Source organism: Streptococcus suis, assembly GCF_029616525.1.
GTDB lineage: Bacteria > Bacillota > Bacilli > Lactobacillales > Streptococcaceae > Streptococcus > Streptococcus suis_AF.
In genome coordinates, this window is the sequence record NZ_JANFME010000018.1 from 1 (window position 1) to 44,116 (window position 44,116).

Consider the following 44,116-nt stretch of genomic DNA (forward strand, 5'->3'; position numbering starts at 1 on the left):
ATCCGATCCACGTGCTGGATCCAATCTGCCATGGTCATGACAATCTGACGTTGGGCCTGCCTCTCGGCAAAGTCCAAATACCCCGATACCAACTGATTGAGACCTTGTAACTCTTGCTCGGTCAGATAATTTTTGGCAACCGTAGCCTCCGACAAAGTTGGCAATTCACCCTTGAAGGTCATCAAGCCCATAAATTCCTTCTCACTATCTACTCTAGTGTAAATCAGTTCACTTGCGGTATGGTGATGAATGGCGTAATGCAACTTATTTTGCACCGTTGCAAAAAATTGCTGGGCTTCACTACTTCTTGCATTATAGTCACTTGAGGTCGCAAACAAGTCTAAAATCTGACGATAAAACACTTTTTCGCTTGAACGAATGTCTCGAATGCGGTCAAGGAGTTCCTTGAAATAAGCTCCCCCACCCAATTTTTTCAAACGGTCGTCGTCCATAGCAAAGCCTTTGATCAAGTACTCTTTTAAAACCGTTGAAGCGTAGTTCCGAAATTGTACCCCACGAGGTGACCGTACCCGGTAGCCGATAGCTAGTATCATATCCAGATTGTAATAGACTACCTGTCTTTGCACATTTCTACTACCTTCTTTTTGAACTGTCAACTTATAGTTGACAGTTGCCTCTTCCGTCAGTTCGCCGTCCTCAAAAATAGCCTTAATATGCTTGCTGATATTCTGCTTGGAAGTCTGAAAAAGTTCCGCCAACTCCAACTGGGTCAGCCAGACTGTTCCATTGTCCAGATGAAGTTCGATTGATGCCTTGCCGTCATCTGTTGTGTAGATGATGATATCATTGGTCATGACTCAACTCCTCCACAATCTTGTCAATCTCAGCACGTAGACGGTCAATATTCTTCACAGTTTCAGCGATATCTTTGTTCAACTGAACGATGTCAATATTCTCTCGCGTATCTTCCTTTTCTACATAGGTCGAAACAGACAGGTTGTAATCATTTTCGACAATCTTCTCATGTGATGCAACTGAAACAAAGTATTCCTTGTCTTCTCCCTTGTCAAAGCCTTCTAAAATATTCTGGATATTGTCTTCTGTTAAGATGTTATTATTGGTTTCTTTTTTAAATTCCCGACTGGCATCTATAAAGAGTGTATCTGTCCTAGTCTTATTTTTAGCCAAAACAAGAATACAGGTGGCAATAGAGGTTCCAAAAAAGAGATTATCCGGTAGCTGAATAACAGCCTCCACAAAGTTTCCGTCTACTAGGTACTTCCGGATTTTTTGCTCTGCACCTCCACGATAAAAAATACCAGGGAAGGTCACGATGGCTGCTCTGCCTTTTGACGAAAGATAGGAAAGACTGTGCATGATGAAGGCAAAGTCAGCCTTGGACTTTGGAGCCAAAATCCCAGCTGGTGCAAAGCGATCATCATTGATTAAGGTTGGATCATCGCTGCCAATCCACTTGATAGAATACGGTGGGTTAGACACGATGGCATCAAAAGGCTTGTCGTTGCCATGTTTGGGGTCCAGCAGGGTATTGCCACGCTCAATGCTAAATTTATCATAGTTAATGTTGTGAAGAAACATATTCATCCGAGCCAGGTTATAGGTGGTCATATTGATTTCCTGTCCATAAAAACCATCCTCGATGATATGTTCAGTAAACTGTTTCTTAGCTTGAAGCAAGAGAGAGCCTGATCCACACGCAGGGTCGTAAATTTTGTTAATCTTGTTCTTCTCGTCTTTTCCCAGCATGACAATCTTAGCCAGCAACTTGGACACGCTTTGAGGGGTGAAAAACTCTCCACCTGATTTCCCAGCGTTGGAAGCATAGTTTGAAATCAAGAACTCATAGGCATCACCAAAAAGGTCAATTTTGTTGTCCTCGAAATCCCCAAAATCAAGATTGGCAATCTCTTCTAAAATATCCACCAAACGCTGATTTCTTTCCGCAACGGAATTACCCAGACGGTTACTCCGCGTGTCAACATCATCAAAGAGGCCCTTGATATCATGCTCACTGTCATAGCCAATCGCACTATCCTCAATGGCATCAAAAATCTTCCTCAACTCCGTGTTAAGATTTACGTTACCTCTAGCCTGTTTCACCACATTTGAAAATAACTGCGACGGATAGATAAAATATCCCTTGGTTTTGACTGCATCATCTTTGATAATATCAGTTATCTGTTCTTCTGGAAAACTGGCATAATCTACATCCGGATCTCCACCCTCGATGTAATTTTTAAAATTCTCACTGATAAAACGGTAGAATAAAATCCCCAAAACATATTGTTTGAAATCCCAGCCATCTACTGCTCCCCGTACCTTATCAGCAATCGCCCATATTTTCCGGTGAAGTTCCTGTCTTTGTGCTTGTTCCGACATGATTATTACCTCGATTTATTAAAAACTAGCATTAGTATACCATTTTTTTGCCCACTAGAGAACCTTGTCCCGAGGGATATTTTCTACCCCAACATACAACACAACTTCAAACGCATAAATTACCAATATAGACTAGTAAAGTCAGATTTCGCAATGACCTTTACCTTATCAACATTTATTAATCAACTATTCATGCACAAAAACACCAACCTACTCACGTAAGCTGGTGTTTGAGAAAGTTTTGGAGGCTAGTCCAATTGTTCATACAAGGATTATTAAGAAAGGATTTGTTAACAAACACTTGCATGTTCATTTTGAAATCAGTTTTTCCTAAAATCATCAAGAGATGATTTTCTAAACGAGACTAGGCAAAGCGACGTAGACATAACTAAAGTTAGACAAGGAGCTTTAACGATGTATCGTGAAGCAAGTTATCCTCAATCAAGGAAGGACTTATGCAACAACACTTACATGTTCATTTTGAAATCAGTTTTTCCTAAGAGAGTCTAGGTGGCGAAGGCGAAGCTAAACCATCAAGGAAGGATTTTCAAAATGGGACAGAAATAATTCTAGTCCTAAGTCTTTCTAGGCAGATTGACGAAGGTAGAACTGAAGTTCACCGAGGAAATCTAACGACGAAAGACGACGGAATAGGATTATTTCAAACGACCTGGACGTTCTTTGTAACCGTAGTAGGCATCCTCAATGATTTCTTGCATGTGGTCAACCATTGCTAGACGTGGGTTAGCTGGGGTACATTGATCTTCGTAGGCAAGAAGAGCCAATTCGCGAGAGTGTTCTTTGAGTTCTTTCTCGTCGATACCTTGTGCTTTCAAGTTCATTTGGATACCGATGCGTTCACCGAGATCGTAAACTGCTTGTGCGTATGCTGCAACAGCTTCTTCTGGTGTTGAACATGGCAAGCCTAGAAGACGAGCGATGTCTTGGTATTTTTCATCTGCTTTATAGTAGTTGTACTTAGGCCATGTAGCTGTCTTGGCTGGACGAGTACCGTTGTAGCGGATAACGTATGGAAGCAAGATAGCGTTTGTACGACCGTGAACAGTATGGAAACGTCCACCAATCTTATGAGCCATTGAGTGAGAAATACCTAGGAATGCGTTGGCGAAGGCCATACCTGCCATAGTTGATGCGTTGTGCATTTTCTCACGTGATACAAAGTCAGCATTCTTCACTGAGCTTTCAAGGTTTTCAAATACTAGTTTGATAGCTTGAAGTGCTAAACCATCTGTAAAGTCGTTTGCTACTGTTGAAACGTATGCTTCTGTAGCGTGAGTCAATACGTCCATACCAGTATCCGCTGTAACGTGTGCAGGTACTGTCAATACGAGTGCTGGGTCAACGATTGCCACAGTTGGTGTCAATGAGTAGTCAGCGATTGGGTATTTACGGTTGTTTGCTTTATCAGAGATTACGGCGAACGGTGTTACTTCTGAACCTGTACCTGATGTAGTTGGAATCGCAATAAACTTAGATTTCTTACCAAGTTCTGGGAACTTGAAGGCACGTTTACGGATATCCATGAATTTTTGAACTAGGTCATGGAAATCAACTGTTGGTTGTTCGTAGAAGAGCCACATAACTTTGGCAGCATCCATTGGTGAACCACCACCGAGTGCGATGATTGTATCTGGTTTGAAGGTACGCATCAATTCTGTACCTTTATAAACCGTTGTGATGTCTGGATCTGGCTCAACGTCTGAGAAGATTTGATAAACAACTTTATTACGACGCAGGTCCAATTGTTCGATGATACGATCTAGGAATCCAAGTTCTACCATGGCACGGTCTGTAACGATCATGACACGTTCAACGTCACGGCATTTTTGGAGATATTGGATAGAATCACGTTCGAAGTATGTTTTAGAAGGAACTTTAAACCATTGCATATTATTTCTACGTCTTCCTACTTTCTTGATGTTGAGCAAGTTCATAGCACTTACGTTATCACTGATTGAGTTGCGTCCGTAAGAACCACAACCAAGTGTCAATGATGGCAAGAATGCGTTGTAAACATCACCGATACCACCGAAAGTAGATGGAGAGTTCCAAATAACACGGATAGCACGTACGATTGTACCAAACTCTTTCGCCAATTCTGCGTCTTCCGTATGAATAGCTGCAGAGTGACCGAGACCGTGGAATTCAACCATTTGGCGAGCTGCTTCAAGACCTTCTGCACGACCATCAACTTTCAAGACGGCAATAACAGGTGACAATTTCTCACGAGTCAATGGTTCTTTCTCACCGATTTCAGCAACCTCAGCTGCCAAGATGTTTGTACCTTCTGGTACTGAGAAGCCAGCCTGCTCAGCGATCCATGCAGCTGGGCGACCAACGATGTCTGCGTTCAATTTACCTTCAGCACAGTTTTTGCTGTTTGCTTTCACACCGAAGCAGTATTCTTCAAGAAGAGCTTTTTCTTTCTTATTAACGAAGTAAGTTTTGTAAGATTTGAACTCTGCTACAAACTCATCGTAAACTTCTTTATCAATGATAACTGCTTGTTCTGACGCACAGACCATACCGTTGTCAAATGACTTAGACATAACGATGTCATGTGCTGCCTGACGGATATTTGCTGATTTTTCAACATAGGCTGGAACGTTACCTGCACCTACACCAAGGGCAGGTTTACCACAAGAGTAAGCTGCACGCACCATTGCGTTACCACCAGTTGCAAGGATTGTTGCAATACCATCATGTTTCATCAACTCAGACGTTGCTTCCATAGATGGTTTTGTAATCCACTGGATACAGTTTTCAGGGGCACCAGCTGCCACAGCTGCTTCATAGACAACACGAGCCGCATGAGCAGAAGATTCTTGTGCAGATGGGTGGAAGGCAAAGACAATCGGATTACGTGTCTTCAAGGCAATCAATGATTTAAAGATTGCTGTAGAAGTTGGGTTTGTTGTTGGTGTGATACCACAAACAACACCGACCGGCTCAGCAATCAAAGTCAAACCTGTCACTTCATCTTCTTCGATAACACCAACAGTTTTCGTGTGGCGCATGTTATTGACAACGTGCTCACAGGCAAACAAGTTCTTAGTAGCCTTGTCTTCGAATACACCACGTTTGGTTTCTTCAAAGGCGTGCATTGCCAATTCACCGTGTTTATCAAGGGCTGCAACCGAAGCTTTCGCTACAATATAGTCTACTTCTTCTTGACCAAGTTTACGGAACTCATCAAGAGCAACCAAACCTTTTTGAACAAGCTCATCGACGTGCTTACGCGCTTCTACCAACTTTTCTTCTGGTGATACTACTTTTTTATCAGCCATTGTGTTCCTCCAAATATACTCGTTAACTATTTGTTAACTTTTTCACAATGTTATTCTACTATTTTTTATTTTATTTGTAAAGAGAAATTGTTAATTTTTTCACATTTTTTCTGTTTTGTTATAGAAAACGCTTACTTTTTCCTGTTTTCAGAAAACATTCAAATTTGTTTCTGCTTTATTTGGTCGAAAAGTACATAAAGCAAGACAAATCTTTATCATTTATTCTTTCTCTAACACTTACGATACTAGTTTATCAGGAAAACGCTTCCAAGTAAATAGATTTTTTTGAAAATTTTGTAGTAATTACGTGATAATTTTCAATTTTATATTCATTTGTCCCTCCTTTTCCACTCTTGCATTTTTGTCTACATTGTGATATTCTTAACAATATAAAAGAACTATATTAACACATCCAAAAATGTACATAAAATATTAAAACAGGAGGTCTGCTTATGAAAGCAGTCGTTGTAAATCCAGAATCTACTGGTGTTGTCGTTGTCGAAAAGGAACTTCGTCCACTCGAAGCTGGTGAGGCTTTGGTCCAAATTGAGTACTGTGGTGTTTGTCACACTGACCTCCACGTTGCCAATGGTGATTTTGGTAAGGTCCCTGGTCGCGTTCTTGGTCACGAAGGAATCGGTATTGTTACAGAAATCGCACCTGGTGTTACCAGTCTAAAAGTAGGTGACCGTGTCAGCGTTGCTTGGTTCTTCCAAGGCTGTGGTATGTGTGAATATTGTACAACCGGTCGCGAAACTCTCTGCCGTACCGTAAAAAATGCAGGCTACTCTGTTGACGGTGGTATGGCTGAGCAATGTATTGTAACAGCAGACTATGCAGTAAAAGTTCCAGAAGGTCTTGATCCAGCTCAAGCAAGTTCTATCACTTGTGCTGGCGTTACTTGCTACAAAGCGATTAAAGAAGCTCACTTGGAACCAGGTCAATGGATCGCTATCTATGGTGCTGGTGGACTCGGAAACCTTGCTGTACAATACGCTAAAAAAGTCTTCAACGCTCATGTTATCGCTGTAGACATTAATAATGATAAATTGGAACTCGCCAAAGAAGTTGGTGCAGATGTGACGATCAACGGACTTGAAGTAGAAGATGTTCCTGGATATATTAAAGAAATTACTGGTGGCGGTGTACACTCTACTGTTGTAACAGCTGTTTCCAAAGTAGCCTTCAACCAAGCTATTGACAGTGTTCGTGCTGGTGGCTATGTGGTGGCTGTCGGACTTCCATCTGAATACATGGACCTCAGTATCGTGAAGACTGTGCTAGACGGTATCAAAGTGGTCGGCTCACTAGTTGGTACTCGTAAAGATTTAGAAGAAGCCTTCCACTTCGGTGCTATGGGACTAGTTGTTCCGGTCGTTCAAAAACGTCCAGTCGAAGATGCCGAAGCAGTCTTTGATGAAATGGCAGCGGGAACTATTCAAGGCCGCATGGTCTTAGACTTCTGCCACTCACACTAATGCGTTCTCCACTATTTTCAAGAAGTGATTATCCAATCACTTCTTTTTTGCTTTCTAAAATAAAAAGAAGCAGCTTTAGACTACTGCTTCTCCAATTCTTCTAAAATACTTGCAAAATCTGTTTTGAGTGTTTCCAAGCTAGTTTCAACTTGACTTCTTGTCTGGTTATTTTTGACCACAACCTGTCCAGATTCGATTTCGCTACCACCCAGGGTAATGATGGCCTTGGCTCCAAAGACATCTGCTGACTTAAACTGGGCCTTGAGCTTGCGGTCAAGGTAGTCTCGTTCTGCACGGAAACCTTGCTTGCGGATGGCTTGAACCAGCTCCAACGCTCCGCTATTGGCCTCCTGACCTAAAACCGCGATGTAAACATCTAATTGGGTGTCGAGAGGGAGCTCAATGCCTTGCTTTTCAAGGACTAGGATGAGGCGCTCAATGCCCATACCAAAGCCAAAAGCTGGCGTTTCTGGTCCGCCAAAGTAGGTCACCAAACCGTCATAACGGCCACCGGCACAGATGGTCAGGTCGTTGCCACCTACCTCTGTCATAAACTCGAAAATAGTGTGGTTATAGTAGTCCAAACCACGCACCATGTTGGTGTCAATCATATAAGCAATACCTAGACTGTCCAACATAGACTTGACCGCTTCAAAATGAGCTGTACTTTCTTCATCTAGATAGTCCAAGATAGACGGTGCATTTTCCACAGCAATCTTGTCTTCTTTTTCCTTGGAATCCAACACACGCAAGGGATTTTCTTCCAAGCGGCGCTGGCTATCCTTGGAAAGCTGGTCCTTGAGCGGGGTCAGATAGTCAATCAAAGCCTGGCGATAAGCGGTACGGCTCTCGGGATTACCCAGACTGTTGAGGTGGAGGCGAATGTCCTTGATCCCCAACTCTTCAAAGAAGTGATAGGCCATAGCAATGGTTTCTACGTCTGTCGCTGGGTTATTGGAACCAAAACACTCCACACCAATCTGGTGGAACTGGCGTAGACGACCAGCCTGCGGACGCTCATAGCGGAACATGGGACCCATGTAGTAGAACTTAGCAGGTTTTTGTACTTCTGGGGCAAAGAGCTTGTTTTCTACATAGGAGCGAACAACCGGTGCCGTCCCTTCTGGACGGAGGGTGATATGACGCTCTCCCTTGTCATAGAAATCGTACATCTCCTTGGTCACAATGTCCGTCGTATCGCCAACCGAACGGCTGATCACCTCGTAATGCTCGAAGATCGGTGTGCGAATCTCAGCGTAATTGTACTGTTTGAAAATGCTGCGGGTAAAGTTTTCCACGTACTGCCATTTGGCAGAATCCTGCGGTAGTAAATCCTGTGTTCCTTTAGGTTTTTGTAGTTTCATAATAAAGTGTATAAAGCCAACTTATATCACTCGAAGTTGTGCTTATTCCTTTCCAAATTAAGTCATAAGGGCTCAAACTCTACCAGTCGAGCCTTGCAATCCTCCTTATTTTACCATAAATGCTCTGCTATTTTCCAAAAAAGTGGAAAAAATCTGTCAAGTAACTTTACTTTACAAAAAACTTTTGTTATACTGTTAGAGTTGACGAAAGTCATACGCACTATTTTTAGATTTAAAAGGGGCTTGGCCCTGACATTTAATGGAGGAAGAAAGAAATGGCAGTACCTGCACGTCGCACTTCAAAAGCGAAGAAAAACAAACGTCGTACTCACTATAAAGTAGCAGCTCCAACTGTGAAATTTGATGAAACTACTGGAGATTACTCACGTTCTCACCGTGTATCTTTGAAAGGATACTACAAAGGACGTAAAATCGCTAAGGCTGCTTCAGCTGAATAATAGAAGGGAGATACCATGCGCGTAAATATTACACTTGAACACAAAGAATCTGGTGAGCGTTTGTACCTTACTTCAAAAAACAAACGTAACACTCCAGACCGTCTTCAATTGAAAAAATACTCACCAAAATTGCGTAAGCACGTGATTTTTACTGAGGTAAAATAGGGATTCACTACACATCAATAGACGGTAGAAACCTTGATTTTAAGCGATTTTTGAAAGATGAACTTTCATTACATTGCAGTACAAATCAGTCGAATCACTACCTTTTTTGAAATAAGATTTTGATTCGGATAAGTAATAAACCCACTGGCTAATTAAGTCAGTGGGTTTTTGAGTGATTAGAAAGAAGTGAAGTTACGTATTAACAAGATCTACAATGATAATTTCTGGGCGATTAAAGAATCTTGGTACTCGTGTAGATTCTTTGGCCAGACCCCTGCTTACAATAAAATACGAATTTTCAACTTCATATAAACCACCTGCATATTTCGGAAGAAAACCTTGATTAGGCGCAAATACACCATTAACCAAATAAGGCACTCTCCATTGTCCTCCATGCGCATGACCAGATAACACTAAATCAAATCCATACTTTTGATAAGTATCAATTAGTTCTGGTCGGTGCGCTAGTAAAACTTGGAAGTCAGTGCTTATTTGCTTCCCTTTTATGTCTTCAAGTTGGTCTAGCAAATTCTCGCTAGTATCATACTTTTGAAAATATTCAGGATCATCAATGCCTGAAACAGTGATAGACTGCCCCCTTACATCAACTCTACTACTATCTCCAGATAATACGACCACATTCTGTTGTCTCAGATGTTCCAGCATCTGATCATATCGATTACTCCATATTTCATGATTACCTGACACATAGTAAGTATGATTAAATTTTCCTAGCCCACTTAACAATTCTAGAGTTTTTCTGTCAGAAAGTTTATCATCAAAAATATCTCCACCTAATAAAATGACATCTGGACCTTCTTTCTCTAATGTTTCCAGGATTTGTATCTGATTTTTACCGTAATTTGATGAGTGTAAATCAGTAATTAGAGCAAGTCTGATTGGCTGAGATATTTTGGGACTGACAAGCCTGTAATGAGTTACTTGAAGCCGACTGTCAAAACCTAAAGCAAGAAAAATTAGGATACAAATAAAAACAAACCATCGTGGCTTAATATTTTTTAGTTTTTTCATTATTCGAACTATTTTACCAAATTTCTGTAACGAACAAACATTTTCAAAAGGTTACTCAATAATAATATCAAAATATTTTGTATCAACCTCTTTTGGAGCAACATAGCTAATACTTCGTTTGGCATTGAAAATATCAGATTCTTCCAATGAAGTAGAGAGTCCGCTCCATGGTTCTAATGCGATAAAGGGACTCTGATTTGTAGTTGACCAAATCACTAAATATGGAAAATCATCAAATGCAATCGAAAGTTTCTTCTGATGATTTTTTGATTTCAAGGTTACCTTTCGTGATGCTAATCGATCCAATGTTATGGCATCATGCTCAAACAGTTTATAGGACAAGTCCAAGGTTTTTTGTTTTTCCAAGAATGGCCGGCGGTCTCGCAGATCAAGTAAGCCAGTTTCTGGAAAACTTTTAGGTACTGTACAAGATTCTACTTTTTCAAATTCTAAATAATAGTCTTCATAACTCTCACCATCCAACAAGGGACAATTAAAACCTGGGTGACCTCCAATAAAGTAAGGTAGCTTTCTATGTCCCTCAAGGTTTTTCACCCGATATTCAGTTCGAATTGTATTGCCAAGTAGTGAGTAGTTAATGGAAAGTTCAAATTCAAAAGGGTAATTTTTGACAGTTTCCTCATTTGATGAAATAGAAAATTCCAAAGAGTTCTCTGTACTATTTACATTTTTGAACATCATTTTTCTCACAAGTCCATGCCTTGGAATTGTGCCTGTAAATGTCGGCCTTTCTGCAGGTTCATAGATAGCCCAATCATTTCGTAAACTTCCACAAATCGGAAATAGAACTGGTGCTTGACCGCTCCAATAGGTCGGATCACCTTGCCAAAGATATTCGATACCATCCTTGTCTTTAATAGAAGTAATTTGCCCGCCTAATTCAGAAAATTGTACTGTTAAGTTCTCATTTTTTAATTCGAGCATAAAAACTGCCTCCCTTATATGAAAACAAGGATGCTAACTTGAGCTAGGCATCCTTGTATTAGTTTTATTCAATAACCTGTGTTTCCGCTACTTTTTTATACCAATAAGCACTTTTCTTTGGATAACGTTCTTGGGTCTCAAAGTCAACATAGAACAAACCATATCGTTTCTCGTATCCATTTGACCAAGAAAATACATCCATCAAGGACCAGATGAAATAACCTTTAACGTTGGCACCATCTGAGATAGCATCTGAAATCACTTCTAAATGCTTTTTCACGTAGTCGATTCGACCATCGTCATAGACTGTACCATCTACAAACTCATCTTTATAGCCTAGGCCGTTTTCAGTGATGTAGATTTTCTTATAGTTTGGATAGTCATTTTTCACACGCATGATTTGATCATAAAGGCCTTGCGGATAGATAATCCAATCCCAGTCCGTTTTTGGAATATCAACTGGAGACTCTCTACGACCAACTCCCTTGATTTGATACTTAGAACTTCCCTTTTCCCCCTTACCATTATGGATAATTTCAGTCTCACCGTCATGAGCCCTCATCCAATCACTCATATAGTAATTGATGCCCAAGAAGTCGTTCAAATCTTTTGCGGCATCTAAGGCAGCGAAATCTTCATCACGAAGATCTAATTCCCCACCATTCACTTTCAGAATATGTCGAACACCTTCAAGCGTTTTTTCAGAATAGTAACCCAAGTATGTTGCATCTAGGATAAATTTATTATGAATAATATCTTCTAGTTCCGCTGCACGAACATCGTCAGGATTGCTTGGATCATAAGGATATTTCGTTGGCAATGCGTGTACAACACCAATTTCTCCACTATAACCAGCATCCTTGTAGAGCTTAACTGCCTTGGCATGTGAAACCATCATATTGTGGTGAGATTGGAATACCTTAGCTAAGTCATACTGAATCCCTGGTGGGAACTTCCCAACTAGATATTGCCCATCACCAATTGGACCGATTTCATTAAAGGTTGTCCAGTAATTAACTTCGGGGAATTCTTTGAAGCAAAACGCTGCGTAATTGACGAAGTGCTCAATATTTTCTCGATTTAGAAAGTCACCATTAGAATGTAGCGTTTCTGGTGTATCAAAATGGTGAAGCGTTACAAATGGTTCTACATGACGTTTATGGCATTCCGCAAATAATTTATGGTAATACTCTACTCCCTTTGGATTCACTTCTCCAAAGCCTGTTGGGAAGATACGAGACCACGCAATTGAAATCCGAATGCCATTCACACCAAACTGTTCACTTAGTTCTAAATCAACTGGATAACGATTATAAAAATCAGAAGCTGGTTCCGCAGTGTACCAGTAATTATCTTCTAGATACTTGTCCCACGCAACACGACCTTTTCCATCCGTCTGTGTAGCACCCTCTGCTTGATATGCAGCAGTTGCTCCACCAAATATAAAATCTTTCGGTAATGTTTTAACCATATGCCTACCTTCTTCTATCAAAAATAAATAAAGGGGTAGGAGTTGGAGATGATAACTCCCTCCCCTTTTGATTAAGAACCTGTATTCACAAGTGAAGTGCTTGTATATAAGAGATAGTTTTTCGCTAATCAAGGCGGTTTTTTGAGGGAATACTGACTGTATTTTGAAAAAAACTAACGATGAGTAGCTGAAAAACTAGCCTTAGATGGAAGTGCTGAACCGTGAATATAGGTTCTAAAACTGTTGTTTGACAAAGTCAAGAGCACCTTGACCATCACGTGTGAGTTTAATGTATTGAGCCCCTTCAGTTTTGGCGAGTTTAATGCCCAATGCATCGGTTTCTTGTTTTATATCATCATAGTTCGATGCTACTTGTGGTGCAAGGATGACTAATTGATACTCTGGCAAAATCTCACGGTGCGCCCCATAACTTCCTGCTGTAGCTGTAACTGGAACACCATATTCTTTTGCAGCTTTAGTTAGAGCGTTGGCAAGCAATCCGCTTGTACCACCCCCTGCACAAAGTACCAGAACGTTGGTTTGTTCAGAAATTTCGGTATCGACTGCAGCCTTTTCAAGAATAGCATCCGCTTTGGCGGTATTGAAATTAGCTGCTACTTTCTCTTTCAAGCTATTTTCAACTTTCCCTGATTGTTCTTCAGCAAGAATTTGCTCATCGTAAACTTTCAAGAATGGATAATAGATAAGTACATCGACAACTACCAACAAGATAGCTAGTGCGAAGGCTAGTGGAGCAAAGTTTGTTCCCATTACAATCCCCAATGGTCCTGGAGTTGTCCATGGCAAGTTAACGCTGAAACTGTTCATTTTTAGCGTATCAACAAAGAATTTGAAAATCCATACGTTAGCAATTGGAGCTAAGATGAATGGAACAAAGAATACTGGGTTGAGTACAAGTGGTGCACCGAACAAGATCGGTTCGTTTACACCAAAGAAAGTTGGAACAACTGAAGCACGTCCAATTGCTTTATTTCGTTTAGACTTAGTCAACCACATAAACATAAATGGCACAACCAAGGTAGCACCTGTACCACCCATTGTCACGATAAACATTTGAGTACCTGAAGTCAGGATTTTGTCCGCATGTTGACCCGCCTGTAGAAGCTGGAAGTTGGTTTCAATATTGGCATAAGTAATGGCTGCAATTGCTGGTTCCACAATAGATGGACCATGAATCCCTACAAACCAGAACAAAGCATAGGCACCAAAGATAATTGTAATACCAACATAACCATCTGCGGCTGTAAATAGAGGCTCAAATAATTTCAGAATCGCCTCAGCAACGTTTGTTCCAAGGAATTGACGTGTCACAAGATCAATTCCATACAAGACAAAGATAGACAATGCATATGGAATCACATCTTTAAATGCCTGGGATACGTTCGGTGGAACTTCGTCTGGCATACGAATGGTAACATTGTTTTTCACACAGACCTTATAGATATTAACCGTAATGAAGGCAGCTAGAAAGGCTGTCAAAAGTCCCTTAGTTCCCATGTAACCATTGGCAAATCCACCTTCAATACCATCAGAAGCCAGTAATAAGAAGCCTGAAATTGAAGCAATCATGGTTGAAATGAAGTTGATTTGATTGGTTTTTGGCAATTGACGGTTAAACGCATCTGTCAAAGATTTTGCGGTCGTTCCTGCAACTAGGACAGCTACAATACCCATTGTATAACCGTAAGGTTTCATGATAGCCGCAACTGCTTCATCAGACCAAGTAAAACCAAAGATATTAGGAACAAATGCCACCAATAGGAAGATACTTGAGAACAAGATAACTGGCATGGCAGCGATAAAACCATCACGGATAGCCCTTAAATAAGGGTTTCTCGAAATCTTTTCAAAGAAAGGCTTCCCTTTCTCAATGAATTCAATCAATTTATTCATTACTTATCACCTCGTTTGTACAGTTCAATCATATGACTCATCATATCTTTCAATAATAATGTCGTCATGAGATGGTCTTGACCATGCATGAGCGTCACACTAAAGGCTAAATCCTCACCAGCCGCTTCTTTCTGCAACAAACTTGTCTGAGCATGGTGGGCTTCAACAATACAAGCATTGGCAGCTTCAACTAGTTCTTCTGCTTTTGCATAGTCGCCTTTTTGAGCAGCAGCCAGTGCCTCCATCAAACGAGAACGTGCATCACCAGCGAATGCAACAATCTCAAAACCTAATAACGTAATTTCTTCTCTGTTCATAATATGAACCTCCTATTTTTTATGTACTCAATGGAAATACCATTCAGACTAGGCGACGAAAACGTAGATAGAACTAAAGTTCATCAAGTTGAGGCAACAACGTCTGAATTGGATTTACGAAGAGTATGATTTACAATAACCGTTGAATATGTAACACAATATAGAACCTTTCACTATCATTTACTGGCTCATCAACCAATGATGTAATCATCTCAAAAATCTGACTTCCAACCTGATGGGCTCTTGGATTCTGGAGCTTGATGTACTGTTCCAAACTAGCAATCGATTCATTTGACTGATGGGATCTATCTAAGTAATTCAGAAAATAGGACAAATGAATCATAAAGCGATCATAAAAATTGCTATTTTCTTTTGAGCGTCTAATCCCATTATCTATCAAAATTTGTTCAACCTCAGCAATAATTTTCTTACTGATGTCATGTTCTTCACTTGTGGGATGAATTGTTTCACCTTTTGCATTAATTAAGTGAAGTGCAATTTTACCAATCTCATCATTTGGAAAATCATTTAGCAACTTTTCACGAAACATAGCTAAGGCTTCACGCGCCATTTTATATTCCAATGGATATTCGGATGAAATATTGGGTAGTCTACTTTCTTGATAGGTATTCTTTAAAACCGCCTGATATGCACAATAGATATGATCTGTCAGTGTCACATATAGATATTCTTGTACAGGATAATGATAAGTTTCTACCAGATGATTAATAACCGTGTAGGTTGCCGAAATAAAATCTAAGGGAATATCTTTTAATAAGGTTAGAAAATTTTCTTTGGCTTCATCATTTTTTAGCGAAAAGATATTTTCTATCTTGTCCTTAACAATTAAATCCCCTTTCTTCTTTTGAAAGGTTATACCTAATCCCATCACGACTGCCTGTTCCCCATGTTCATTTTTCACCAGTGCAGCGTTATTATTTAGTGACTGTATAATCCTAAACATGTATCCCTCCTATATTTTTAAGCAAAAAAAGACTACAAACAAACCGAGAATATCCCACTCTCAAATCCATTTGTAGTCTTGCCTAATCGAATTAGTTACAATCCACTCTATTCTTACTGATGAGATTATTATAGCATATTCTCAGAAAATGTAAACCCTTTCTTTTAAGAAAATGGTTATTTTTCAATTATTTTTCTAGCCAAGAAGTTGCTGTTTGAGACAAGACTGCATCAAGTCCCTCAATATTTTCACGACCAACAGTACGTAACCATTCACGTGCAGCTTCTTCACCCTGTTCAATATAGACTGGCACAACACCCGCCCACGTCGCACGACCGCAGAGAACACCGTTAAATTTAGCACCTGCAGCATGTGCAAACACTAGTGTATCTTGGAAAAGCTTAGCAGAAACACCTGCACTTAGATAAATGTATGGCAAATGAGTTGATGCTTCTTGCTGACGGAAATATTCAGCTGCTTCTTCTTTTGTATAGACGACTTCCCCTGTTCCAAAGCCTTCTACAAAATTCATGTTCACAGGTACTTCTACCTTGAGAACATCCACTCCAAAGCGTTCATCCGAAAATACTTTCATAGCCTCATTTACTTTTCGAGGTTTGACTTTTGCAAATTCCACACTGGCATTGTCTTCAATCGTTTCATCATAGCTCAAAATTTCTAAGAAGAATGGTAAACCTTCAGCCTGACATTCTGAACCCAATCGTTCAATATAGGCATGTTTTTGAAGGTTGACATATTGGTCTCCATCAACATCATAATAGAGTAAGAACTTGATAGCATCTGCCCCTTCTTCTTTTAGTCGTTTTACAGACCACTCTACTAGGCAATCTGGTAAGCGACTAGTAGAGCTGGTATCATAGCCAGTTTTTTCATAAGCTAGGAGCAAACCGCACTGTTCGTCACGGGCGCGTGATGCTGGCAAACCAAATTCAGGATCTAACAGAATTGAGGAAGAAAACTGTGTTAATTCTTCTGAAACTAGTTTCTTTAGTTCTTCCATCTGCTCCACAGTAGGCTCTTCTGTCTGATATTTTGCCATCATTTTTTTCAGGGCTCCACGTTGATCAAAAGCTAAAGCTGAAATAATACCTGCTTCATTGCTTACTTTTTCCATGTATTTTCTTTTGTCTGCTGTTACTACCATATTATACCTCTTCGACTTCGATTTGAGAATACAACGATTCTGCATTTTCTAAATTGACGTAACCCGTCTGTTCTTCCTGGGCATTTAACATGCCTAAAACATTAGCATTTTTTAATAATTCTGCTTCAGGTAAAGCATGTACCAAACCTGCTGCAATACCTGCAACAGTTGAATCTCCTGATCCTACTGGATTGACGACTTTTATTTTTGGAATTCTGACACGATAGAACTTGTCATTGTGCTTGGCAAAAGCCCCCTGTGCTCCTAATGAGACGACTATCCAATCAATTCCTTGGAAAAGTTGACCAGACAAAACTGATTTCAACTCTTGAATATCATCAGTAACTTCTTTACCAATCAGTTGTGATAACTCCTCTGTATTCGGCTTAATAACTGTCGGCTTCTGCTGACTTTCTAAAACGTTTTTCAGCGCCTCACCAGAACAATCCAGAACAACAGCTACACCGTATTTTTTACAAAGTTCTACAATCTCAACATAATAATTGCTAGCAAGTCCCTTAGGCAAACTTCCTGAAATAACAACTACATCTACATTGTTCAGGACGATTTCAAGGTGTTCGATAAAATTCAAGGCTTCATGTTCTTGAATAGTTGGGCCTTGTTCTAAAATCTCCGTCTGTTTGCCATCATGAAGAACCGCAATACAGTTACGTGTTTCGCTCCCAATTTCCACAAAGGAGTTTTTAACATCATTTCGAGTGAGTTGTTTCTTGACATAGCTTCCAATCTCACCGCCAATAAAACCTGTTGCTACAACATCTTCACCAATTTGTTTCAAAACTCGTGTGACATTGAGCCCCTTGCCTCCAGCTGTTTTTTGAACTTTTTCTACTCGATTGACCGTATCCAAATGAAAGGTATCCAATTGATAGGCAATATCAACTGACGGATTTAAAGTGATTGTCAAAATCATGTGAGCCTCCTAGTCGTGGTATTCTCCACGATCCCACTTTTCAAGAAATTCAGTAAAGAACTCTGGATTAGCCTGCTCTTGATTGAGCGTTTCAACTGCAGCAATCTTTTCAATCAAACGTTTGTTTGCTTCAGTTGGTTTATATTCTGCTTTAATGAAGGCTTCAATGATATCGCACATGAGCAACTCACCTGTAATCTTTCCTCCAAAACCAATGACGTTGGCATTTAACTCTTCTTTTGCATAGAGTGCAGAGGTCATATCACGAACCAGGGCTGATCGAACACCAGGAACCTTGTTTACAGCATTGTTGATTCCAACACCTGTTCCACAAATACAAATTCCCAAATCTGCTTGTCCGCTTGCAACAGCTTCACCAACTTTTTTACCAAAGATTGGGTAATGAGTACGAACATTGTCATAAGTCCCAAAGTCCAATACTTCATATCCTTGATTTTTCAAATAATCTACCACAGCGATTTTTTCATAGGTTACAATGTGGTCACAACCGATTGCAATTTTCATCTCTTATTCTCCTTTGTTTACAACAATTAGCACATTTTATTTAGCATATCGACACGAATTTGGTGACGGCCACCATCATACTCACCTTCAACAAATCCTTTAACGATATTTTTAGCAATTCCTTCTCCTACAATCTCACTACCGATTGTAATAATACGCGAATTGTTATGTCCTCTTGTCATATAGGCAGAACGTTCGTCTGAAACTTCTGCAGCGATCATGCCTTTGACTTTAGTTGCGGTCATAAATGGACCAACACCATAAGCATCAATCACAATGCCAAGATTTCCTTCCTCTTGATTAACTTCTGCAACTACTGCCAAAGTTGTATCAACAAAATCACTTCCATCACTGACATCTTTAAAGTCATATGATTTTTCTAGCAAATAATCTTTAATAACGTCTTTTAGTTTTGAACCCGCTGGATCAGCACCGATAATGATTGTCATAACCTATCTCCTAACAAAAATAGAAAGTTGTAGCCATATTTGGCAGAAAATCTTTGTTTTGCAAAACTTAGAAAAAGCGTTTTCGCTTTTTTATGTTTAAATTATACAACTAAACAAACATAAAGTCAACATATTTTGTTTTATTTTTGTTTATTTTTTTCGTATGCAAACAAAAAACCAACATTTCACTGTTGATTTTGATAACTTTATGATTTTGTAGTGATAATTTCGATGCGCTTACGTAATAATTGGTAATTTTCATCCTTTGCATTCATATCTGTTACTAGTGCAGTTACATCATTCAAATCACAAAAGGAAGTAAAATCATCTTTTCCAATTTTTGAGGCATCCAGCAGTAGATATTTTTCTAAAGAATGTTTAATGGCAATATTTTGCGTATAGGCTTCAGCTAGAGTAGAGGTCATGACATCAGTTCCCTTAAGTCCGTTACCTGAAAAGAAAATTTTGCTGAATCGCATTTTTTCTAAACTTGTATTGGTAATTTCTCCTACAAAAGATTCTGTCACTTGGCGATATTCTCCTCCCAAGAGAAAGACTTGAAAATCCTCAGTCTTCTTTTGTGATAGGATGGTAAAAACAGGCATACAGTTTGTGATGACTGTTAGGCGAGGATTTTTAATGGCCTCAGCCAGAAAGGCCACTGTTGTTCCTGGACCTAAAAATACCGTGTCTCCATCTTCTATCAGCTGTGCAGCCCTTTCCGCTATCTCTTGCTTGGCTTCCTTATTCTGAATGTGTTTCTCAGAATGGGAATATTCCCGATATTGAAAAGCCTTATTACTTCTAGCACCGCCGTGAATTTTTGTTAAGACACCTTGCTCTTCCAGTTCAATAAAATCACGTCGCACAGTCATATCAGTAACATTTAGCAATTCTACTATCTCAGAAATTCGAACTGTGCCTTTTTTGTTTACCAATCGTGTAATTTCTTCTAGTCGTTCTCGTTTATTCATGTTTAATCCTTTGTTGTTTTTTTACATTATATCAAAAATAAACAAGAATATGTTGGAATTTTGAACATTTATTACAATTTGAATAGAGACTTAACCTTTTTAAAAATCCGTTATTCTATTATGTAGTAAAGGTACTATTTCACCAAATTCCTTTTTTATTAATATTATAGAGGTAATTAATCTCTAGCAAATTATGTCCGACTGCAATTCATTATAACTTATAATATCAAATGGGAACTCTACAAAGTTAGACCTTATTATTTTATTTGTAAGGAAATATGATTTTAAACAATAAAAGAACTCTACCTTTTTAGATAAATATATCATTTGGATATTGAAGTTAAGCCCTGTCATCATTTCGATGGCAAGGCTTTTTTATATTTGGTACACTAACTTCTTATCTATATTTTGGTGGAGCTGAAGTTGACATCTACAAAGTTTAATGTTAAAATTCATTCAAAAATATATTTGAATGAGGTATTTTATGATTCAAAATGTTGTTACTTCAATAATCCTTTATTCTGGGACAGCCGTAGACTTACTTATTATCCTAATGTTATTTTTTGCCAAAAGAAAAAGCAGAAAAGACATCATTAACATCTATTTAGGACAATTTCTAGGCTCCGTTAGTCTAATATTGCTAAGTTTACTTTTTGCATTTGTCTTAGATTATATTCCTAGTAAAGAGATTTTAGGTTTGCTCGGTTTGATTCCAATTTTCCTAGGCCTCAAAGTTTTGCTTTTAGGAGATTCTGATGGAGAAGCTCTTGCCAGAGAAGGTTTGAGCAAAGATAATAAAAACCTGATTTTTCTAGTCGCTATGATTACTTTTGCAAGTTGTGGTGCTGATAATATTGGTGTCTTTGTCCCATATTTTACTACCTTAAATTTAGCGAATTTGATAGTTGCTTTACTTACCTTTCTAGTCATGATTTATCTCTTGGTTTTTTCTGCCCAAAAATTGGCACAAGTCCCTTCTGTTGGAGAAACTTTGGAAAAATATAGCAGATGGTTTATTGCCGTTGTTTATTTAGGATTGGGGATATATATCCTGATTGAAAACAACAGTTTTGACATGCTATGGACTGTGTTAGGCTAGGAGAAAATATTTTGAAAAAAGATAGTATCTGCCATGTGAATGTTATAAATCAAAAAAATGTTACAACCGCAACGAACTACCTTGAAAAGGAAAAAGTCCAAAAATCACTTCGCATTTTATCAAAGTTTACCGATAATAAACAGATAAATATCATCTTTTATCTCCTTGCCGTTGAAGAACTCTGTGTCTGCGATATAGCCTGTTTACTAAATCTCAGTATGGCATCTGCCTCCCACCATCTTCGTAAACTAGCCAATCAAAACATCTTGGACACTAGAAGAGAGGGGAAAATTATATATTATTTTATAAAAGACGAGGAAATCAGAGATTTTTTTAATCAACTAGGATAACAACTATTTTTACTACTTTTCCATGTTTATAGGGCTTATCTATGAAATTTTTTGATGAAAATTACTCACAAGAAATACCTACTCGTATCAAATGTTTAAGAAAAAAGTATAATTTAAAGCAAAGTGACCTAGGAAATGCAGGTCAAGTGAGCCAAGTTGAAAAGGGAAAGCGACAAGTTACCGCTTCAATATTGCTTTATTACTCTTGATAAATCACAATTTAGTGGTAACATCCGTATGTGCTTATTTTAGAATAAGTAATGAAGAATTCATCAATTCACAAACATACACTTCGTAACTGTATCTGAGAGGAATATCTTAACCTTCCCCCTCCCCATCCGCTGGCACAAGTTTAAAGTCTATTTTCTTGAAATTTTCATGAAAATGGTTTAAAATAGCTAACTGGAGGAAAAAACATGTCTAAAAAGTTTTTAGCCGAATTTATCGGTACATTTATGTTAGTCTTTATCGGGACTGGCGCTGTTGTTTTTGGTAATGGGGTAGATGGTCTTGGTCATCTTGGAATTGCATTTGCCTTTGGTCTTTCTATTGTAGCAGCCGCTTACAGTATCGGTACTGTTTCAGGTGCACATTTGAACCCTGCTGTTTCATTGGCTATGTTCATCAACAAGCGTTTGAATGCACAAGAATTTGCTACTTACGTGGCTGCACAAGTTTTGGGAGCAATCCTTGCCTCATCAACCTTGAGTTTCTTCTTGTCAAATGCTGGACTTTCAACAGCAAGTTTAGGAGAAAATGGATTTACAACTGTAAATGCCGCAGGTGCTTTCTTGTTTGAAACAATTGCAACCTTTATCTTTGTTTTGGTTATCGTTACAATAACTTCAGCAAGCAAGGGCAACGGAAAAATTGCAGGTCTTGTTATCGGCTTGACTTTAACTTTGCTCATCATCTTGGGCTTGAACGTGACAGGTCTTTCAGTTAACCCAGCACGTAGCTTGGCGCCAGCTCTTTTTGTAGGTGGAACTGCCCTTAGCCAAGTTTGGGTCTTTATCCTTGCTCCGCTAGTTGGTGCTGCTCTTGCTGCGCTTGTAGGTCAACATTTATTGGAAACTGAAAAATAAGTTCAACGTCATTTGGGACGTTAACAAAAACAGAAAACTTCGCTCATCTGGGCGAAGTTTTTTGATTTATGATTTCTATAAAACGATAGGTAAATTGGGCCGTCATTCCCCAGATATTTTCTGGTAGATTTTCATAAAATGGGACGGAGCGTTTATGATGACTGAAAGGATAGTCAACCCCACCTCTCAAACGTTCAAAGGGAAAGTCACAATCTGGGACAATCTGTGAATCCAGTTGATAATAGACAGGGGCCGTTTTCAGCAAGGTTTCTAGTGGAACTGTAAAGAATCGAGCTACTTCGTCATTGGGTTGAAGGGTCTGCCAATCCAGGTGAAGTCGACCGACAAAACAGCGAATCGTCGAGCGACCGAAAACGAGATAATCGATTTCTCCCAGCAACTCAACTTGTTCCTGTTGAATGTCAAGTTCTTCGATAACCTCACGAATGGCTGCTTCCTCTGCTGTCTCGCCTTCATCAATTCCGCCACCTGGAAAGGAAACTTCTCCCGGTTGAGAAATGGACTCGCTCCGAATCTCATATAAGACCTGCCACTGATTGTCTGACCAGACTAAGGGCAAGAAGACTGCATAAGAACGTTTTTCACCCAATGGCTGGGGCTGATAGTCTTTCAATAATGCCTGCAATTGATCAGTCATGGCAACTCCTTACTAACTAGTGATTTATGTTTATTTTAACGAATTTTGTGGCATCTGGCAAGAACTTTGTCTAGATAAAAAACTGAGAAGTTTCCTTCTCAGTCTAGTCGTTTATTTCCCTTTTAACATGCCCATAATGCCACGAGTTACCACGCGCCCAACTTCCCGTCCGACCTGACTCATCAGGTTCTTGGTAAAACGATCCATCATGGAATCTGTTTTGCGACTGGCTGATTGGCTGGCTTTTTGAGTCGCCTTAGCCGCTTCTTTCTGGGCTTTCTCTTCCATTTTCGCGGCTGCCTTAGCTTCTTTTTCTGCCTGTTTTTCCGCCTCGGCCCGCTCTGCTTTTTTGATGAGTTCGGCTTCTTTAGCCTCTGTCATGGCTAAAATCTGCTCATGGGCTGACTCACGATTGACCACGTCAGCATATTTTTCCATCAAAGGAGAATTATTGATAACTGATAAGAGGGCGCTTGGCTCCACCGTTCCCAGCATACTCTTTGGAGGATAAATCAATACTCGATCCGCAAAGCTTGGTGTCCCGTCAGCTTGCAGAGTAGACACAACCGCTTCACCTACCTGCAATTCCTGAATGACCTTGGCCAAATCCTCATCACCTTCTTGACGGAAGGTTTCGGCAACAGTCGCGACTGTCTTGAGCTCTTTTGGTGTAAAGGCGCGAAGACCATGCTGGATACGATTTCCTAACTGGGCTGCCACGCTATCAGGAATATCCGTCGGATTCTGCGTTACAAAGAAGACACCTACACCTTTTGAACGAATCAAACGGACAATCAATTCAATCTTTTCAAGAAGAACTTTTGGAGCATCTTTGAAGAGAACATGAGCCTCGTCAAAGAAGAAGACCATCTTAGGCTTGTCCAAATCACCCACCTCAGGTAACACTTCATAGAGTTCTGACAAAAGGCTGAGCAGGACTGTCGAATAAAGAGTTGGTTGATTGAACAGCTCAGTAGCTTGAAGGACGTTAATAACACCACGACCATCTTCTGCTGTACGCATCAAATCAGCAATGTCAAGACTTGGCTCACCGAAGAAAATCTTACCACCTTGTTGCTCCAAAACAACCAGACTACGCAAGATGGCTCCAACCGAACGAGCTGGAATATTTCCATAATACTGGCTCAGCTCTGCCGCATTTTCAGCCACAAAATTGAGCATAGCCCGCAGGTCCATCAAATCAATCAAGAGAAGCCCACGCTCATCTGCTACACTAAATACGATATTTAGTATAGATTCTTGAGTGTCATTCAAGCCAAGCAAGCGCGTCAATAAGACAGGTCCCAGCTCTGAAATGGTCATGCGGACAGGCGTCCCATTTTCCCCCAAGACATCCCACAACTCAACTGGATAACCGACTGGGCTATAGTCAAGATAGCGAGTCCTCTCTAGACGACTAGGATCAATCTCCTTGGTATTGGCCGCAACCAAACTATTCAAATCACCCTTGATGTCCGACAGAAAGACAGGAATGCCCGCATCACTCAACTGCTCCGCCAAGACCTTTAATGTCACTGTCTTACCCGTACCCGTAGCACCTGCGATAATTCCATGACGATTGAGCCGCTTGAGCTGCATCTCCGCTCGACTGCTTCCATAGCCAATAGCAATAACATCTGACATATTCTAGCCTCATTTCCGATTTTTCTATCCTTATTGTAGCATAACTTTTAGGAAAATAGCAGAGCAGACAACCTAGCTTCTACCATAAAATGAACAATATAGATTGGCGGACTTGACATGATTTTCAGACAAACAAAGGTCATCTGTAAATTGAGAACGGTTACTTGACATTTTTACCGAAAAACACTTACATTTTCAATCATTTTCTGTTATACTCTCTTATTGTGAGAACATTCTCAAATACGTTTTAAAATACAAAGGGGATTATTATGGCAGCACAACAAGATTCGCTGATTTATAATATCGATAAAAGTATCAAGAAAAAAGCAGACTTGATCGAAAGCAACTACTTTGCCTATGCTATTCGTGCAATCATGGCTAGTGTCTATCTAGCAATCGGACTGGCTATCTCTGTTTATACGGCTGACAAGCTCAATCATATCGTTCCAGATTTAGGAAAATTCAGTTACGCTTTGATGTTTGGCTGGTGCTTGGTCATGATTTTGTATATGAACGCTGAGCTTGGTACTTCAAACATGATGTATATGACTTCTGCCATTCACCGCAAGGTTATCCCAACTAAGACTGCTTTGAAAATCTTGGCAACATGTATTTTCTTCAACTTTGTCGGTGCGGTTATCGTCTGCTACCTCTTGTCTTTGACCTTACCATACCAACATATTGATCCACATAGCTACTTGTTAGAAGCAACCGTTGCTAAATTGGCTAAGACACCATTGACACAGTTTGTAGAAGGTATCTTTGCCAATATCGTTGTAAACATTGCTGTGTTTGTTACCATGCGTATGAAAGACGATGCTGGTCGTGTTATCTCATTGATCTTCATCATCTTTATCTTCGCTTTCCTTGGCTTTGAGCACGTTATCGCAAACTTCTCTACCTTCTCACTCGCCTTCTTCTCAAACGGTGGTCCAGTCGAAGGAATGAATGTATTGAGTGTATTAAGCAACTTCCTATTCTCAGGACTCGGAAACTACGTTGGTGGTGGTCTCTTGATCGGTCTTCTTTATAGCTGGTTGAGTGATAAATCAAAACTTTACGTTGACTAATATGAATTCTTACGGTTGGAAATCCAACCGTATTTTTTTTATTTTATCTTGTATATCTACTTGACAATTTATTTTTGTAGGTGTATATTTAATATATAACAAAATTTGATATATACGACTGAACACTATATATCAAAACCGAACCTAACTAACAACAAAGGAAAGGAGCGTCCTATGCATTTTCCAGTCCCCGCAGTGCTGACAGAATTTCTTATCCTGGCTATTTTGGAATCCGATGATTCTTATGGCTATGAAATCTGTCAGACCATCAAACTGATTGCCAATATCAAGGAGTCAGCCCTCTATCCCATCCTAAAACGATTGGAGCAAAATGACTTTTTGACTACTTATTCCCAAGAATATCAGGGTCGTATGCGCAAGTATTATAGCCTAACTCAGTTAGGTCACGAAGAATTGGTTCGACTCAAAGATGACTGGGATACCTATACAAACACGATAAACGGCATCATAGAAGGGAGCGTCCGCCATGACAAGAACTGAATACATGGAGCAGTTAGAAAAATATCTCAAAAAACTGCCCCACAAGGAATACTTCGAAGCCATCAACTTCTTTAATGAATACTTTGACGAGGCTGGACCAGAACGGGAAGCAGACATTATCGAAGAACTAGGCTCACCAAAAGAAGCTGCCAGCGAACTCATTAACAACATGCTCAACAAGCAAATCCAGGAGGAGAAGGATCAGCAAGAACCTATCCAACTCAACTGGAAACTCTGGGTTGGTCTGGGAGCCTTAAGTATGACAGGTCTCTTCTCTTTCTTCCTACTCTTTATCATGGGAGAGTTTATTGGAGTCATTCCTCTGTTTGCGACCCTTATCCTAGGCGCCTTTTTCCTCGGTCGCTACTTCCGTAATTTTAGCCAAACGAAACGAACGCTCTGGTTGGCTATCCTAGCTGTCATTTCCCTGCCTATCGCCATTCCACTTTTGCTCATTCTCCTAGCTAGTCTATTGGGATTGGTGGCGCTCATCTTGGCCCTCATTGTCGGTGCCTTTGTTTTGGGTGTCGGACTTCTCACCAGCGGTGGCTATCTGATTTGGGAAGCCTTTAGCCTTATGTCAGAAGGATTCAATATCTTCCTAATGGGGTTTGGCTCAGGTTTATCTTTGATTGGCGGAGCTATTCTCATCTACATCTTGACTGGATTTTTTGCCTACTGGTCTTGGCGCTTGGTCAAGGCTTGCTTCAAATGGATCTTGAAACGAGGTAAACGAGCATGAAAAAGAAACTAACCCTGGCCCTTATTATCGGCTTTGTCAGCCTGATTGCTGGCTTGATTCTAGCAGGCATTGGATTTTTCACAGGTGGAATGACTCGGCTGGAAGAGGTGGCTGCTCCAACGGAAGTCCATAAGACCTTCACAGATTTGAATACCATTAAAATTGATTTTATCCCCCATAGCGTCTACATCAAAGAGTCTAGTGATAACAACTATCATGTGACCTATGCCAACTCCGACAACAATATCCAAAAACCTCTAAAACTCAGTGAGAAAGACGGCGTCTTAACCCTCTCTGCACAGGAACTAAAATTTGCCATTGAGGGAATCATGCAGTATCTGGGAGAAAGGTTGGCTCAACGAGATGTTGATGTTAACTATGTCACCATTGAAATTCCAAAGGGAGAAACCTTAAATAAATTAGAGGGTTATACACTAAATCTCTATAGCAATAGTACATTAGAACTGGAAGATGTCCATATCAAAGAAATCAACATTACAGGAAGCATCTACATGAATGGAAGTCAAATTGACAGCGGCCATATCCAGACCAATTCTTTCAATTCATTTGAATCTACCCTTAAAAACCTTGAAATATCAGGCTCAGATGCAATGATTAACCTTTCTGGAGTAACTCTGGAAAATGTAAAAATTGAAGATTATTATGACCTGTCTGCTATAGAGGCCACTTTCAAAGGAAATAACATTCTTACTCCTTCGAAGACCAACTCCTACAATCACACTCGATTGGACTTGACCGAGCAAAGCCTACAAGACATCAATCTCGCTATTAGCACCCAGTTTGATCTAATGGCACTAGCTCAAAATCAAGGCTACTACGCAGAAAATGAGAAAGAGCTAGAAGGAATGATGGGGGACCTGACCCATCTCGAAAAGCAATTTGAAACCATGGGTATTCACACTAGAGGAGTCTATGAAAAACTTTCTGTCAAAAAAGAAGACCGGAAACAAAGTTTGACCCTGGAAAACAAAAGCAGTAAAAATAGCCTGACCATTGATGCCGTCAATGCAACCATAGCTTTCGAAGAATCAAAATAAATTAAGAAAACCAACTGTTCACATGGAGCAGTTGGTTTTCTAATTATTCATTATTCTGATTATAAATCAAGAGACCTAGTCCCATAAATCCTACTAAGAAGAGGCTCAGTATCCAAACTTGATGACTACTATTTCCAATCATAGAAATGGTTTGACGAAGACCTGAAACAGAATAGGTCATTGGAAGATAGGGCTGAATGACTTGGAAGAAGCGTGGGCTGAGTTCAATTGGGTAGGTCCCTGCACTCGAGCCAAGCTGTAGTAACAAGATAATTAAACTGGCAAAGGAACCGAACCGATTGTTCCAACCCACCAGGGCTGTAACGAGGGCCATGAAGGTCCAAGAAGCTAAGAGGATTAATCCCAAGGTTGCCATTGGATGAGCCTGTTCGATTCCAATCAAGCGAAGAACACCGTACAAAATCACTGCTGCTAGACTGGCAATAATACCATTAAGCAAGAGTTTTCCTTTGGCCCAGTCCCAACGATTCTTGTAGGAGCGATTATCAATGTGTTTGACAAAAATAACATTGGCAGATAAGGCTGCAACCATTAGGGCAACAGACACCATGTAAGGAGCCATGCCGACTCCGTTGGTCTTCACATCATCTTGGTCACTGTGTTCCAAGGTGACTGGTTGAGAAACTGCTTGTGCATTTTTGTCTTCTACAGATACGACTGATAGTTGTTGACTGGCTGAGCTGAGTGAATTCGTTAGGGTCTCACTACCTGTACGAAGACTGGAAATCCCACTTGTAAGGGTTTGTCCGCCACTGGCCAATTGATCTGCACCTGCAATTAATTGCTGACTACCAGAAGCCAGTTGTCCTGAACCACTGACAAGCTGATTGGAGTTGGAGGCCAATGTTGCCAATCCTGATGTTAACTGGCCACCTCCTGATTGGATACTACTGTTGTTTACAACCAACTGAGCTCCACCCTCTGCTAATTGGGCAACACCTGCGGTATAGGCCGTTACTCCTGACATGAGCTGACTTGCTCCATTTGATAATTGCGTTTGAAGTTGACTCACACCACTCGTCAAGGCTTGAGTTCCTGGTAGAACTTGTTGGTTCAAGGCGGTATTGACCTGACTCAAACCACTTGATAGGTTTTCAATGGCTGTTGTGGCACCTGGCAATGCTTGATTGGCAGCCGTGTTGATCTGACCGACAGCTGATTGTAGCTGGCTCATTTGTGTAGCCATGCCAGAAAGGCTTTGTAGGCTAGATAAGGCTTGACTGAGTTGAGACAATTGACCCAGAATCGTTTGGGCTACTGTCACTGTTGTCGAAGGTGAATTTTGGAGAGCTCCAACCAATTCAGCTTGCTGATCAGCTGTCAAGTTTTGATAGGTAGCTGTTGCTTGCAAGGCTTCAATGCTGGCTGTTTTATCAGCTTGGGCTGCTGTCAACAAGCCTTGAGCCTGAGCCCCCATCTCCGTCAAGAGATTGGATAAACTGCTTGTATCTACTGTAAGTCCTCCGATACTTGATAGGCTATCGTTTAATTGATTGATGGCCGCCTGCAACTGAGGAAGTCCAGTCAAGAGTGCTTGTATCTGACTAGACTGTTCAGCAGACAAACTGGTTGAACTAGCGAGTTGCTCCAAGCCTGCCTGCAATTGATTGGCCCCTGTTACCAATTGTTCAACCTGACTTGCTCCTGATTGCAATTGTCCCACTCCAGCGATGAGCTGAGAGGAATTGGCATTTAATTGCTCCGCACCTGAAGCAAGACTTGCTACCCCATTTGTGTAGGTCGTTAAGCCACTGGACAGTGTTTGACTGCCTATCGCAGCCTGATTAACTCCATCTGTGTAAGACACTACTCCGGTGGCCAATTGATTTGCTCCTGTCACGAGTGCTTGACCCGAAGTCGTTAAAGTAGTCAGCCCATTTGAGAGTGTTTGACTGCCTGATTCCAATTGACTAGCACCATTTGTTAATTGTTGGCTACCATCTGCCGCCTCGACCATGCCGTTTTGAATTTCTCTCATACTGTCAAATACAGCAGTTGTGTATGTTTCGGTAATCGTCTCTGAAACAGATGTCTTTAATTTCTCCATAGCTGATTCGCCCATCTTAGAAGCAACAAAGCTATGACCTTTGGAGGTTTGATAAGAAATCGTTAGTGGTTCAGGCTGATCCGTCAAGAGACTAGATGCTTTTTCCGATAAATCTTCTGGTAGAGTGATGACCATATAATAGTCCCCTTCTTCCAAACCTTTTTCCGCATCCTTTTCTGATACAAAGTGGAAATCCAGACTTTGGCTCTCTTTCATATTATCCACCATATCATCACCAATGGTGAGGGTTTTATCTTGAAAGCTCGCCGATTGGTCTTGATTGACAACTGCTACAGGCAGCTGGTCTAGTCGACCGTAAGGGTCCCACATTGAGGTTAGGAAACTAATGTTATATAAGGCTGGGACACAGGCAACACCGAGAATGGTAACCAGAGTCATTGGTTTTTTGAAAATATTTTTTACTTTTTGTAACATAAGCAACTCCTTTAGACATACTGTCCAAAAACTGATAAAATACATTATACAAGTATCATTTTCAAAATCAAGTCAGAAGAACTGTTTTTAGACACTGTGTCTAAAAATGTTCAAAAGGAGAAAATATGGGGACAGATAATCGAAAAGAACGGACACGTCAGGCAATTTTAGAAGCAATGGTAACCTGCCTGGAGTCACAAGGATTTAATGACATTACAACAACACACCTAGCCCAGACTGCTGGTATCAGTCGTTCCAGTTTTTATACCCACTATAAGGATAAATATGAATTGATTGACTCCTATCAACAGGGACTTTTTCACAAACTAGAGGCTATATTTGACCGTTATGATGGCAATCGCCAATCACTTTTCTTAGAAATCTTTGACTTACTTTACCGCGAAAAATTACTTTCAGCCCTATTAACTCACAATGGCACACAAGAAATCCAAAATTTCTTGATTAACAAAGTCAGATTGCTGGTCGCAAATGATTTGGCTGAGCGTTTGGGGAAAGAAGATCTATCACCACTTGAAAAAGAATACCGTAGTATTTATTTTTCACATGCCTTCTTCGGTATCATGCAGGTATGGATAAAAAATGGGAAGCAAGAATCACCTCAATTCATGACGGATTTTCTAATCAAAATGTTACCGTAATCATTATTTTCTGCCTTCACAACTTAAGAAATATGGTATAATAGCTATATCGTGCAAACGTTTTCTTAAAAGGAGATAATGAAATGATTCAGGCAGAGCATCTATCAAAAACCTATTCTATCGTTAATAAGGAAGTGGGACTCAAAGGCTCGATAAAGGCTTTTTTCAAGCCCAAGAAAAAGGCCATTCCTGCTGTTCAAGACATTTCCTTACAAGTGAGAAGAGGAGAAATTATCGGCTATATCGGCTCCAATGGTTCCGGTAAGTCGACCACCATTAAAATGCTGACAGGTGTTCTCTATCCAGACCAGGGTTCCGTCCGCATCAATGGGCTCAACCCTCAAGAAAACCGTAAAGCTGTCAACAAGCAAATCGGCGTTCTCTTTGGGCAAAAATCCCATCTGGACTGGAACTTGCCTGTGCAAGAATCTTTTATCCTTCACGCAAAAATATATGATGTTCCAGACAAGGTATTCAAAGAGCGATTGACTGTCTTGATCGAGCTATTGGACTTGGCAGACATCATGAAGCAACCGATTCGTAATCTGTCACTCGGCCAACGGGTTCGCTGTGAATTTGCGGCTATCTTTATCCACCAGCCTGCCGTTGTCTTTTTGGACGAGCCGACCATCGGCTTGGATGCCAGCGTCAAGGAGACCATTCGCTCCTTCATCCGATATATGAATCAAGAATACCAGACCACCTTTTTGATTACTTCCCATGATATGAAGGACATCGAGAGCCTCTGTGAGCGAATTTTTATCATTGATAAGGGCAAGAAGGTCTACGATGGTTCTCTGACAGTCCTAAAGGAACGCTTTTCCACAGTGAAAACCATTCTCTTTTCCACAGAAAAACCAATTGAAAAAAACTTGCAATTGGAGGGCTGGGAATTTGAGCAGTTGGATGACTTCCATTTTGAAATCCATTATCAAAGCAAGCTTTGGACCAGCGCCCAGGTGATTGAGCAAGTTTTCAATCATTATGCCATTGAAGATGTCACCATGAAGGAATTGGAAATCGAAACCATGGTCCGCCAAATTTATGAGGAGGGTATCCATGCGTAAATATCTCTACATGACCCGCCTGACCATGATGAATGCTATGCAGTATAAGGCATTCTTTCTAGCGACTTTCGTTTCACTGGCAGTGAAGATTTTGGTAGCTCTCTATGTCTGGAAAACCATTTTCTTCACTCAACCAGAAGTCAATGGCTTTACCCTACAAACCTTTACTACATACATCATCTTTGCTAATCTACTAGCTAGTTTAAATTCTTTCTCACTCGGAGAAGATTTGTCCTATAGCATTCTAAAAGGAAGCATTGCGGGGGAGTTTCTCAGACCCTATTCCTTTATCCTAGCCCTCTTTTTCAAGGATCTTGGCAATAAACTCCTGGAACTGATAAAATTTGCTATCGTATTTATCGGTATTCTACTTGTTCATCAAGATTTCTACCTGCCTGATGGCCAGACCATTTTGCTCTTTCTAGTCAGCTCCATCCTCGGTATGTTTATCGTTCAACTACTGGATATGGCATTCGGTTTTTTGGCATTTTTTACTGTTAATGCCTGGGGAGTGATGCTCCTACGAATGGGACTTTTCAATCTAGCCTCTGGAGCACTCTTGCCACTCAGCTTCTATCCACAGGCTGTGGAAAACTTTTTGAAACTCCTTCCCTATAATTATGCGGTTAACGTTCCAGTTTCCATTTTACTAGGACAGGAAAGCGATCTAACTGCTTTGGGATTGCAAGTTATATGGATACCCATTCTAGCCTGCTTCATCGCTCTACTTTGGTCCCAGGCTAAACGCCGCATTGTCATTTTTGGAGGTTAACATGAAGAAATATATCAGCCTCTATCTATATAATATCAAGGTCTACATGATGGCCCAGATGTCCTTTCGGGTGGACTTCTTCATCGGACTTTTCTCCTCGTTGATTGAACAAATTGTCTACCTGATTTTCCTCAATATTCTCTTTGGAAATATCAAGGAAATCGCTGGTTTCAACTACGGTCAAATGCTTTTTATCTATGGAATAGCGACCGTCGGACGCTCCATTCACCTGATATTCTTTGACAATCTCTGGATGTTTGGCAGTCGCTATATCCGACAAGGCGAATTTGAACGCCTCCTCCTCATGCCTGTGAACCCACTTTTTCAACTTATCTGTGAACGAATTCAACCTCAAGGAATCGGAACAACCCTCATCGGTTCCCTTGCACTAGTCCAAGCTTCAAATGAGCTAGGCATGGAATGGAGTCTTGGAAAACTAGCCTTACTAATCTTTATTGCCATTTGTATCGGCCTACTCTATGCAGCCATTCAACTCGGTCCAACCGCTCTAGCATTTTGGATTGTGGAATCATTTCCTTTGACTATGGGAATTTTCGCCCTCAATCAGATGGCTCAATACCCACTCAATATCTATCCAAAAATCATTCAAATCCTGCTGATATTTGTTTTCCCTTATGCTTTTACAGCCTATTTCCCAGCCCTCTACTTCTTAGACTTGTCTATGTGGGGACTGGCTCTGCCACTAGTTGTCCTAGTTCTATTTACCATCAACTACAAACTCTTCCGCTACGGCATGACCAAATTTACCAGCGTAGGAAATTAAAAAAGCTAGAGTTCTCAATACTGAGAATGCTAGCTTTTTCTTTATCACTGTAAAACAAGTTCCTCAAGCACCTGAAATACACCAGCTTCCAAATGGCTTGGAGCCATGTATTTGGCAACCGCCTTGACCTTGTCTGTCGCATTTTCCATGGCATAGGAATACCCAACATAGGACAATAACTCAATATCATTGTCTGAATCACCGAAGGCCATTACCTGTTCAGGTTCGATATCTAGACCGGTCAAAATCTGTTCCAAGCCCCATGCCTTATGAATCCCTTCTGGCAATATATCAATGGAGCCATAGCCACTTGTCACTGCAGTAAGACGACCTTGAAAAGCCTGGTTAAACTCTTCCGTTATCGACTCCACACGCGCTTCCGGAACCCAGATACCAACCTTGTATATTGACTCTGAAACTGGATAGGCACTGAGGTCGTCTAAATAGGTCACACGATTTTGGAAGGCAGCCATCTGAGCTGGTTCTATTGGCAAATCCGTCCCTGCAAACGGCATACCTGCCCCAGCCTGCATATAAATATTTCCATCGTTCGACAACATCAGACATACATCCGCCCAACGGCCTTTGAAAAAATGCAGTATTGCTTCGACTTCCACTTGCTGAATAGCTCGACGAATTACTGTCTTGCCATTTTTATAGACATGAGCGCCATTATCCGCTACAAAGATTAATCTGTCTTCAAATCCTTGGCATAATTGTAGTAATCGCCCAATTCCATTGCCACTAGCGATAACAAAAGGAATCTTTTTCTGATCTAGTTGATCCAAAACCCGTGAAAATCGCTCTCTATCAAAACTCCCCTGACCATCTAAAAAGGTCCCATCCATGTCTGTTGCAATTAATCGAACTGTCATCTTCTCTCTCCTCACCATACCAAATTGACAAAGTCTTTCATTTCTTGATAGGCTGTATCCACACGCGCCTGTGTATCTAGATCCAATTGTCCATAATATCGACCACCAGCGACCCAGTCTTCCAATACATAGGTCTGATAGCTAAAACGCTCATAACCATCCAGTGAATACGTTCCCTGAGAGATACGATTCACCCAGGTTGGATGCGCTTGGGCTGTCCGAATACTTGTCTGCCCATTCTCTTTTTGAATCCTTATATCCATCAAGACACCCCGCTCGGTCCACTGGGAATTTGGTGTATCATCCATGCTTTCAATACGCTGATTGGACAGGAAATTCCCCATCGAATAGATAATCAATTTTCTCTGACCATCTTTTTCAATAATCTCTGCAGGCTCGACTACATGCGGATGCCCACCAAGAACGATGTCTGCTCCCCAATCAATCATTTGATGGTACAAACTGGTCTGTTCCTCCGTAGGCTCCAACTGGTATTCCACACCCGTCTGAGGCATGACGATGGTAATATCTGCCTCTTTCTCAGCTCGCTCAATCTCTGCCCGCATCTTTTCTTTATCAAAATCCGATAAATAGGCATCATATTCCTCCTGACCCAGCAAAGCCTCCATCCCATTGAAACCGTAAGCATAGGCTAGGACAGCTATACGGATACCATTGACTTCCCGAATGTAGAGTGGTGCAGTTGCCCTATTGCCTTCGGCGTAGACACCTACTGTATCCACACCTGCATCTCTAAATGTATTGACAGTGGAAATCAGCCCTGATAGATGTGAGTCCAAAATATGATTGTGGGCTAAGTCCACCAAATCGTAGCCTGCATCATGGATATTATTGGCGACAATGGCAGGCGCATTAAAAAGTGGGTAACCTGCTAATTCGACATCTGGGGAAATGGTCCCTTCAAAGTCTGCGATAGCGAAATCAGCCTGTTCTATCCAGGGCTTTACGTAGGTAAAATTCTCAGAAAAATCGTAACTTCCATCTGGCTGTTCTGCTCCTCGAAGAATAGGCAAGTGATAGAGCAAATCCCCATGAGCCATGATGCGAACAGAATTATCTGAGTGCATTGATTCTGATGCCTGATTCAGCCTAGGAACTAGGTGCTCGCTTACAATAATAATCGCCAAGATAATAGTTGCTAAGCCACAAATAAAAAACAAATGCATCTTTGTCCGATAGGACGCATATCGTTTTCTGCGAATATAGTTCGCCCTTTTCTCCATACCTTTACCCTCATACTCCCTACTTAAGAACCTTTGTTCAAAATACAGTCAGTAGTCCCTCAAAAAACTATTTCTTCCATAAAAGTACATCACTTATAAATAGAGATTATAATATTAGTATACGACATTTTTGCTAAAAAATCTAAATAAAATCAGAATTCCATCTCACAAATATATGTCTCCGACTATGTGTTCCATTCCTCAAACGATTATCAGACCGATCTTCACAGACCATTTAAAAAGAGCTAACATTACCCCTTCCTAACTCCCTAAAAGACTATCTGGGGGAACGGTACAATGTTAGCTTCTTTTTATATCTTCAACAGATGATCTCAGTCATCTAAGTGCTGTAGCTTGCCACGAAAATCTTCAATGGTCTCGTAGCCTTTTTCAGCCATGATGTCCTGCAACTCCGCGGTAATCCGCTCAAAGACAGCTGGACCTTCCTTCTGCAAGGTCGTGCCGATTTGGACCATACTGGCACCGCACAGGATATGCTCAAAAGCATCCCGTCCCGTCAGCACGCCACCTGTTCCGATAATCTGAATCTCAGGTTTCAGGCGTTGGTAAAAGGCATGGACATTGGCCAGAGCAGTCGGTTTGATATATTCCCCACCAAGACCACCAAAACCATTTTTGGGCTTGATGACCACTGCCTCATCTTCTATATAAAGACCGTTGCCAATGGAGTTGACACAGTTGACAAACTTGAGAGGGAATTGATTAAAAATCGCCGCCGCCTGATCAAAATGCACAATATCAAAATAAGGGGGTAACTTAATACCGAGTGGTTTGGTAAAGTAAGTGAAGACCTCCTGCAAGATGGTTTCTGTCGTTTCAAAATCATAGGCAATCTGCGGTTTTCCAGGGACATTGGGACAAGAAAGATTTAACTCTGTCATCCCCTTAAAATCACTGGCTTCTACAGTTCTCAAAATCTCGTGAGTCTCATCAGGCGACATTCCAACTAAAGATAAAACAAATGTGCGTTCTGACTCCGTTTCCTGCAATTCTAGTAGATAATCCAAATAGTAAGCCAAGCCCTGATTTGGCAAACCCATCGAATTGATAGAACCAAGCGGAACATTCTGATAACGTGGTTCTGGATTACCCGCGCGGTAGTCCAAGGTTGCTGTTTTTGTCACAAAAGTCCCCGCCTTCGAGCTCTTAACCGCATCCAATTCTTCCTTGGTCATGCACCAAACCCCTGCCGCATTCATCAAACAATTATCAAAGGTAAATCCACCGAGTGTCGTTGCTGTTGAAACCATATTCTTCTCCTTTTGCTTGTTTGGCATGATTATATCATATATTCATGGGTAGCGATATCGATTGCTGTTAATGTTCGGAATTGCAAATTTTTATCTTGAAATCTCAAAAAAGTCCTCCCACTTCAAAATAGGAAGACTTTTTATTATCTCTATAATTTATCCTTGTGTACGTTTTCTCACTCCTGCAAGACCGAGTCCCCCCAACGCAACTCCAATACCCATCAAGATAATACTATTTTCTGCGCCTGTATTTGGCAATGTCTTGGTCTGTTCTACACGCGAGTATGTATCCTTCTTATTAACAGTAACTACACTTGTTTGTGGTTTTGATGCTACTGGCGAAACAGCAACTTTCTTCTCATCAACCACAACTTTACCGTCAACAACTGTTATATCTTGACCTTTGGCAATTGCGTCTTTAAGAACATTAATGTCAAGAGCTGTTTTTTCCTGAGTAAGCAGTCCATCTTTTGGTACTGCAATAACTGTTCCATCAGGAAGAGTAGCAATAACATTGTCTTTAGCTTTGTCTTCAAGGTCTCTAAGTATTACTTGAGCGGCTTCATACCGAGCTTTGAGGTCCTGGTAGATTGACTGTTTAGTGTCACGTTCAGCTTGCAAAGTTTCTAAGATTTTAGTTTCACTCTCTAGTTTTGCCTTCGTTTCTTCAAGATTCTGCTGTGCTCTAGTATAAACAAGCTGTGCATTCTTAAGCTTTTCTTGTGCATGTTGTAAATCTAGCAATTCTTGTTCAGTACTTTGAACAGCCTGCTTGGCTTGCTCAAGATCTGACTGAGCTAGTTTTAGATTTTCCAATGCCTTATTAAGAATCCCTTCAAGGTTAGAAAGTTTTGCTTCCTCTTTCGCTTGATTGTCTTTTGCCACTTTCAATTCAGATTGTTGAAGTGCGAGTTCCGCCTGAGCTTCTTTAAGCACTTGAACTTTCACTGCATTGTCAGCTGTTAACTCCGTCACACGATTCGTCGCATTTTCTAATGCTTTTTCATCTGTTAACAATGTATTTTGTGCAGTTGTTAAATCAGAATTTATAATTGAAATCGTCTGAGCAATAGCTTTTTCGGCAGCTTCTTGCGTGGTATTAAAATTAGTTAGCGCATTGATAGCTTCTTCTCGCTTAGTATTTTTATGGTAAAGGGTCTCCTCCCAAACATAACGGAAGGTTGTTTTCGGCAAGAACTTAGTGCGTTTACCATTAAAATAGAATTCCGTGCGAAGTGGATCGGAGTCTGCATTTTCAACTGCCGATAAATAATATGAAATACCTTGTTTTATACGTGGATCTATAGTCGATGGCATCACTGAATAAACATTTTGTCCATTATCAGAAACAAAGGTTAATATTCCATAGCCCTTGGTAGCCTCCACAGCAATGCCTGTACCAGAAGCAGCAAGTAGCGGAATCCTATGTCCATAAACCAACAGACCAGGAAGTCCTTTCTTCTCATCCCACTGATAAACAGCATTTCGATAATCGTTAAAATATGAAAGAACTAAATTATAGGCAATTTCTTTCTCATCTAAAAGTGATTGCTCAACTCCACCAGAAGTCGCATTTTCTGTTTCACCCGTTAGTCCAAAATCTCTAACTTTTAAGACAGTATCATGGCTCAATTTATCATTTTTTGCCATTTCATCAGCTCGAGCTTTGGCCCACTTCAAAGCTGCATCTGTTACCTCTGGGACAGGGATATCAATGCCATTGATACGACGCAATTCCACAAGATAATCTCGGACATGTTTTGATACCTTATTATAGTCTACTGTTCTGCGTCGATCGTATGTATACGCGTCTTTATCAGAAAGAACAATAGTTTCAACAACTTCTCCTTCAGCAAACAACAGATTTTCATTGACTAGGCGAGGGACAACTTTTCCATTATTCAACGTCACAGTATCCGTTTTAGGTGTTGAAATCGAATCACTTTTGCTTACCTCGTGCTTTGCTAATTCACGCTCCACTACTTCTACAAAGAATTCTGGACCTGCATTTGTTACGGCTTGTTCTAATTCTTGGCGCTTTTTAGTACCGTTGGCAATCAAGTCTCGTTGCTCTTGCTCTTTTACAGCTAGACTCGCCGTTAAATCAGATACTGTACTTTGCTCTTCTTTTACTAGGGCATCAAGGCGACCAGCTTCTTGTTGGGCTTGTAACAACGTTGCTGAATCGAAAGCAGCCTCAGCTTCCTTCACCTTACTTTGCGCTGCATCAACATCAGCCTGCTTTTTAGATGTCGCTTGCTTAGCTGCCTCAACAACCTTTTCTTGAGCCGCGACATCTGCCTGTGCTTGTTTTACAGACTCAGTCGCAGATTGAATAGTAGTTTCTTTTGTTACTTGCTCAGCTTTCACTTGGTCGATAGCTGCCTCTGCTTCTTGAATTGCCTCCGGAGTCGCTTGAGCCGCTGTCTGCTCAGCAACTGTTAATTGTTCCTTCGTTTGAGTAGCGATTTCTTCAGCAGTTCCATATGCTTGGGTAGCAGATTCAACAACAACCTTTTGTGTATCTACTGCCGATTGCGCTTGCTCCACAGCCTCACCTGCTGTTTGAACATCCGTAGCAGTAACTGCTGTTTCAGATGTTGATGAAGATTCAACTGGTACTTGCGTGGCATTTTCAACTGTTGTTATTCCTCCAGTTTCTATATTTACTACCTGGTCTGTATCAGCTGCTACTGTAGAAGCACCTACAGTTGCAAGAGTGACAGCAGTTCCGGCTACAAGTGTTCTAACGATATAGTTCTTCTTCATATTTTCCCCCTGAAATAGCTTGTTTGCAAGATCTTAGTAAAATGTAAATCTTACAAAAATATAATATCATTTTATATAAGCATAGTCAACTATGCAACTCTGTTTTAGCTCAATTTAATATCAATTTTTTCTATTTCGCATTTTTTTCTTTACATTTAAAAATCATGGTGCTATAATAATTATCAGATAAATTAAATTGTCAGACAATTTAATAAATAAAAAAGAAATCAGGTGATCCCATGTCAAATGCCAAAGCTTACATCCAAGCTTCTTTTGAAGCAGTCAAAGCCCGCAACCCACATGAAACAGAATTCCTCCAAGCTGTAGAAGAGCTCTTCTCTACACTTGAGCCTGTTTTTGAAGCACACCCAGAATACATCGAAGAAAACATCTTGGCCCGTATCGTTGAGCCTGAGCGTATCATCAGCTTCCGTGTTCCATGGACAGATAAAGATGGAAATGTCCAAGTCAACCGTGGCTACCGTGTTCAGTTCAACTCAGCTGTAGGTCCTTACAAAGGCGGTCTTCGCTTCCACCCAACTGTAAACCAATCCATCTTGAAGTTCCTCGGTTTTGAACAAATCTTCAAAAACGTCTTGACTGGTCTTCCAATCGGCGGTGGTAAAGGTGGTTCAGACTTTGATCCAAAAGGAAAAACTGATGCTGAAATCATGCGCTTCTGCCAAAGCTTCATGACTGAATTGCAAAAACACATCGGACCTTCACTTGACGTCCCTGCTGGTGACATCGGTGTCGGTGGTCGTGAGATTGGTTACATGTACGGTCAATACAAACGCCTCCGCCAGTTTGATGCAGGTGTCTTGACTGGTAAACCTCTTGGCTTCGGTGGTTCATTAATCCGCCCAGAAGCAACTGGTTACGGTTTGGTTTACTTCACTGATAACATGTTGGCAGCAAACGGTAAATCCTTCAAAGACCAAACTGTCCTTATCTCAGGTTCTGGTAACGTTGCCCAATATGCTGTTCAAAAAGCGACTGAACTTGGTGCAAAAGTTATTTCTGTTTCAGACTCAAATGGTTACATCATTGACGAAACTGGTATCGACTTCGACCTCTTGGTGGACATCAAAGAAAAACGCCGCGCTCGTTTGACAGAATACGCTGCAGAAAAAGCAACTGCTAAGTACTTCGAAGGTTCTGTATGGAACTACGACGGCAAGGCTGATATTGCCCTTCCATGTGCGACTCAAAACGAAATCAACGGTGAGCAAGCTGCTGCCCTTGTGAAGAACGGTGTATACTGTGTGGCTGAAGGTGCCAACATGCCATCTGACCTTGATGCTATCAAAGTTTATAAAGAAAACGGCGTTCTTTACGGCCTTGCAAAAGCTGCCAACGCTGGTGGTGTAGCCGTATCTGCCCTTGAAATGAGCCAAAACAGCCTTCGTCTTTCATGGACTCGTGAAGAAGTAGACGGCCGTCTTAAAGACATCATGGCAAATATCTTCAACACAGCCAAAGAAACTGCTGAAAAATACGACCTTGGTACAGACTACCTTGCAGGTGCTAACATCGCAGCCTTTGAACAAATTGCGGATAGCATGATTGCCCAAGGTTTGGTATAAGCTTACTTTTAGTTTACTAAACTATAATAAAAACGCCCCCAAAATTGACGTGCTAATTTTGGGGGTATTTTTCATTAAAAGAAGAGGAGAACAGTGGATAAACATGTTCTCCTTTTTAAAATGTAAAAATAACAGATAGGTCGGATATAGTACAATTACCAAGCCGAACAATCTGAACCAAGGGGCGTATAAACCCGCAAAATTGTGCAGTATTTAAAACTTTTTCTACGGCAATTAGATACCTTCTGCGACTAATTCCGTCCACATGGCATCTTCGTAGGTAAAACCAAAGTTTGTTTCATTATCTATACCGTAGATAAGTTTTACTTGTACTTTCTCTCCTGGCTTCAGCTTTTCAACTAGATTCACATCATAGGTCCGCAAATCCAGGGTAAAGGGAATCTGACTAACGGGATCCATGAGACTGAAATAGTATTCATCAAAATAGAGTTCTTCTGCGGTCGAATTTTCAACTTCCATTTCAACAACATAAGCTGTGCTATAGTAGCTATCTACTAGTTCTACGCTATCGTCTTTGCCCATAGACGTTACTGTCACATGAAGACCATCAGAAAAATCAACTGAATCACCAACTTGATACTCCGTGTATTCCACAGTCTCATCAATGTATCCGTCACTACCTGTATCCCAATTATCAAAATTTGCTGCGCTTAGACCAATCATAAAAATAAAACAGGTTACTCCTAGGACGAAGGAGAGGACTGCACCAGCAATGGTTGTCCAAAAGAGAGGCTGTTTGTGCAAGGGTTTCTTCTTATAATACATCTGCCCATTTTCAACGACAAAATCTTTTGTTTGCATAATAAACTCCTTATTTTAAAACAGTTGGTCCACTTGAAGGTAAATCTATTCCTGCTTGACGCAGAGCATCTTGATAAAAACCAAAGAATTGATGATAGATCTTGTTCTGTTGACCATTGGCTACGAAAAGATTAACACGAAATACAAACTGTCCCGAAATAGCGTTTTGGGGACCTAATACAGTCACACCTGTAATCTGGTCAAAATTGCTGATCTCTCTCAAATTGACCTCTTCTATTACGCGATAGACTTGTTCCAAATCGGTATTAAATTTGAGCGGAATATCGATTTGAGCACGCATGTCCCCTCTTGACTGATTGGACACCACTAGAATGTTGCGATTGGGAATAAAATGCAATGTGCCATCTGCATCACGTACTTGTGTTGTTCGGATTCCCATGCTAACGATGGTTCCTGAAATGGTAATAGGCCCGTTGGTTAACTTAACCACATCTCCGACGTCAAACTGTCGTTCAATTAAGATAAAGAATCCATTGACCAAGTCTGAGAGAAAACCTTGTGCCCCCAGCCCAACAGCTACCCCAGCAATCCCGGCTCCTGCAAGAAGACTGGATACCGGTAAACCGAGGATACTCAAAATACAGTAGATAAGGATAAAGTAGAGTAGGTAATTTAGGATGCTTTCCACCAGACGACTGATGGTCTTCTGACGACCAATGTCTTGTGTAGATACCTTTAGAGAGGGAACCAAAACCTTTTTCACAGAAGCTTTGGCTATCTTCTTGATAATGTAAAATGCAACAAAGAGTAAAACAAGCGATAAAACCTTATTTAGACCTGCTGTCACAATGGCCTCAATATTAAATTGAGACAAATACTTGGTAATAAAATCATTCATGAGATAATTATAGCAGAAAAATGGGGAAAAACTGAAAACAAACTCAATCCTAAATCATTCACACCTTCTTCAAGATTCTCCTACATAACAAAAAATCCTCAGAAATGAGAACCACTCCCAATCATTTCTGAGGATTTTAACGTTTTATTACCATTAAGACTCGGTGAAATAGGAAGAACAGTTCCTATTTTCTAAAAAAGGGCAGACTCCCCCCTTGGTGCGCTCATCAATTTTAAAAAATAGCTTATCTTATCCGTCGAGTAACTGCCTTCCCGCCTGAACGACGACAGGTATAGTAGTTTGAATTAGGAAAATGACAACTTTAAGTTATAGTGTCAATAACCCACTCCTAAAATAACTTTAGAGTTCTCAGATTGATAAATTTGATAAATTGATAAACTTATACTTAACAAAAATCAAAAACAAACCATGCTAGCTTAGAATAAATGTTCTATCTCCACATGCCGAAACGAACTATTCGTTTTAGCTCCAACTTCGAAACTATTCCCCAACCTTTAGAAATAGTTTGGTTTTGATTTTTCTTCTTAACCATCTTACCCGCTATATACGTCTTCATATCACGTTTCTATTCGTAATGCTACGATTTCGTTATCCCTTCACTATCTTGGTTTCTAGCATCAGACTTAGAAATTGCTATCAAGGTCACCGATATAAGGAGTCCCTAGAAGACTTCCCTCTCAGATGGGCGACATGTCCGTCGTACTACAAAAAATCCGAAGTATTCGATTAGAAGAACACTTCGGATTAACGGCTCTATAATTTCTGTAGTGGGTAAATCCACCATGGAAATTATGGAGCCTTTTTGAGTATAGAAAAAAGTCCCATATGACCTATAATGAAAAGTGTTCAACCA

40 protein-coding genes and 1 pseudogene are annotated in these 44,116 nt (G+C 40.5%); 16 read left to right on the plus strand and 25 right to left on the minus strand.

The features are described from left to right. From rhuM to adhE, 3 genes are all read right to left on the minus strand, one after another. A partial coding sequence (gene rhuM, locus NOL38_RS07670) for a RhuM family protein (RefSeq protein ID WP_277941854.1) occupies nucleotides 1–815 on the minus strand: 815 nt, incomplete at its 3' end. Then, complete coding sequence (locus tag NOL38_RS07675; protein ID WP_277941855.1) at nucleotides 805–2,361, minus strand: type I restriction-modification system subunit M; 1,557 nt, start codon at nucleotides 2,359–2,361, stop codon at nucleotides 805–807. The genes NOL38_RS07675 and rhuM, both read right to left, overlap by 11 nt. A gap of 656 nt (nucleotides 2,362–3,017) precedes the next feature. Then, a complete protein-coding gene (gene adhE / locus NOL38_RS07680; RefSeq protein WP_024383104.1) occupies nucleotides 3,018–5,669 on the minus strand; it encodes a bifunctional acetaldehyde-CoA/alcohol dehydrogenase in 2,652 nt (883 codons plus the stop codon). Nucleotides 5,670–6,121: 452 nt separating this feature from the next. Between adhE and adhP the strand changes: the two genes are divergently transcribed. After that, nucleotides 6,122–7,147: an alcohol dehydrogenase AdhP gene (gene adhP / locus NOL38_RS07685; RefSeq protein WP_014636220.1), complete on the plus strand. Its 1,026-nt coding sequence runs from the start codon at nucleotides 6,122–6,124 to the stop codon at nucleotides 7,145–7,147. Nucleotides 7,148–7,227: 80 nt separating this feature from the next. On the opposite strand, the gene hisS is transcribed toward adhP, so the two are convergent. Continuing rightward, nucleotides 7,228–8,511, minus strand: a complete 1,284-nt coding sequence (gene hisS, locus NOL38_RS07690; RefSeq protein WP_277941856.1) for a histidine--tRNA ligase — start codon at nucleotides 8,509–8,511, stop codon at nucleotides 7,228–7,230. 275 nt (nucleotides 8,512–8,786) lie between these two features. Between hisS and rpmF the strand changes: the two genes are divergently transcribed. Continuing rightward, complete coding sequence (rpmF, locus tag NOL38_RS07695) at nucleotides 8,787–8,969, plus strand: 50S ribosomal protein L32 (protein WP_002937589.1); 183 nt, start codon at nucleotides 8,787–8,789, stop codon at nucleotides 8,967–8,969. 15 nt (nucleotides 8,970–8,984) lie between these two features. Continuing rightward, the gene (rpmG, locus tag NOL38_RS07700; RefSeq protein ID WP_002262412.1) at nucleotides 8,985–9,134 is read left to right on the plus strand and encodes a 50S ribosomal protein L33; all 150 of its coding nucleotides are present in this window, start codon (nucleotides 8,985–8,987) and stop codon (nucleotides 9,132–9,134) included. Between the two features lie 192 nt (nucleotides 9,135–9,326). Here rpmG and NOL38_RS07705 read toward each other — a convergent pair whose 3' ends face one another. From NOL38_RS07705 to NOL38_RS07760, 12 genes and pseudogenes are all read right to left on the minus strand, one after another. After that, complete coding sequence (locus NOL38_RS07705) at nucleotides 9,327–10,166, minus strand: metallophosphoesterase (protein WP_172101573.1); 840 nt, start codon at nucleotides 10,164–10,166, stop codon at nucleotides 9,327–9,329. A gap of 51 nt (nucleotides 10,167–10,217) precedes the next feature. Next, entirely contained in the window at nucleotides 10,218–11,111 is an 894-nt protein-coding gene (locus NOL38_RS07710) for an aldose 1-epimerase family protein (protein WP_277941857.1), read from the minus strand. Between the two features lie 64 nt (nucleotides 11,112–11,175). Beyond that, nucleotides 11,176–12,582 (minus strand): 6-phospho-beta-galactosidase, encoded by a 1,407-nt coding sequence (lacG, locus tag NOL38_RS07715; RefSeq protein WP_027973567.1) that lies wholly within the window; start codon nucleotides 12,580–12,582, stop codon nucleotides 11,176–11,178. A gap of 234 nt (nucleotides 12,583–12,816) precedes the next feature. After that, on the minus strand, nucleotides 12,817–14,496 hold the full coding sequence (locus NOL38_RS07720) for a lactose-specific PTS transporter subunit EIIC (protein ID WP_002941140.1): 1,680 nt from the start codon (nucleotides 14,494–14,496) through the stop codon (nucleotides 12,817–12,819). Then, complete coding sequence (locus tag NOL38_RS07725; RefSeq protein WP_003048451.1) at nucleotides 14,496–14,813, minus strand: PTS lactose/cellobiose transporter subunit IIA; 318 nt, start codon at nucleotides 14,811–14,813, stop codon at nucleotides 14,496–14,498. Before NOL38_RS07725 ends, NOL38_RS07720 begins: the two co-directional genes overlap by 1 nt. Nucleotides 14,814–14,943: 130 nt before the next feature. Then, nucleotides 14,944–15,777 (minus strand): PRD domain-containing protein, encoded by an 834-nt coding sequence (locus NOL38_RS07730; RefSeq protein WP_277941858.1) that lies wholly within the window; start codon nucleotides 15,775–15,777, stop codon nucleotides 14,944–14,946. A 187-nt stretch (nucleotides 15,778–15,964) separates the two neighbouring features. Then, nucleotides 15,965–16,942, minus strand: a complete 978-nt coding sequence (gene lacD, locus NOL38_RS07735; RefSeq protein ID WP_277941859.1) for a tagatose-bisphosphate aldolase — start codon at nucleotides 16,940–16,942, stop codon at nucleotides 15,965–15,967. 1 nt (nucleotide 16,943) lies between these two features. Next, the gene (locus NOL38_RS07740) at nucleotides 16,944–17,876 is read right to left on the minus strand and encodes a tagatose-6-phosphate kinase (RefSeq protein WP_277941860.1); all 933 of its coding nucleotides are present in this window, start codon (nucleotides 17,874–17,876) and stop codon (nucleotides 16,944–16,946) included. Nucleotides 17,877–17,885: 9 nt separating this feature from the next. Then, nucleotides 17,886–18,401: a galactose-6-phosphate isomerase subunit LacB gene (lacB, locus tag NOL38_RS07745; protein WP_002941130.1), complete on the minus strand. Its 516-nt coding sequence runs from the start codon at nucleotides 18,399–18,401 to the stop codon at nucleotides 17,886–17,888. 26 nt (nucleotides 18,402–18,427) lie between these two features. Next, entirely contained in the window at nucleotides 18,428–18,850 is a 423-nt protein-coding gene (lacA, locus tag NOL38_RS07750) for a galactose-6-phosphate isomerase subunit LacA (RefSeq protein ID WP_002941127.1), read from the minus strand. 206 nt (nucleotides 18,851–19,056) lie between these two features. After that, a complete protein-coding gene (locus NOL38_RS07755) occupies nucleotides 19,057–19,824 on the minus strand; it encodes a DeoR/GlpR family DNA-binding transcription regulator (RefSeq protein WP_257384700.1) in 768 nt (255 codons plus the stop codon). A 306-nt stretch (nucleotides 19,825–20,130) separates the two neighbouring features. Further along, nucleotides 20,131–20,280: pseudogene (locus NOL38_RS07760) on the minus strand (FanG protein); the annotation flags it as partial. A gap of 28 nt (nucleotides 20,281–20,308) precedes the next feature. Here NOL38_RS07760 and NOL38_RS07765 point away from each other — a divergent pair. The 4 genes from NOL38_RS07765 to NOL38_RS07780 all read left to right on the plus strand — a co-directional run bounded on the left by NOL38_RS07765 (nucleotide 20,309) and on the right by NOL38_RS07780 (nucleotide 22,358). Next, on the plus strand, nucleotides 20,309–20,923 hold the full coding sequence (locus NOL38_RS07765; RefSeq protein ID WP_277941861.1) for a CadD family cadmium resistance transporter: 615 nt from the start codon (nucleotides 20,309–20,311) through the stop codon (nucleotides 20,921–20,923). An 11-nt stretch (nucleotides 20,924–20,934) separates the two neighbouring features. Beyond that, nucleotides 20,935–21,273 (plus strand): Cd(II)/Zn(II)-sensing metalloregulatory transcriptional regulator CadX, encoded by a 339-nt coding sequence (gene cadX / locus NOL38_RS07770; RefSeq protein WP_238716734.1) that lies wholly within the window; start codon nucleotides 20,935–20,937, stop codon nucleotides 21,271–21,273. A gap of 41 nt (nucleotides 21,274–21,314) precedes the next feature. Next, nucleotides 21,315–21,482: a helix-turn-helix domain-containing protein gene (locus tag NOL38_RS07775; protein ID WP_171992907.1), complete on the plus strand. Its 168-nt coding sequence runs from the start codon at nucleotides 21,315–21,317 to the stop codon at nucleotides 21,480–21,482. Between the two features lie 207 nt (nucleotides 21,483–21,689). Then, nucleotides 21,690–22,358, plus strand: a complete 669-nt coding sequence (locus NOL38_RS07780; protein ID WP_277941862.1) for an MIP/aquaporin family protein — start codon at nucleotides 21,690–21,692, stop codon at nucleotides 22,356–22,358. Between the two features lie 43 nt (nucleotides 22,359–22,401). Here NOL38_RS07780 and NOL38_RS07785 read toward each other — a convergent pair whose 3' ends face one another. Then, nucleotides 22,402–23,016 carry an NUDIX hydrolase gene (locus tag NOL38_RS07785; RefSeq protein WP_277941863.1) on the minus strand — a complete coding sequence of 205 codons (615 nt, stop codon included), beginning with the start codon at nucleotides 23,014–23,016 and terminating at the stop codon, nucleotides 22,402–22,404. Between the two features lie 111 nt (nucleotides 23,017–23,127). Then, on the minus strand, nucleotides 23,128–24,660 hold the full coding sequence (locus NOL38_RS07790) for a helicase HerA-like domain-containing protein (RefSeq protein WP_277941864.1): 1,533 nt from the start codon (nucleotides 24,658–24,660) through the stop codon (nucleotides 23,128–23,130). A gap of 269 nt (nucleotides 24,661–24,929) precedes the next feature. On the opposite strand from NOL38_RS07790, the gene NOL38_RS07795 reads away from it, so the two are divergent. The 4 genes from NOL38_RS07795 (at nucleotide 24,930) to NOL38_RS07810 (ending at nucleotide 28,031) form a co-directional block, all read left to right on the plus strand. Beyond that, nucleotides 24,930–25,730: a formate/nitrite transporter family protein gene (locus NOL38_RS07795; protein WP_277941865.1), complete on the plus strand. Its 801-nt coding sequence runs from the start codon at nucleotides 24,930–24,932 to the stop codon at nucleotides 25,728–25,730. A 174-nt stretch (nucleotides 25,731–25,904) separates the two neighbouring features. Next, nucleotides 25,905–26,231, plus strand: coding sequence for a PadR family transcriptional regulator (locus NOL38_RS07800; protein ID WP_277941866.1), 327 nt, complete (start codon nucleotides 25,905–25,907; stop codon nucleotides 26,229–26,231). Further along, entirely contained in the window at nucleotides 26,218–26,973 is a 756-nt protein-coding gene (locus tag NOL38_RS07805) for a DUF1700 domain-containing protein (protein ID WP_277941867.1), read from the plus strand. The genes NOL38_RS07800 and NOL38_RS07805 overlap by 14 nt, the downstream gene beginning before the upstream one ends. Further along, nucleotides 26,970–28,031: a DUF4097 family beta strand repeat-containing protein gene (locus NOL38_RS07810; RefSeq protein ID WP_277941868.1), complete on the plus strand. Its 1,062-nt coding sequence runs from the start codon at nucleotides 26,970–26,972 to the stop codon at nucleotides 28,029–28,031. Before NOL38_RS07805 ends, NOL38_RS07810 begins: the two co-directional genes overlap by 4 nt. 43 nt (nucleotides 28,032–28,074) lie before the next feature. Here NOL38_RS07810 and NOL38_RS07815 read toward each other — a convergent pair whose 3' ends face one another. Next, nucleotides 28,075–30,534 (minus strand): YhgE/Pip domain-containing protein, encoded by a 2,460-nt coding sequence (locus tag NOL38_RS07815; RefSeq protein WP_277941869.1) that lies wholly within the window; start codon nucleotides 30,532–30,534, stop codon nucleotides 28,075–28,077. Between the two features lie 125 nt (nucleotides 30,535–30,659). Here NOL38_RS07815 and NOL38_RS07820 point away from each other — a divergent pair, with 125 nt between their 5' ends. The 4 genes from NOL38_RS07820 (at nucleotide 30,660) to NOL38_RS07835 (ending at nucleotide 33,816) form a co-directional block, all read left to right on the plus strand. Beyond that, entirely contained in the window at nucleotides 30,660–31,193 is a 534-nt protein-coding gene (locus NOL38_RS07820; protein ID WP_044672300.1) for a TetR/AcrR family transcriptional regulator, read from the plus strand. 83 nt (nucleotides 31,194–31,276) lie between these two features. Then, a complete protein-coding gene (locus tag NOL38_RS07825; RefSeq protein ID WP_277941870.1) occupies nucleotides 31,277–32,260 on the plus strand; it encodes an ABC transporter ATP-binding protein in 984 nt (327 codons plus the stop codon). Continuing rightward, on the plus strand, nucleotides 32,253–33,032 hold the full coding sequence (locus NOL38_RS07830; RefSeq protein WP_208572943.1) for an ABC transporter permease: 780 nt from the start codon (nucleotides 32,253–32,255) through the stop codon (nucleotides 33,030–33,032). The genes NOL38_RS07825 and NOL38_RS07830 overlap by 8 nt, the downstream gene beginning before the upstream one ends. A 1-nt stretch (nucleotide 33,033) precedes the next feature. Then, nucleotides 33,034–33,816 (plus strand): ABC transporter permease, encoded by a 783-nt coding sequence (locus NOL38_RS07835; RefSeq protein ID WP_125183366.1) that lies wholly within the window; start codon nucleotides 33,034–33,036, stop codon nucleotides 33,814–33,816. Between the two features lie 44 nt (nucleotides 33,817–33,860). On the opposite strand, the gene NOL38_RS07840 is transcribed toward NOL38_RS07835, so the two are convergent. The 4 genes from NOL38_RS07840 to NOL38_RS07855 all read right to left on the minus strand — a co-directional run bounded on the left by NOL38_RS07840 (nucleotide 33,861) and on the right by NOL38_RS07855 (nucleotide 39,975). Further along, the gene (locus NOL38_RS07840) at nucleotides 33,861–34,691 is read right to left on the minus strand and encodes a Cof-type HAD-IIB family hydrolase (RefSeq protein WP_277941871.1); all 831 of its coding nucleotides are present in this window, start codon (nucleotides 34,689–34,691) and stop codon (nucleotides 33,861–33,863) included. Nucleotides 34,692–34,702: 11 nt separating this feature from the next. Beyond that, nucleotides 34,703–35,935: a CapA family protein gene (locus NOL38_RS07845; RefSeq protein ID WP_277941872.1), complete on the minus strand. Its 1,233-nt coding sequence runs from the start codon at nucleotides 35,933–35,935 to the stop codon at nucleotides 34,703–34,705. Nucleotides 35,936–36,267: 332 nt separating this feature from the next. Then, nucleotides 36,268–37,206: a dihydroorotate oxidase gene (locus tag NOL38_RS07850; protein WP_277941874.1), complete on the minus strand. Its 939-nt coding sequence runs from the start codon at nucleotides 37,204–37,206 to the stop codon at nucleotides 36,268–36,270. A gap of 156 nt (nucleotides 37,207–37,362) precedes the next feature. After that, on the minus strand, nucleotides 37,363–39,975 hold the full coding sequence (locus tag NOL38_RS07855; RefSeq protein ID WP_277941873.1) for an LPXTG cell wall anchor domain-containing protein: 2,613 nt from the start codon (nucleotides 39,973–39,975) through the stop codon (nucleotides 37,363–37,365). A 239-nt stretch (nucleotides 39,976–40,214) separates the two neighbouring features. On the opposite strand from NOL38_RS07855, the gene gdhA reads away from it, so the two are divergent. After that, nucleotides 40,215–41,561, plus strand: coding sequence for an NADP-specific glutamate dehydrogenase (gdhA, locus tag NOL38_RS07860; RefSeq protein WP_014636785.1), 1,347 nt, complete (start codon nucleotides 40,215–40,217; stop codon nucleotides 41,559–41,561). 234 nt (nucleotides 41,562–41,795) lie between these two features. Here gdhA and NOL38_RS07865 read toward each other — a convergent pair whose 3' ends face one another. Continuing rightward, complete coding sequence (locus NOL38_RS07865; RefSeq protein ID WP_024408480.1) at nucleotides 41,796–42,383, minus strand: DUF4352 domain-containing protein; 588 nt, start codon at nucleotides 42,381–42,383, stop codon at nucleotides 41,796–41,798. Nucleotides 42,384–42,393: 10 nt separating this feature from the next. Then, nucleotides 42,394–43,242: a mechanosensitive ion channel family protein gene (locus NOL38_RS07870; protein WP_002937530.1), complete on the minus strand. Its 849-nt coding sequence runs from the start codon at nucleotides 43,240–43,242 to the stop codon at nucleotides 42,394–42,396. Nucleotides 43,243–44,116: the final 874 nt, after the last annotated feature.

What these genes read in the sequence shown, in the direction of transcription:
- NOL38_RS07815 (WP_277941869.1), bottom strand. Translation starts at nt 30,534, where the DNA reads ATGTTACAAAAAGTAAAAAATATTTTCAAAAAACCAATGACTCTGGTT.
- NOL38_RS07870 (WP_002937530.1), bottom strand. Translation starts at nt 43,242, where the DNA reads ATGAATGATTTTATTACCAAGTATTTGTCTCAATTTAATATTGAGGCC.
- NOL38_RS07835 (WP_125183366.1), top strand. Translation starts at nt 33,034, where the DNA reads ATGAAGAAATATATCAGCCTCTATCTATATAATATCAAGGTCTACATG.
- NOL38_RS07820 (WP_044672300.1), top strand. Translation starts at nt 30,660, where the DNA reads ATGGGGACAGATAATCGAAAAGAACGGACACGTCAGGCAATTTTAGAA.
- rpmF (WP_002937589.1), top strand. Translation starts at nt 8,787, where the DNA reads ATGGCAGTACCTGCACGTCGCACTTCAAAAGCGAAGAAAAACAAACGT.
- NOL38_RS07840 (WP_277941871.1), bottom strand. Translation starts at nt 34,691, where the DNA reads ATGACAGTTCGATTAATTGCAACAGACATGGATGGGACCTTTTTAGAT.
- NOL38_RS07805 (WP_277941867.1), top strand. Translation starts at nt 26,218, where the DNA reads ATGACAAGAACTGAATACATGGAGCAGTTAGAAAAATATCTCAAAAAA.
- lacD (WP_277941859.1), bottom strand. Translation starts at nt 16,942, where the DNA reads ATGGTAGTAACAGCAGACAAAAGAAAATACATGGAAAAAGTAAGCAAT.
- lacA (WP_002941127.1), bottom strand. Translation starts at nt 18,850, where the DNA reads ATGACAATCATTATCGGTGCTGATCCAGCGGGTTCAAAACTAAAAGAC.
- NOL38_RS07720 (WP_002941140.1), bottom strand. Translation starts at nt 14,496, where the DNA reads ATGAATAAATTGATTGAATTCATTGAGAAAGGGAAGCCTTTCTTTGAA.
- NOL38_RS07790 (WP_277941864.1), bottom strand. Translation starts at nt 24,660, where the DNA reads ATGTCAGATGTTATTGCTATTGGCTATGGAAGCAGTCGAGCGGAGATG.
- NOL38_RS07775 (WP_171992907.1), top strand. Translation starts at nt 21,315, where the DNA reads ATGAAATTTTTTGATGAAAATTACTCACAAGAAATACCTACTCGTATC.
- NOL38_RS07755 (WP_257384700.1), bottom strand. Translation starts at nt 19,824, where the DNA reads ATGAATAAACGAGAACGACTAGAAGAAATTACACGATTGGTAAACAAA.
- NOL38_RS07845 (WP_277941872.1), bottom strand. Translation starts at nt 35,935, where the DNA reads ATGGAGAAAAGGGCGAACTATATTCGCAGAAAACGATATGCGTCCTAT.
- hisS (WP_277941856.1), bottom strand. Translation starts at nt 8,511, where the DNA reads ATGAAACTACAAAAACCTAAAGGAACACAGGATTTACTACCGCAGGAT.
- lacB (WP_002941130.1), bottom strand. Translation starts at nt 18,401, where the DNA reads ATGAAAATTGCAATCGGTTGTGACCACATTGTAACCTATGAAAAAATC.
- NOL38_RS07855 (WP_277941873.1), bottom strand. Translation starts at nt 39,975, where the DNA reads ATGAAGAAGAACTATATCGTTAGAACACTTGTAGCCGGAACTGCTGTC.
- NOL38_RS07725 (WP_003048451.1), bottom strand. Translation starts at nt 14,813, where the DNA reads ATGAACAGAGAAGAAATTACGTTATTAGGTTTTGAGATTGTTGCATTC.
- lacG (WP_027973567.1), bottom strand. Translation starts at nt 12,582, where the DNA reads ATGGTTAAAACATTACCGAAAGATTTTATATTTGGTGGAGCAACTGCT.
- NOL38_RS07765 (WP_277941861.1), top strand. Translation starts at nt 20,309, where the DNA reads ATGATTCAAAATGTTGTTACTTCAATAATCCTTTATTCTGGGACAGCC.
- adhP (WP_014636220.1), top strand. Translation starts at nt 6,122, where the DNA reads ATGAAAGCAGTCGTTGTAAATCCAGAATCTACTGGTGTTGTCGTTGTC.
- NOL38_RS07825 (WP_277941870.1), top strand. Translation starts at nt 31,277, where the DNA reads ATGATTCAGGCAGAGCATCTATCAAAAACCTATTCTATCGTTAATAAG.
- gdhA (WP_014636785.1), top strand. Translation starts at nt 40,215, where the DNA reads ATGTCAAATGCCAAAGCTTACATCCAAGCTTCTTTTGAAGCAGTCAAA.
- NOL38_RS07865 (WP_024408480.1), bottom strand. Translation starts at nt 42,383, where the DNA reads ATGCAAACAAAAGATTTTGTCGTTGAAAATGGGCAGATGTATTATAAG.
- rpmG (WP_002262412.1), top strand. Translation starts at nt 8,985, where the DNA reads ATGCGCGTAAATATTACACTTGAACACAAAGAATCTGGTGAGCGTTTG.
- NOL38_RS07740 (WP_277941860.1), bottom strand. Translation starts at nt 17,876, where the DNA reads ATGATTTTGACAATCACTTTAAATCCGTCAGTTGATATTGCCTATCAA.
- NOL38_RS07780 (WP_277941862.1), top strand. Translation starts at nt 21,690, where the DNA reads ATGTCTAAAAAGTTTTTAGCCGAATTTATCGGTACATTTATGTTAGTC.
- NOL38_RS07730 (WP_277941858.1), bottom strand. Translation starts at nt 15,777, where the DNA reads ATGTTTAGGATTATACAGTCACTAAATAATAACGCTGCACTGGTGAAA.
- NOL38_RS07675 (WP_277941855.1), bottom strand. Translation starts at nt 2,361, where the DNA reads ATGTCGGAACAAGCACAAAGACAGGAACTTCACCGGAAAATATGGGCG.
- NOL38_RS07795 (WP_277941865.1), top strand. Translation starts at nt 24,930, where the DNA reads ATGGCAGCACAACAAGATTCGCTGATTTATAATATCGATAAAAGTATC.
- NOL38_RS07850 (WP_277941874.1), bottom strand. Translation starts at nt 37,206, where the DNA reads ATGGTTTCAACAGCAACGACACTCGGTGGATTTACCTTTGATAATTGT.
- NOL38_RS07710 (WP_277941857.1), bottom strand. Translation starts at nt 11,111, where the DNA reads ATGCTCGAATTAAAAAATGAGAACTTAACAGTACAATTTTCTGAATTA.
- NOL38_RS07830 (WP_208572943.1), top strand. Translation starts at nt 32,253, where the DNA reads ATGCGTAAATATCTCTACATGACCCGCCTGACCATGATGAATGCTATG.
- NOL38_RS07785 (WP_277941863.1), bottom strand. Translation starts at nt 23,016, where the DNA reads ATGACTGATCAATTGCAGGCATTATTGAAAGACTATCAGCCCCAGCCA.
- NOL38_RS07810 (WP_277941868.1), top strand. Translation starts at nt 26,970, where the DNA reads ATGAAAAAGAAACTAACCCTGGCCCTTATTATCGGCTTTGTCAGCCTG.
- adhE (WP_024383104.1), bottom strand. Translation starts at nt 5,669, where the DNA reads ATGGCTGATAAAAAAGTAGTATCACCAGAAGAAAAGTTGGTAGAAGCG.
- NOL38_RS07800 (WP_277941866.1), top strand. Translation starts at nt 25,905, where the DNA reads ATGCATTTTCCAGTCCCCGCAGTGCTGACAGAATTTCTTATCCTGGCT.
- NOL38_RS07705 (WP_172101573.1), bottom strand. Translation starts at nt 10,166, where the DNA reads ATGAAAAAACTAAAAAATATTAAGCCACGATGGTTTGTTTTTATTTGT.